General features: G+C 57.0%; 55 protein-coding genes (2 of these 55 cut by a window edge). 38 read left to right on the top strand and 17 right to left on the bottom strand.

Features of this window, described 5'->3' with window-relative positions:
* The 7 genes from AB4090_RS01410 to AB4090_RS01380 form a co-directional block, all read left to right on the top strand.
* On the top strand, positions 1-578 hold the 3' portion of the coding sequence (locus AB4090_RS01410) for a site-2 protease family protein (RefSeq protein WP_369572065.1). 85 nt of this gene lie to the left of the window's left edge; the window shows 578 of its 663 coding nt (coding positions 86-663); the start codon falls outside the window, past its left edge; its stop codon occupies positions 576-578.
* Positions 575-1,774: a tryptophan--tRNA ligase gene (locus tag AB4090_RS01405; protein WP_369572064.1), complete on the top strand. Its 1,200-nt coding sequence runs from the start codon at positions 575-577 to the stop codon at positions 1,772-1,774. Before AB4090_RS01410 ends, AB4090_RS01405 begins: the two co-directional genes overlap by 4 nt.
* Positions 1,764-2,540, top strand: coding sequence for a ScpA family protein (locus tag AB4090_RS01400; protein WP_369572063.1), 777 nt, complete (start codon positions 1,764-1,766; stop codon positions 2,538-2,540). Before AB4090_RS01405 ends, AB4090_RS01400 begins: the two co-directional genes overlap by 11 nt.
* Positions 2,533-3,054 (top strand): SMC-Scp complex subunit ScpB, encoded by a 522-nt coding sequence (locus AB4090_RS01395; RefSeq protein WP_369572062.1) that lies wholly within the window; start codon positions 2,533-2,535, stop codon positions 3,052-3,054. The genes AB4090_RS01400 and AB4090_RS01395 overlap by 8 nt, the downstream gene beginning before the upstream one ends.
* A 150-nt stretch (positions 3,055-3,204) precedes the next feature.
* Positions 3,205-4,515, top strand: coding sequence for an NAD(P)/FAD-dependent oxidoreductase (locus tag AB4090_RS01390; RefSeq protein WP_369572061.1), 1,311 nt, complete (start codon positions 3,205-3,207; stop codon positions 4,513-4,515).
* 74 nt (positions 4,516-4,589) lie between these two features.
* Positions 4,590-5,417, top strand: a complete 828-nt coding sequence (rluB, locus tag AB4090_RS01385) for a 23S rRNA pseudouridine(2605) synthase RluB (RefSeq protein WP_369572060.1) — start codon at positions 4,590-4,592, stop codon at positions 5,415-5,417.
* Positions 5,414-6,106, top strand: coding sequence for an endonuclease III domain-containing protein (locus tag AB4090_RS01380; RefSeq protein ID WP_369572059.1), 693 nt, complete (start codon positions 5,414-5,416; stop codon positions 6,104-6,106). The genes rluB and AB4090_RS01380 overlap by 4 nt, the downstream gene beginning before the upstream one ends.
* Here AB4090_RS01380 and hflD read toward each other — a convergent pair.
* From hflD to dksA, 6 genes are all read right to left on the bottom strand, one after another.
* Positions 6,085-6,747 carry a high frequency lysogenization protein HflD gene (gene hflD / locus AB4090_RS01375; RefSeq protein ID WP_369572058.1) on the bottom strand — a complete coding sequence of 221 codons (663 nt, stop codon included), beginning with the start codon at positions 6,745-6,747 and terminating at the stop codon, positions 6,085-6,087. The genes AB4090_RS01380 and hflD overlap by 22 nt on opposite strands.
* The gene (locus AB4090_RS01370) at positions 6,744-9,245 is read right to left on the bottom strand and encodes a bifunctional uridylyltransferase/uridylyl-removing protein GlnD (RefSeq protein ID WP_369572057.1); all 2,502 of its coding nucleotides are present in this window, start codon (positions 9,243-9,245) and stop codon (positions 6,744-6,746) included. Before AB4090_RS01370 ends, hflD begins: the two co-directional genes overlap by 4 nt.
* An 11-nt stretch (positions 9,246-9,256) precedes the next feature.
* Positions 9,257-10,066 (bottom strand): type I methionyl aminopeptidase, encoded by an 810-nt coding sequence (gene map / locus AB4090_RS01365; protein ID WP_369572056.1) that lies wholly within the window; start codon positions 10,064-10,066, stop codon positions 9,257-9,259.
* Positions 10,067-10,088: 22 nt separating this feature from the next.
* Positions 10,089-10,787, bottom strand: coding sequence for a DNA/RNA nuclease SfsA (gene sfsA, locus AB4090_RS01360; protein ID WP_369572055.1), 699 nt, complete (start codon positions 10,785-10,787; stop codon positions 10,089-10,091).
* Positions 10,788-10,870: 83 nt separating this feature from the next.
* Positions 10,871-11,674, bottom strand: a complete 804-nt coding sequence (locus AB4090_RS01355) for an EcsC family protein (RefSeq protein WP_369572054.1) — start codon at positions 11,672-11,674, stop codon at positions 10,871-10,873.
* A gap of 90 nt (positions 11,675-11,764) precedes the next feature.
* On the bottom strand, positions 11,765-12,220 hold the full coding sequence (dksA, locus tag AB4090_RS01350; protein WP_369572053.1) for an RNA polymerase-binding protein DksA: 456 nt from the start codon (positions 12,218-12,220) through the stop codon (positions 11,765-11,767).
* Positions 12,221-12,376: 156 nt separating this feature from the next.
* Here dksA and AB4090_RS01345 point away from each other — a divergent pair, with 156 nt between their 5' ends.
* The gene (locus tag AB4090_RS01345) at positions 12,377-13,132 is read left to right on the top strand and encodes an HAD-IA family hydrolase (protein WP_369572052.1); all 756 of its coding nucleotides are present in this window, start codon (positions 12,377-12,379) and stop codon (positions 13,130-13,132) included.
* An 18-nt stretch (positions 13,133-13,150) separates the two neighbouring features.
* On the opposite strand, the gene AB4090_RS01340 is transcribed toward AB4090_RS01345, so the two are convergent.
* Positions 13,151-13,600 carry a Fur family transcriptional regulator gene (locus AB4090_RS01340; protein ID WP_369572051.1) on the bottom strand — a complete coding sequence of 150 codons (450 nt, stop codon included), beginning with the start codon at positions 13,598-13,600 and terminating at the stop codon, positions 13,151-13,153.
* A 101-nt stretch (positions 13,601-13,701) separates the two neighbouring features.
* On the opposite strand from AB4090_RS01340, the gene AB4090_RS01335 reads away from it, so the two are divergent.
* Genes AB4090_RS01335 through speA form a run of 3 tightly spaced genes read left to right on the top strand, consistent with a single transcriptional unit; the run spans position 13,702 to position 17,521 of the window.
* Positions 13,702-14,175, top strand: a complete 474-nt coding sequence (locus AB4090_RS01335; protein ID WP_369572050.1) for a peroxiredoxin — start codon at positions 13,702-13,704, stop codon at positions 14,173-14,175.
* Positions 14,175-15,572, top strand: coding sequence for a PhoH family protein (locus AB4090_RS01330; protein ID WP_369572049.1), 1,398 nt, complete (start codon positions 14,175-14,177; stop codon positions 15,570-15,572). The genes AB4090_RS01335 and AB4090_RS01330 overlap by 1 nt, the downstream gene beginning before the upstream one ends.
* A 59-nt stretch (positions 15,573-15,631) precedes the next feature.
* The gene (gene speA, locus AB4090_RS01325) at positions 15,632-17,521 is read left to right on the top strand and encodes a biosynthetic arginine decarboxylase (protein WP_369572048.1); all 1,890 of its coding nucleotides are present in this window, start codon (positions 15,632-15,634) and stop codon (positions 17,519-17,521) included.
* 7 nt (positions 17,522-17,528) lie between these two features.
* Here speA and AB4090_RS01320 read toward each other — a convergent pair whose 3' ends face one another.
* Entirely contained in the window at positions 17,529-18,374 is an 846-nt protein-coding gene (locus AB4090_RS01320; RefSeq protein WP_369572047.1) for a fumarylacetoacetate hydrolase family protein, read from the bottom strand.
* A 41-nt stretch (positions 18,375-18,415) separates the two neighbouring features.
* Positions 18,416-20,413: a monovalent cation:proton antiporter-2 (CPA2) family protein gene (locus AB4090_RS01315; RefSeq protein WP_369572046.1), complete on the bottom strand. Its 1,998-nt coding sequence runs from the start codon at positions 20,411-20,413 to the stop codon at positions 18,416-18,418.
* Between the two features lie 55 nt (positions 20,414-20,468).
* On the opposite strand from AB4090_RS01315, the gene rfaD reads away from it, so the two are divergent.
* Both rfaD and AB4090_RS01305 read left to right on the top strand, forming a co-directional pair.
* Positions 20,469-21,455: an ADP-glyceromanno-heptose 6-epimerase gene (gene rfaD, locus AB4090_RS01310; protein WP_369572045.1), complete on the top strand. Its 987-nt coding sequence runs from the start codon at positions 20,469-20,471 to the stop codon at positions 21,453-21,455.
* 2 nt (positions 21,456-21,457) lie between these two features.
* A complete protein-coding gene (locus tag AB4090_RS01305) occupies positions 21,458-22,465 on the top strand; it encodes an NAD-dependent epimerase (protein ID WP_369572044.1) in 1,008 nt (335 codons plus the stop codon).
* Positions 22,466-22,469: 4 nt separating this feature from the next.
* On the opposite strand, the gene AB4090_RS01300 is transcribed toward AB4090_RS01305, so the two are convergent.
* Complete coding sequence (locus tag AB4090_RS01300; protein ID WP_369572043.1) at positions 22,470-23,600, bottom strand: fatty acid desaturase; 1,131 nt, start codon at positions 23,598-23,600, stop codon at positions 22,470-22,472.
* Positions 23,601-23,773: 173 nt separating this feature from the next.
* On the opposite strand from AB4090_RS01300, the gene AB4090_RS01295 reads away from it, so the two are divergent.
* From AB4090_RS01295 to AB4090_RS01250, 10 genes are all read left to right on the top strand, one after another.
* Positions 23,774-24,103 (top strand): hypothetical protein, encoded by a 330-nt coding sequence (locus AB4090_RS01295; protein WP_369572042.1) that lies wholly within the window; start codon positions 23,774-23,776, stop codon positions 24,101-24,103.
* 182 nt (positions 24,104-24,285) lie between these two features.
* Positions 24,286-24,771 (top strand): c-type cytochrome, encoded by a 486-nt coding sequence (locus tag AB4090_RS01290; protein ID WP_369572041.1) that lies wholly within the window; start codon positions 24,286-24,288, stop codon positions 24,769-24,771.
* Positions 24,772-24,817: 46 nt separating this feature from the next.
* Positions 24,818-26,035, top strand: coding sequence for an MFS transporter (locus AB4090_RS01285; protein WP_369572040.1), 1,218 nt, complete (start codon positions 24,818-24,820; stop codon positions 26,033-26,035).
* Positions 26,036-26,039: 4 nt separating this feature from the next.
* Positions 26,040-26,510 (top strand): DUF3293 domain-containing protein, encoded by a 471-nt coding sequence (locus tag AB4090_RS01280; protein ID WP_369572039.1) that lies wholly within the window; start codon positions 26,040-26,042, stop codon positions 26,508-26,510.
* 34 nt (positions 26,511-26,544) lie between these two features.
* Positions 26,545-26,976, top strand: a complete 432-nt coding sequence (locus AB4090_RS01275; protein WP_369572038.1) for a hypothetical protein — start codon at positions 26,545-26,547, stop codon at positions 26,974-26,976.
* 487 nt (positions 26,977-27,463) lie between these two features.
* Positions 27,464-28,069, top strand: coding sequence for a C40 family peptidase (locus tag AB4090_RS01270; protein WP_369572037.1), 606 nt, complete (start codon positions 27,464-27,466; stop codon positions 28,067-28,069).
* Between the two features lie 91 nt (positions 28,070-28,160).
* Positions 28,161-29,255, top strand: a complete 1,095-nt coding sequence (locus AB4090_RS01265) for a lytic transglycosylase domain-containing protein (RefSeq protein WP_369572036.1) — start codon at positions 28,161-28,163, stop codon at positions 29,253-29,255.
* A gap of 53 nt (positions 29,256-29,308) precedes the next feature.
* Positions 29,309-30,640 carry a TRZ/ATZ family hydrolase gene (locus AB4090_RS01260; protein WP_369572035.1) on the top strand — a complete coding sequence of 444 codons (1,332 nt, stop codon included), beginning with the start codon at positions 29,309-29,311 and terminating at the stop codon, positions 30,638-30,640.
* Complete coding sequence (gene ubiG, locus AB4090_RS01255; protein WP_369572034.1) at positions 30,640-31,344, top strand: bifunctional 2-polyprenyl-6-hydroxyphenol methylase/3-demethylubiquinol 3-O-methyltransferase UbiG; 705 nt, start codon at positions 30,640-30,642, stop codon at positions 31,342-31,344. The genes AB4090_RS01260 and ubiG overlap by 1 nt, the downstream gene beginning before the upstream one ends.
* Positions 31,344-32,003 (top strand): HAD family hydrolase, encoded by a 660-nt coding sequence (locus AB4090_RS01250; RefSeq protein WP_369572033.1) that lies wholly within the window; start codon positions 31,344-31,346, stop codon positions 32,001-32,003. The genes ubiG and AB4090_RS01250 overlap by 1 nt, the downstream gene beginning before the upstream one ends.
* Here the strand turns inward: AB4090_RS01250 and AB4090_RS01245 are convergent.
* On the bottom strand, positions 31,983-32,867 hold the full coding sequence (locus tag AB4090_RS01245; protein ID WP_369572032.1) for a DMT family transporter: 885 nt from the start codon (positions 32,865-32,867) through the stop codon (positions 31,983-31,985). The genes AB4090_RS01250 and AB4090_RS01245 overlap by 21 nt on opposite strands.
* Before the next feature lie 90 nt (positions 32,868-32,957).
* Between AB4090_RS01245 and dapC the strand changes: the two genes are divergently transcribed.
* Genes dapC through gpmI form a run of 7 tightly spaced genes read left to right on the top strand, consistent with a single transcriptional unit; the run spans position 32,958 to position 41,746 of the window.
* A complete protein-coding gene (gene dapC / locus AB4090_RS01240) occupies positions 32,958-34,136 on the top strand; it encodes a succinyldiaminopimelate transaminase (RefSeq protein ID WP_369572031.1) in 1,179 nt (392 codons plus the stop codon).
* 21 nt (positions 34,137-34,157) lie between these two features.
* A complete protein-coding gene (gene dapD, locus AB4090_RS01235; protein ID WP_369572030.1) occupies positions 34,158-34,979 on the top strand; it encodes a 2,3,4,5-tetrahydropyridine-2,6-dicarboxylate N-succinyltransferase in 822 nt (273 codons plus the stop codon).
* Entirely contained in the window at positions 34,979-36,115 is a 1,137-nt protein-coding gene (gene dapE / locus AB4090_RS01230; protein ID WP_369572029.1) for a succinyl-diaminopimelate desuccinylase, read from the top strand. Before dapD ends, dapE begins: the two co-directional genes overlap by 1 nt.
* Positions 36,116-36,790: a hypothetical protein gene (locus AB4090_RS01225; protein ID WP_369572028.1), complete on the top strand. Its 675-nt coding sequence runs from the start codon at positions 36,116-36,118 to the stop codon at positions 36,788-36,790.
* The gene (locus tag AB4090_RS01220; protein ID WP_369572027.1) at positions 36,783-37,742 is read left to right on the top strand and encodes a sulfotransferase; all 960 of its coding nucleotides are present in this window, start codon (positions 36,783-36,785) and stop codon (positions 37,740-37,742) included. The genes AB4090_RS01225 and AB4090_RS01220 overlap by 8 nt, the downstream gene beginning before the upstream one ends.
* Before the next feature lie 53 nt (positions 37,743-37,795).
* Positions 37,796-40,195 (top strand): phosphoenolpyruvate synthase, encoded by a 2,400-nt coding sequence (gene ppsA / locus AB4090_RS01215; protein WP_369572167.1) that lies wholly within the window; start codon positions 37,796-37,798, stop codon positions 40,193-40,195.
* 30 nt (positions 40,196-40,225) lie between these two features.
* Positions 40,226-41,746, top strand: a complete 1,521-nt coding sequence (gene gpmI, locus AB4090_RS01210; protein ID WP_369572026.1) for a 2,3-bisphosphoglycerate-independent phosphoglycerate mutase — start codon at positions 40,226-40,228, stop codon at positions 41,744-41,746.
* A 161-nt stretch (positions 41,747-41,907) separates the two neighbouring features.
* On the opposite strand, the gene AB4090_RS01205 is transcribed toward gpmI, so the two are convergent.
* Both AB4090_RS01205 and AB4090_RS01200 read right to left on the bottom strand, forming a co-directional pair.
* The gene (locus AB4090_RS01205) at positions 41,908-42,198 is read right to left on the bottom strand and encodes a type II toxin-antitoxin system RelE/ParE family toxin (RefSeq protein ID WP_369572025.1); all 291 of its coding nucleotides are present in this window, start codon (positions 42,196-42,198) and stop codon (positions 41,908-41,910) included.
* The gene (locus AB4090_RS01200; protein WP_369572024.1) at positions 42,186-42,476 is read right to left on the bottom strand and encodes a CopG family ribbon-helix-helix protein; all 291 of its coding nucleotides are present in this window, start codon (positions 42,474-42,476) and stop codon (positions 42,186-42,188) included. Before AB4090_RS01200 ends, AB4090_RS01205 begins: the two co-directional genes overlap by 13 nt.
* A gap of 419 nt (positions 42,477-42,895) precedes the next feature.
* On the opposite strand from AB4090_RS01200, the gene AB4090_RS01195 reads away from it, so the two are divergent.
* From AB4090_RS01195 to AB4090_RS01165, 7 genes are all read left to right on the top strand, one after another.
* The gene (locus AB4090_RS01195) at positions 42,896-45,472 is read left to right on the top strand and encodes a plasma-membrane proton-efflux P-type ATPase (protein ID WP_369572023.1); all 2,577 of its coding nucleotides are present in this window, start codon (positions 42,896-42,898) and stop codon (positions 45,470-45,472) included.
* Between the two features lie 136 nt (positions 45,473-45,608).
* Positions 45,609-45,962 (top strand): carboxymuconolactone decarboxylase family protein, encoded by a 354-nt coding sequence (locus AB4090_RS01190; protein ID WP_369572022.1) that lies wholly within the window; start codon positions 45,609-45,611, stop codon positions 45,960-45,962.
* Complete coding sequence (locus tag AB4090_RS01185; protein WP_369572021.1) at positions 45,955-47,004, top strand: thiamine pyrophosphate-dependent enzyme; 1,050 nt, start codon at positions 45,955-45,957, stop codon at positions 47,002-47,004. Before AB4090_RS01190 ends, AB4090_RS01185 begins: the two co-directional genes overlap by 8 nt.
* Positions 47,001-47,993, top strand: coding sequence for an alpha-ketoacid dehydrogenase subunit beta (locus tag AB4090_RS01180; RefSeq protein WP_369572020.1), 993 nt, complete (start codon positions 47,001-47,003; stop codon positions 47,991-47,993). The genes AB4090_RS01185 and AB4090_RS01180 overlap by 4 nt, the downstream gene beginning before the upstream one ends.
* Positions 47,990-49,207: a dihydrolipoamide acetyltransferase family protein gene (locus tag AB4090_RS01175; protein ID WP_369572019.1), complete on the top strand. Its 1,218-nt coding sequence runs from the start codon at positions 47,990-47,992 to the stop codon at positions 49,205-49,207. Before AB4090_RS01180 ends, AB4090_RS01175 begins: the two co-directional genes overlap by 4 nt.
* A 9-nt stretch (positions 49,208-49,216) precedes the next feature.
* A complete protein-coding gene (locus AB4090_RS01170) occupies positions 49,217-50,371 on the top strand; it encodes an acetate/propionate family kinase (RefSeq protein ID WP_369572018.1) in 1,155 nt (384 codons plus the stop codon).
* Positions 50,372-50,500: 129 nt separating this feature from the next.
* A complete protein-coding gene (locus AB4090_RS01165; RefSeq protein ID WP_369572017.1) occupies positions 50,501-50,944 on the top strand; it encodes a YaiI/YqxD family protein in 444 nt (147 codons plus the stop codon).
* Between the two features lie 81 nt (positions 50,945-51,025).
* On the opposite strand, the gene AB4090_RS01160 is transcribed toward AB4090_RS01165, so the two are convergent.
* The 4 genes from AB4090_RS01160 to AB4090_RS01145 are packed head-to-tail and all read right to left on the bottom strand — an operon-like array spanning position 51,026 to position 55,884.
* A complete protein-coding gene (locus AB4090_RS01160) occupies positions 51,026-51,718 on the bottom strand; it encodes a Crp/Fnr family transcriptional regulator (RefSeq protein WP_369572016.1) in 693 nt (230 codons plus the stop codon).
* On the bottom strand, positions 51,715-52,887 hold the full coding sequence (locus AB4090_RS01155; RefSeq protein WP_369572015.1) for an HlyD family efflux transporter periplasmic adaptor subunit: 1,173 nt from the start codon (positions 52,885-52,887) through the stop codon (positions 51,715-51,717). Before AB4090_RS01155 ends, AB4090_RS01160 begins: the two co-directional genes overlap by 4 nt.
* A complete protein-coding gene (locus tag AB4090_RS01150; RefSeq protein ID WP_369572014.1) occupies positions 52,874-54,307 on the bottom strand; it encodes an efflux transporter outer membrane subunit in 1,434 nt (477 codons plus the stop codon). Before AB4090_RS01150 ends, AB4090_RS01155 begins: the two co-directional genes overlap by 14 nt.
* Positions 54,304-55,884, bottom strand: a complete 1,581-nt coding sequence (locus AB4090_RS01145; RefSeq protein WP_369572013.1) for an MFS transporter — start codon at positions 55,882-55,884, stop codon at positions 54,304-54,306. The genes AB4090_RS01150 and AB4090_RS01145 overlap by 4 nt, the downstream gene beginning before the upstream one ends.
* 340 nt (positions 55,885-56,224) lie before the next feature.
* On the opposite strand from AB4090_RS01145, the gene AB4090_RS01140 reads away from it, so the two are divergent.
* Positions 56,225-56,775, top strand: partial view of a TetR/AcrR family transcriptional regulator gene (locus tag AB4090_RS01140; protein WP_369572012.1) — the 5' portion only. It continues 58 nt past the right edge of the window; only the first 551 of its 609 coding nucleotides appear in the window; it begins with the start codon at positions 56,225-56,227; its stop codon lies beyond the right edge, outside the window.

The raw sequence follows: 56,775 nt of genomic DNA, 5'->3' as shown, positions 1-56,775 counted from the left end.
ACGGCTGGGTGGCCTGGAAGCGCGGTGACCCTACGGCGATGTTGATGGGGCGGTTGACCTTGAATCCACTCAAGCATATCGACCCCTTCGGCACCATCTTATTGCCTGCCATGTTGCTGCTTTTTCACTCGCCTTTTCTCTTCGGCTACGCGAAGCCGGTGCCGGTCAATTTTGCCGGCCTGCGCGATCCGAAGCGCGACATGATCCTGGTCGCCGTCGCCGGACCTGTGGCCAATCTGATCATGGCGGCGTTTTGGACGCTGATCCTCTGGCTCGGTGTGCATCTTGCCGGCAGTGCGCCCTACTTTGCTGAGCCGATGCAGTTGATGGGGCAGGCGGGTATCCTCATTAACGGTGTACTTTTCCTGTTCAATCTTATTCCTATCCCCCCGTTGGATGGCGGTCGGGTGGCGGTCGGTCTTCTGCCCCGCGACGCCTCCAATGCTCTCAGCCGGGTCGAGCCCTATGGCTTCATCATCTTGATCGTATTGCTTTTTACCGGCATTTTGTGGACGGTGCTCGGCCCCGCCTTTGAGCTGTTTCAGGGAATCTTTTTTCGCTTGGGAGGGCTCGCATGAGTACCACCGTTGTTTCCGGCATGCGTCCTACAGGGCGATTGCATCTCGGTCATTACCATGGTGTCTTAAAGAACTGGTTGCGCTTGCAAAACGAGCACGAGAGCTTTTTCTTTGTGGCGGACCTGCACGCCCTCACCACTCACTATGAGCACCCCGAAGGAATTCGCCAGTCGACCTGGGAACTGTTGGTCGAGTGGCTAGCGGTAGGGCTCGAGCCGGAAAAAGCCACCCTTTTTGTGCAGAGCTGGATTCCGCAGCATGCCGAACTGGCACTCTTGCTCGGCATGCTGACTCCCCTATCCTGGCTGGAGCGCGTCCCGACCTTTAAGGACCAGCAGGAACAGCTGCGCGACCGTGATCTTGCCACCTTTGGTTTCCTTGGCTATCCGGCGCTAATGAGTGCCGATATTCTGCTCTACGACGCTGCCTGGGTACCGGTGGGCGCCGATCAGGTAGCCCACCTGGAAATCTGCCGCGAGCTGGCGCGTCGTTTCAACAGCCTTTATGGACGCAGCACGGCAGACGCCGAAGCCGCTGAGGCGGGCTTGCGTGCACTCGGCAAAAAGCTGAAGCAGCAATACCAGCGTTTGCAGGAGCGCTATCAGCAAGAGGGGGACGAAGCCGCTATTGCCCAGGCGCGCGAAATTCTGCACGGCGCTGCCAGCATCAATGAGACAACGCGCATCCTTCTCCTCGCTATGCTAGAGGGCAAGGGGCGGACGATCCTTATCGAGCCCAAGGCGCTGCTTACCGAAGCCGCGAAGATGCCGGGGCTGGATGGGCGCAAGATGAGCAAGTCCTACGGCAACGCTATTGGTCTGCGCGAAGAGCCCGAGGCAGTGCGCAAAAAACTGCTTACCATGCCCACCGATCCTGCTCGGGTCGGGCGACACGACCCTGGCGAACCCGAGCGTTGTCCCGTCTGGCCCTTTCATCAAGTCTATTCCAGTACCGAAACACGTGCCTGGGTGATGGAGGGTTGTCGCAGCGCTGGCATTGGTTGTGTTGACTGCAAGAATGCGTTGGTGGAAAAGGTGTTGGAAGAGCAAGCGCCAATTCGCGAACGCGCCGAAGACTGGGCAGCACAGCCGCAGCGTTTGCGCGAGATCGCGGCGCACGGCGCAGAAAAGGCGCGGACGCGGGCCGAGCAGACCCTGGCTCGGGTGCGCGAGGTAATGGGGCTGGATGGCGGCTAGTCCTGAAGCGCTAGCTGAGCAGCGCATTCCCGACGGGCTCTATATTCCGCCGGATGCGCTAGAGGTTTTCCTTGATCAGTTCAGCGGCCCCCTCGATCTGCTGCTCTGGTTGATTCGTCGTAGCCGCATGGATATTCGCAACATCCCGGTGGCGGAGGTGACGCGGCAGTATCTCCGCTACCTGGAGCAGGCGCGAAAACAAAATCTGGAACTTGCGGCTGACTACTTGCTAATGGCCGCGTGGCTGGCAGAAATCAAAGCGCGCATGCTCCTACCCTTGCCTCCAGCGGAGGAGGGCGAGACGATTGATCCGCGCGAAGAGCTGGCGCAGCGCCTCGCTATGCTTGCGCAGGTGCAAGCTGAGGCGGCGGCACTAGCGAGCTTGCCACGTGCGGGGCAGGATTTTCTGCTGCCGGCGCCGCTGGCGCACGATACCTTGCCGGTTACTCCGCCCCCGCTTTCGGCAGCGCAACTGTCAGGGGTGTTACAGCAGATCTGGCAGCGTCGACGCCAAAAGCGGACACGGGCGCCAGCGCCGCAGCGCGCCTTTGATTTGCGGCAGCGCATCCTCGACGTATTGCAACGCTGTCGTTTGGCTGCCAGCCCCTTACATTTCCGTGACACCCTGCCGACACAGCGCGATCGCCTACAACTGGGCCTGAACCTGCTTGCCATCCTCGAACTGCTGCGCCAACGCGCCCTGCATTTGCTTTGGCAGGGAAATACTTGGTGGGTGAGCGCCGTGGAGGCCAACGAGGATGATTGAAGACCCTCTGCGCGATCTCCTACTTGCTATCCTGCTATTACAGGAAGAAGGCATCAGTGACGCGGGGCTAGAGGAACTGCTTGCCAGCGATCATCCGCAGTGGCGTGCGGCCCTCGGCGCGCTCTGCGCCGAGGGCTGGGGACCACTGGAGATCGTCGCACAAGCGGGGCAGTATCAGGCTCGCCTGCGTCCGCGTTATCTTCATCTGCTGGAAGACTTGCAGCTCGAAAAGCCGCGTCCATTGCGCAAGGCACTGCTGGAAACCCTCGCCATCATTGCCTATCAGCAGCCGATTACGCGCCCCGAAATTGAGCATTGGCGCGGAGTTGCCATTGGTAGCGGCATTATGCAGCAGCTTCAGGACTTTGCTTGGATTGAAATCAAAGGCCATCGCGATGGACCGGGGCGACCGGCGTTGTGGGGCACGACAGCAGAATTTTTGCGACATTTTGGCATTTCCAGCCTTGGCGGTCTGCCCGATATCGATTGGCATCAGGAATCCGTGGTGTCATGAATCATAAGCAAATATGATGAAAAGATTAGAAAGTGCTGATTTGACTACGGGCTCGGCCTGATCAATATTGCACGCGGAAGCTGAGAAGATGAAATAATCCTTTTCGCAGACAGTACGATTCTTGGATGGGCAGAATTGAGGAGCAAGACCATGGCACATGTAGTTATTCTGGGTGCAGGCACCGGTGGCATGCCCGCCGCGTATGAAATGAAGCACGCGCTTGGGGCTGGACACGAAGTCACCCTAATCAGCAGCAACGACTATTTCCAATTTGTGCCTTCCAACCCGTGGCTGGGCGTTGGCTGGTCCAAGCGCGAAGATATCACCTTTCCTATTCAGCCCTACGTGGAACGCCGTGGCATCAAATTCATCGCCAAAAGTGCCGAGAAGATCGACGCAGAAGCGCAGATCATCACCCTGGCAGATGGTAGCACTGTCCATTACGACTACTTAATGATCGCGACCGGCCCACGTCTGGCTTTTGAGTTGGTGCCTGGTTCTGATCCTCATGAAGGGCCGCTGCAGTCGGTCTGCACTACCGATCACGCCGAGCTTGCCTATGGCAAGTATCAAGAATTGCTCGACAATCCTGGCCCTGTTGTCATTGGTGCCATGGCTGGCGCCAGCTGCTTCGGGCCGGCCTACGAGTACGCCATGATCGTCGCCTCGGATCTCAAGAAGCGCGGCATGCGCGATAAAATTCCGTCTTTCTCCTTCGTGACCAGCGAGCCGTATATCGGTCACTTGGGCATATCTGGCGTTGGCGATTCCACCGGCATTTTGACCAAGGGCCTCGAAGAAGAAGGCATCAAAGCCTACACCAACTGCAAGGTGAACAAGGTCGAAAATGGCGTTATGTCCATCACCCAGGTCAATGACAAGGGTGAGACGGTCAAGGAATTCACCCTGACGGTGAACTTTGGCATGATGATTCCCGCTTTCCGCGGCATTCCTGCCGTGGCAAATGTCGAGGGCCTCTGTAACCCCGGCGGCTTCGTTATCGTCGACGACAACCAGCGCAGCAAGAAGTACCCGAGCATCTATGCAGTGGGCATCGCCATTGCCATCCCGCCGGTCGAGGCTACTCCGGTACCGACAGGTGCGCCCAAGACTGGCTACATGATCGAGTCCATGGTTAGCGCCTCGGTATACAACATCAAGGCCGATATCGAAGGTCGCAAAGGCGACAAGACCATGGGTACCTGGAACGCCGTCTGTTTCGCCGACATGGGTGATCGTGGTGCTGCCTTCGTCGCACTGCCGCAGATCAGGCCGCGCAAGGTGGACATCTTTGCTTACGGGCGCTGGGTGCATCTGGCCAAGGTCGCCTTCGAGAAATACTTCATCCGCAAGATGAAGATGGGCGTATCCGAACCCTTTTACGAGCGCGTGCTCTTCAAGATGATGGGCATTACCCGCCTCAAGGAAGAGACGGAAGTCGAGCAGCGCAAAGCTTCCTGAGCCACTCAGTAGCATCTACAATCGGCCTCACCCTGTGGTGGGGCCGATTTTTACTGCCGGGAGGCAGGATAAGCATGGACGAAAAACTGCAAAAGGTCTTGGCGCGCTATGGACTCGGATCGCGCCGCGCGTTGGAGGAATGGATTGCCGCGGGTCGCATCAGCGTCAACGGGCAAATTGCCAAACTCGGCGATCGCGTGGGCGATAAAGTGCAAATTTTGGTGGATGGCAAACCATTGCAAGTACCCGCTTGGACCCAGGGGCGGCTGCGAATTTTGCGCTACCACAAGCCGGCGGGAGAGATCTGTAGCCGTCGGGATCCAGAAGGGCGGGCCTCGGTGTTTGACCGCTTGCCGCGCCTGCGCGCCAGCCGTTGGATCTCCGTTGGGCGCCTGGACCTGAATTCCGAAGGGCTGCTCCTGCTCACCAATGACGGAGATTTGGCCAATCGCCTGATGCACCCACGCTATGGACTGCAGCGTGTATATGCAGTGCGGGTGCTTGGTCGCCTGACAGATGAACAGATTGCGCAATTACTCGCCGGGGTGGAGCTGGAAGATGGGCTCGCAAAATTCCTGCAAATCGAAGACGCCGGTGGCGAAGGGGCAAACCACTGGTATCACGTTACCCTGGAGGAGGGGCGCAATCGCGAGGTGCGGCGCATGTTTACCGCTTTGAACTTGGCGGTAAGCCGCCTGATTCGCGTGCGCTATGGTCCCATCGAAATGCCCAGGCATTTGAAAAGTGGTTATTTTGAAGAACTTCCTGAGGAGGATCGGGCTCTGCTTTTTGCAGAAATCGAGTGGCAGGATCCAGGCGAACAGCCAGCTAAACGTGTCACGCCCATAGCTAAAACTTCAGGCGAGGCGCGCGGTCGCCGGCGGAGCCCGACGCGGCGGTGAAACAACAGACAGGCGACTGGACCTGGTTGCACCAGCAATTGCTCGCGCACTGGGGTGCGCAACACTGGTGGCCTGCCGAAACCTCATTTGAGGTAATGGTAGGCGCAATCCTCACGCAAAATACGGCCTGGACCAACGTGGAAAAGGCCATCGCTCGCTTGCGCGCAGCGGAGCTCCTGTCCGTGCCAGCGATACTGGCCAGTGGCGAGATGGAGCTGGAAACGTGCCTGCATCCCTCCGGTTATTATCGGGTCAAGACGCGCCGCTTACGCGCCCTCTGTGCCTTTTTGCGGGAGGAGGGATGTGCCGACTTGCCCGAGTCGCTGCGAGACAAAGGAACCATCCCAGAGCTACGAGCGAAGCTGCTGCGCGTGCATGGCGTGGGAGAGGAGACTGCCGACTCGATCCTTCTCTACGCCCTCCATCTTCCCATTATGGTCGTAGACGCCTACACCAAGCGTATCGCCACTCGTCTCGGCTGGATCGCAGATAACGTGAAATATGCCTCGTTACAGCGTGCCATCGAGTCAACTCTATCGCCCGGAGATGTCGCCGCGCGCAATGAATTGCACGCCTTGCTGGTAGAACTGGGCAAAGGGACTTGTCGACCACGACGCCCACTCTGCAGGCAGTGCCCACTGGTGGAAGGTTGCGATTTTGGCCGTACTCAGGAATGTCCGGGTAACTGACGCAGATAGTCGCGGCTGCACTCACAAAGCTTCTGCCGCTCAAGCAGCGCGCCCCAAATTTTGCCACCCGACTGTCGCCACAACACCCCAGCACGAATGCCTCCTAGCAGTAGGGTGCGAATCCGCGCTGTGTCCTCATCACGCGTCAGAAAACGGCTCTCCCCCGATACGATGATGCGCGGGGAGAGGGTGCCTATACCTTCGGCATAGGTATCCGCTAGGCCTGCCAAGACGCTGGGGTGAACGAGATCGGCGAAATGATCCACTTGGCGGCGCGCCTGCTCGATACCGCGCTGCACTCGCTCAAAGGCCTTGTGGTTGGCGAGCAGACGACCGCTCAACTTGGCCAATGACATGGTGTAGCGCAGGAGTTCTGCCTCTTCTGCCCGCCCTGGTCCGCGGTGCAAGAGGGGGCAGAGCGCCTGCAGGCCGCGCTGCAATCCCTCCAGGCCAGCCAAGGCGGCGACGCTATCCTGAGCATCAATGGCCAGGATACTTTGCACGCTCAGGAGCAAGATATGATTGTCACTGCGCCCGCGGCGCGCGACTTCCTGTACCTCAAGGGCAGCGCGGAGCATTCCGGCCAGGGCGAGGCAGCGATCGGGCAGACGTTGGGGGGCAGGTAAGAGGGAACTAATCAATGGGTTTTCGCTTTCTTGTTGGGGAACCGGTCTGCCAAACGCTCTTCCAGGGTTGCCAGCAAGATTTGGCGCTCGCCCCGACGCAGTTTTTCTCCGCGCTCGTTACGGATGAAAAAGGTATCTTCCACACGTTCTCCAAAGGTAGAGACCTTGGCACCGACGACACTGAATCCGAGCCCAGCAATCACCGCACCGACACAATAGAGTAAACCCATTTGGTCAGGGGCTTGTACTTCCAGGAGGGTATCGTCTAATAATGCATCGTTATCCAGACGCAGTTGCAAGGGCACGCTGGCGAAGAAGCGATGCCGGGCATCGCGGTGACGCAGTCCGAAATGCGGCTCGCTGGGTACACCAAGATTCAACATGTTACGCAATTCGGCTGCGAGTTCATCGTGGGCAAGCACAGAACGTTGAAAGGCGCGGGTTTCGTCGAGCACGTGAAAGGTGTCGAGGGCCAAGCCGTTATCGCTGGTATCGATGCGTGCACCCAATACGCTCAGCGAATGGCGGTCGAGAACGGCGGCGATATCTTGAAACAAGCCCGGCCGATCCGGTCCAAATAGAAAAACTTGCTCGCCCTGATGCGGATGGCGACGGATGGCCACCCGATATTCTTCATCACGCTGGATAATTTCGTGTGCTTGCCAGAGCAATTCCTCGCTGTCATAACGAAGAAAATACCCAGCCGGTAGCGCGCGCCACAAACGTTCCAAACGAATGCGATGCTCGTCGGGAAACTCTCGACCAAGGGTTTCAATACGTCGGCGCGCGGTCTCCAGCCGATCATCGGCGGTGGTGCCAGAGGCGAGAAAGGCGTCCACGCGCTCGTAGAGTTTATAGAGCAAGCTCGCCTTCCAGTCATTCCAAAGATCGGGGTTGGTGGCGCGCATATCTGCTACCGTCAATAAAAACAGGTGGGCCAGGCGCTTGCGTGTGCCCACCGTCTGGGCAAATTGTCTAATGGTGTCAGGATCATCCAGGTCACGTCGTTGCGAGGTAGAAGACATCTGCAAATGCTCTTCTACCAGCCAAGCGACTAGCGCCCGCTCGCTCTCGGGAATTTGCAAACGCCGAGCGAAGTTGCGCCACTCATGCGCGCCAATTTCCGAATGATCGCCGCCGCGGCCTTTACCAATGTCGTGAAAAAGCCCGGCAAGGATCAAATAGGCAGGTTGATCGATTTCGCGCCAGGCATTGCGTAAAGCACGGGTTTCGGTGTCATGCCAGAGCTCGGCGAGTTGATCGACCAGGAACAAGGTATGCTGATCGACGGTGTAGACATGAAAAAGATCGTGCTGGATCAATCCGCTGATGCGCTGGAATGGGGGTAATATGCGCCCCAGCAGTCCAGCGCGGTGCAGCCAACTAAGTACGCGGCTCGCGCGTAGAGGATCAACGATGGCCTGCAAAAAGGCAGCGCGAAACGCGGAGTCGGAAAAAAGCGTGGTTTGCCATTGCCTTTTCTGGCGTTTGGCCACGCAAAGTACATGGGCAGGCAGATCCTGCCCGGTGCTCGCACGTTGCATCCAATGACGCAGCAGAGCGCTCGGCGCTTCCTCTAGCTCAACGGTGCTGCTGTGAATTTCTCCCGTGGCCAGATAGTGCGCGATCGCTTCTTCTACGATGGCGGCAAGGCGCTGGATCTCGGCAAAAGACTGGTAGAGCCTTTGCATCAGGCGCTCAGCGGCACTACGTCCGCGACTAGCGGTAAAGCCGAGATCAGTGGCGACAGGTTCTTGCAATTCCAGCCGTAGCCGATCCTCGGCACGCCCGCTACGCAGATGAACGGCTACCCGTACCTGGGCAATAAATCGTTCCGCAGCGCGCAACTGGCGCAAGTCCGCCGCATCCATGATGCCCAATCGGGTGAAGGCCGAAAGCTCCGGGCGTTGCCAGATGCGCCCAGCAAACCAGAGAAGCTGGTGCACGTCACGCAGGCCTCCCGGGCCATCCTTGATCTGCGGTTCGAGGTGGTAAGCGGTATCGCGAAAACGTCGATGGCGTGCCTCCTGTTCCGCTACCTTGGCAGCAAAAAAGGCGTTAATGGACCAAGGAGGGCTGTTCTGCAGCTGCGCCTGCAAGTCGCTCCAAAGTGTCGCATCGCCAACGAGAAAACGGCACTCCAGAAGAGTGGTAGCGATAGTCAGATCGCCGCGCGCGGCATCCAGAGTTTCCGCCACCGTGCGCAAGGAGGCGCCGATTTGTTGTCCAAGGTCCCACAGGGCAGTCAAAAAACGGCTCACAAAGTCTTCAGCACTGCAGTCCGGGTGACACAACAAGAGCAGGTCGAGATCGGAAAAAGGAAAGAGTATGCCACGCCCATAGCCGCCGACGGCGATCAGACTCAAACCCGCAGGTGGCTCTAGTTGTTGCCAGAGAGCCTGCAGAACATCGTCGCTCTCTTGGGCAAAGCCGCGCAGACGTTGGTTGATGCTTCCTGCGCGCGGAAATGTCGGCTGCGTGAGTGTCGCCGTGAGGAAAGCGGCAGAGGGCAATGCCGCTGTCCTCAGAGGGGATCTCCCGGCAGTTGCGTGAGCACCTCGTACCCCGTCTCGGTCACCAGCACGGTGTGTTCCCACTGCGCCGAGGGGCTATGGTCCTTGGTGACAATGGTCCAGCCGTCAGGAAGTGCCTTGATATGGCGTTTGCCAGCGTTGATCATTGGCTCAATGGTAAAGGTTTGCCCAGCAATTAGGGCCAGCCCCTTACCCGGTTCGCCGTAGTGCAAAATTTGCGGCTCGTCATGAAATTTGCGGCCAATACCGTGCCCGCAGAACTCGCGTACCACGGAGCAATGTTGCGCCTCCGCATAGACCTGAATAGCATGGCCAATGTCTCCTAAGGTCGCGCCGGGTTTCACGACCTCAATGCCGCGAATCATGCTCTCGTGCGCCACGTCTACCGCCCGACGCGCTTTCAAGGGCACGTCGCCAACCAAAAACATTTTGCTACTGTCCCCATGAAAGCCATCCTTGATCACGGTGACATCAATGTTGAGGATGTCGCCATCCTTGAGAATGCGATCACCAGGGATGCCATGGCAAATAACGTGGTTTACGGAGATACATACCGATTTGGGGAAGGGGGGGTACTCAGGACTCGGCTGGTAGTGAAGTGGGGCGGGGATGCCCTGCAAGTCATTGACGATGTAGTCATGACAGATGCGATCAAGTTCGCCAGTGCTGATGCCGGGGCGCACATGCTCGGCTATCATTTTCAAAACCATGGCGGTTAGTTGGCCCGCCACGCGCATTTTTTCAATTTCTTCGGCATTGTGCACTACGACCTGTGGACGGGCTTGGGCTCGGCGTAACATCAGCTCTCCTTGCGCGGTCAATTCAGAATAATAAGGGTTCCGCGTCACTAATCTCTATACTATCAGGCCTGACTCGGCTGCGGTAGGCAAGGACTTCAATGCCCAGATCGCGAGCACGGCGCAGGGCCCTACCATATTCCGGATCAACGGCATCAGCGGGTGCAAAGCCGCACCCGTCTTCGCGTCCCAACAAAAATAGCATCACAGCGCGATGCCCGCGTTTCCGCTCTTCTGCCAGGGCAGCAAGATGGCGCAGTGCACGACTACTGCGGGCGTCAGGAAAGCGCAGCACGGCATCGTCGTCCAGCAGGGTACAAGACTTCACCTCGACAAAGGCTTGGCCGAGTTGCGGGTCGTTCAACCAAAAATCCACTCGCTCATGTTCGCCATAAGCAACTTCGCGGCGCAACTCACTGTAACCTGCAAGTTCTGCTATTCGCTGCTCTTGCAATGCCTCTGCCACCACTGCATTGGGGCGCTGCGTGTTGATCGTCACCCAGCTCGCCCCGCTCCAGTACAGTTCCCAGGTCCACGGAAGTTTGCGCTTGGGATCATTTGTCCAGGACAGGAGTACTGGCTGACCCGCATCGGCGCAGCTACGCATGCTACCCGGATTGGGGCAATGCGCCTGTACGATCTCGCCAGATTCCAACTCACAGTCCGCAAGAAAGCGCTTGTATCGACGCAGCAGGTGGGCAGGGGTGAGAGTGGGCAATTTCATGTTGCAGAAGTCTGCAAGTGTCGGCGCAAGGTTTGCAAGAGCCTCGCAGGCGCGCTGGATGCTGCTTTAGGTGTTGCACACACCTAAGCTTGACTAAGCGCCCGATAAGATTCAGCCACTAATGCCTCGCCGTACTTACGCTCCAGCTTGCGAATGAGAAAATGGCCAGTCGCCATATCCTGAAAATGGGCGATAAAAATGGTATTGATCGTTGCGCCGCCAATAGCGCCAATAGCAGGGACCAATTGCGCCATAGCTTTATCCGTTACTGCTACGCCAAAGCGTTCGGCTACCTTGCGTAGCAAGGCCAACACTGCTCCATTGGATGCAACCCCAGCGCCACTCGTGCTAGCCCTGCCGACTTCAGCAACAAAGCCACTCAAAGCCACCCGAGTAGCGTAGTATCCGGTTTCTGCAGCATCATCCTCGTGCCGCGTGGTGCTTCCCAACGCAAAAACCTCCAGGCAAGCCGCTTTGGTTTCCGGTGTGGTGATGCATTCCCCTTGGCTACGGGCGATATCGATGATGGAACGCAACATGATGGTGGTGGACACCGGCAACTCTATTGCCAGTGCGGATAGACCAAAAAATCCACCCACACCCCCTGATGCTGCAACTGCAGCCTTGTGCCACAGGCGGGATGGGCTGCGAAAGGGGGCGTCATCCAGAGTGAGTAATGCGGTTTCGGCAGCTTTGTTTAGCGCCCGTTCCGTTATGTGTACGATCTCGCGGTTCCATTGTTTTGGCAAGCGTTTCAGCCCGTGCTCTATGGGAACACCGAGCCGATCTATCAGACGAGCGGCGAGGCCAGGATTTTCGAGAAGATCGTGCGCAGCACGAAGTTCGGCAGAATCTTCTTCTGTCATTAGCCTGCGTATTTCAGCCATCCGGACCTCCGTCACCTGTGCATTTTCGAATTGCCGCAGATTTTTTCACGAAACGGACAAAATCACCCAAGGCTGGAATGCGTTTGTGATTCAGTCTTGCGCCATCTGCCGTTCACGCTTTTCTTCCAGCGTCTTGCAGTCAATGCAGAGCGTGGCGGTGGGGCGCGCCTCTAAGCGGCGCAGCCCGATTTCCACACCACAGGCGTCGCAGTAGCCGTATTCGCCAGCGTCGATGCGGCCCAAGGCCTGATTGATTTTGCGGATGAGTTTGCGTTCGCGGTCGCGGGCACGCAACTCTAGGCCCATATCGGTTTCCAGGCTGGCGCGATCGTTAGGATCAGAGTAATTGACGTTTTCTATCTGTAGGTTCTGTACCGTACGATCGACTTCCGCCATCAATTCGCTGCGCCAGTCTTCCAAAATCTTACGAAAATGGGCCATCTGGCCAGCGCTCATGTACTCCTCATCCGTCGCCGGTTGGTAAGGGGTAAAAGCCTGAAGCTCTTGCGGGTTGCTATTTTTGAGTGCCGCAGCGCTATCCGTCATGGTGTGTCTTCCTGTCTTAGTGCGAAGAAAAATCCGGCATGGTTTAGCAGAGATTTCGGCCTTTGGCAAACGTCACGCTTTCCGGTATAAGCTAGCGGGCGATTAGTCTGACGCCGTCTGAGCAAAGAAAAACCGATCCTCCAGGAGATAGTACCCATGTCCGGTCTACGTGCCCTCATCTTTGATGTCGATGGAACCTTGGCAGATACCGAGCGCGATGCGCATCGGGTCGCGTTCAATCAGGCGTTTACGGACTTTTCCCTGCCATTTCAGTGGGATGTGCCTACCTACGGTGCCTATCTCAAGATCACCGGCGGTAAGGAGCGTCTGCGCGGATTCCTCAATGATCACCCGCAGTTTCCGCAGATCAGCGACAGTGAAATTCGCCAGATTCACCAGCGCAAGACCGTCCTGTATGGCGAGATCATCGCTCAGGGCGTCGCACCGTTACGCCCTGGGGTCAAACGCCTGCTTGATGCCGCGCACGCGGCTGGGTTGCGGCTGGCAATCGCCACCACTACCACGCCAGACAATGTCGCGGCACTTTTACAGAGCAATCTTGGTACCGAAGGCTGGAATCGCTTCGAATATATTGGTGCTGGTGACATTGTCCCGAATAAAAAACCGGCGGCAGACATTTATCAGCATGTCTTGCAACAGTTGGGGCTGCGTGCCGCGGAATGTCTAGCCTTGGAGGATTCTGAAAACGGTCTACGCTCGGCACTGGGCGCGGACCTACGGGTCTTGATCACCCAAACCGAGTACACTGCAGGGCAGGACTTTTCCGGTGCGTTGCGCGTGCTGGATCAGCTTGGCGAAGCAGAGCAACCGGGCACGATATTGCAGGGACAAGATGCAGGACAGGAAGTCGTTGTCGACCTTGCCCTAATGGAGCGTTGGCTCGCGCGCTGAGGAAGAGCAAAAATTTTTTTAGTTGTCGCGCTGGCAGTGCGGACAAACGCCGTTGACGACCATCTCCACATCTTCTACCCGATAGTCGGCGGGAAGCTGCGGCGCAGGTAGTTGGCTTTCCGGCAAGCAGAGTACCTGGCCACAACGCAAGCAATGAAAATGCGGGTGCGACGGGTGCTCGAGGTTGATCGCACTAAAGCGCCAAACACGATCGTCGGCGGTGATGCGATGGGTAAGCTGATGCTGCACCAACCAATCCAGGCCGCGATATAAGGTGACACGATCCATGGTCTCTGCCCAGCGCGTCAACATATACTCTTGAATTTCTCCATGATTGGCGGGCTGCGCGAGGTTAAGCAGGGCCTGCAGGATTTGCAAACGAGCGCGGGTAGGACGCTGCCCTGCGGCGCGTATCCGCCGTTCCGCCTCTGTCGTCTGTGCTGTTGTAATGTCGGCTATGCGTCCCATGCCTGCATGGTACCGCGCGTACTCGGCTTCGGCAAAGCAACTGGACAGCTACGCAAGCGGCGCGTTAGATTCACTGGGACGCCACTCAGGGAGAAAAGCATATGCCGGAAAGTCTCGAAATCGGTCAAACTGCCCCAGAATTTTTTGCGAAAAATCAACGTGATGAATCCATCACGCTAAGTTCTTTGCGCGGCAAGGCGGTGGTCCTCTATTTTTATCCGAAAGACGATACCCCTGGCTGTACCACCGAGGGGCAAGAGTTTGCCGCCCACTACAAGCAATTTCAGGAAGCCGGTGCCGAGATACTCGGCGTCTCTCGCGATAGTGTTGCCAGTCATCTAAAGTTTGCCTGTAAATATGAATTCCCGTTTTCGTTGCTTTCCGATCCTGACGAAACCCTCTGCCACGCCTACGATGTGATCAAAGAAAAGAACAACTACGGTAAGGTCTATCTGGGCATTGAACGCAGCACTTTCGTGGTTGATCGCGAAGGTAAGCTGGCTTACATCGAACGCAAGGTGAAGGCCGCCGGTCACGCCGAAAACATCCTCGCCATTGTTCAGAAGCTCGCCTGATGGCTGCTGAGCCGGTGGTAGCGCAACGGCGCCTCTACGTTCTGGATACCAATGTTCTGATGCACGATCCGGCGTCATTGTTCCGCTTTCAGGAACACGACATCCTCCTGCCGATGATCGTGTTGGAGGAATTGGACCAACACAAAAAAGGCCTGAGTGAGCAAGCGCGCAATGTGCGCCAAGTGAGCCGGCATCTGGATGAGATGCTGACTAGCGATGCCGATCTCGACCTGGGTTTGCCGCTACCGTATGCCCAAGGCCGGCTTTTCTTTCAGACCGCAGCCTATCAGGCGAAATTGCCCGAGGACCTCGCTGGCGGCAAGGCCGACCATGAAATCCTTGCTGTTACCTTGGCCTTGCAGGGGATGCATCCCGACCGCGAGGTCATTCTCGTCAGCAAAGATATCAACCTGCGTATCAAGGGTCGAACTCTGGGGATTCGCGTCGAAGACTATCATAACGACCGCGCCCTGGAAGATGCCGATCTGCTCTACACCGGTGTAGATGTCCTACCGACTGACTTCTGGGAACATCACAGCCGCGATCTCGATGCCTGGCAGGAGAGTGGCCGGAGTTTTTACCGGCTGCGTGGGCCGGCGGTGGAGCGCTGGTATCCAAATCAGTTCATCCATCTGAGCCCGGAAGGCGAGCAACGCGAAGACTTTTCTGCCATCGTCCGCAGTGTCGTGCCTGACCACGCCATTATCGAACGGATTGCCGATTACGCTTCGGAGCGTAATGCAGTTTGGGGCATTCGCGCCCGCAATCGCGAACAAAATTTTGCCCTGGCGCTGTTACTCGACCCGGAAATTGACTTCGTCAGCATTCTCGGGCCGGCTGGCACCGGCAAGACGTTGTTGACACTAGCTTCGGCGCTGCACCAGATCTTTGAAGAAAAGCGCTACGCCGAGGCCATCATCACCCGTGCCACGGTTCCTGTAGGCGACGAGATTGGCTTTTTGCCGGGTACCGAAGAGGAAAAGATGCAGCCTTGGATGGGGGCCATTGAAGATAATTTGGAGATTCTCTCGCGTGGCCCCGAGGGTGCCGGCAGTTGGGGGCGCAGTGCCACTCAAGATCTCATTGGCAAACGCCTGCGTATCAAGTCCATGAGTTTCATGCGCGGGCGCACCTTTCTGGAAAAATTTGTCATCGTTGACGAAGCGCAGAACCTAACCCCCAAAGAAATGAAAACCCTCATCACCCGTGCTGGCCCCGGCACCAAGGTCGTCTGTCTGGGTAACATCGCCCAGATTGATACGCCGTACCTCACCGAGACCACCTCTGGCCTTACCTACGTGGTCGATCGTTTCAAAAACTGGGAACACAGTGGGCATATCACCCTGCGCCGCGGGGAACGGTCGCGCTTGGCCGACTATGCGAATGAGGCGTTGTAATCGATCTTGAGCCGTAGCCAGACAAGCCCTAGACTGTGCGCGCCGATAGGGGGACGACGATGGGCTGGACGCGCGAAGACTCGAGTAATCTCTACAATCTGGTCCATTGGGGCGAAGGCTTTTTTCAGGTAGGCGAAGACGGGCAGCTTTGGGTCACGCCCAAGGGGCTGACGAGTCCGGTACGTGCGGGGCTGACGGATGTCATTCGTCGCCTGCGGGGTCAAAATTTGGGCCTTCCTTGCCTGCTGCGCTTTCCCCAAATCCTGCAGCAACGGGTGCAGGCCTTGCAGCAGGTATTCGTCGAGGCTATGCAGCGCGAGAACTACGCTGCATCCTATACGCCGGTCTATCCCATCAAGGTCAATCAGCAACGCCGGGTAGTGGAAGAAATCCTGCAGGCCGGGGCAGGGCGTCTGGGGCTGGAGGCGGGCAGCAAGCCCGAGCTGTTGGCGGTGCTGGCGCTGATGCCCGCTGGTGGTACCATCATCTGCAATGGCTACAAAGACGCAGAATATATCCGCCTGGCATTGATGGGTGAGCGTTTGGGCTTGCAGGTCTATCTGGTGGTCGAAAAAAGCGCTGAGTTGCCGCTGATTCTGCAGATTGCCGAGGAGTTGCAGGTACGCCCACGCATTGGCGTACGCGCGCGTTTGGCTTCGGCGGGCGCAGGCAAATGGCAGAACACCGGCGGCGAAAAATCCAAATTTGGTCTGTCTTCCACGGAAATCCTGCAACTTGTTGCCCAGCTCGCCGAAAGCAACGCCCTCGATCGTTTGCAACTCTTGCATTTTCATCTCGGCTCGCAGATCCCCAATATTCAGTTTATTCATGGTGGTATGCGCGAATGTGCGCGACTGTACGCGGAGCTGCGTCATCTGGGCGCTGATTTGCAGGTAGTCGATGTGGGTGGCGGGCTGGGGGTAGACTACGAAGGCTCGCATTCACGCGCCTATTGTTCCACCAACTATCGCTTGGAGGACTACGCCCAGGCGGTAGTAGGGGGACTGGCAGACATTTGTCGCCAGGAAGAATTGCCACAGCCGCAAATCATTTCCGAATCCGGCCGCGCCCTTACGGCACATCACGCGGTCTTGCTCTTCAATGTGGTAGATGTAGCATGTGCCGCCGGCGAAACGCTGGCCGAGGCGGATCTCCCCGCGGATGCCAACAATCCTTGGCGCAGACTTCTGGAACGCTTACAGCGGAATGCCGATGCGAACACGGCACTGGAAGTCTATCAAGAGGCCATTTTCCGGATTGCGGAGGAACAACAGGAATTCAAACTTGGTCTGATCAATCTCGCTGGGCGAGCTCAGGCGGAGCGCCTGTACGCGCACATCATGTGGCGCTGTCGAGCGCTACTCGACCCCGCCAAGCGTGCCCATCGTGAAGTTCTAGATGAACTAGAAGAAAAGTTGCTGGATAAATATTTTGCCAATTTTTCTCTGTTTCAATCCTTGCCCGACGTGTGGGCCATCGACCAGGTTTTCCCGATCATGCCGGTGCATCGCCTTAACGAGCGACCGGAGCGCCACGCGCGGCTAGAGGACATCACTTGCGATTCTGATGGTCGCATTGATGCCTACGTTACCGCCGACGGTCTCGGGCCAACGCTGCCAGTCCATGGCCTGCGAGCGGGGGAACCTTACTATCTGGCGGTATTCCTGGTAGGAGCCTATCAGGAAATACTCGGTGATATGCACAACCTTTTTGGCGATACCGATGCCGTCAATGTCATTTGCGAAGCAGATGGATCGCTACGCCTGGAAGGTGCGGTGCCGGGCGATACGGTAGCCGAGGTACTACAGTACGTGCAGTTTTCAGCAGAGGAACTGGTGCGCCAGTTCGAGAAAAAACTCGCAGAAACAAGCAATATCCCTGCCGCGGAGCGGGAAGGCTTTTTACGTGACTTTCGCGACGGACTGCAGGGATATACCTATCTAGAATAACGGGCTTTCAGCCGGCGCGCCGAATCGGATTGCGCAAGGTGCCAATACCCTCTATATGCAGTTCGCAAATTTCACCGTCTTGCAGAAAACGCGGCGGCTGTCGACTGAATCCCACCCCCGCTGGCGTGCCGGTTGCCAACACATCACCGGGCGAAAGAGGTAGGGCAGCGGCGATAGCAATCAATAGATCGGCGACATCAAAAATCAAATCGGCAGTATTGCCGTCCTGCAAGCATTCATTCCCTACCAAGGTCTGCAGACGCAATCCCTTGCCACCGGCAGGCAATTCGTCAGCGCTGACCACCCAGGGACCCATGGCGCCACTGCGCGGCACATTCTTGCCCAGGGTCCATTGGCTCGCGCGAAACTGCAGATCGCGCAAGCTACCGTCATTGAAAATGGTATAACCGGAAACAGCGGCCAGGGCCCGTTCGCGGCTGACCTGGCCCGAGAGTGGCTGCCCCATGACTACCGCCAGTTCCACCTCATAATCGAATTCCGTAGAGATTGCCGGTATCTCCAGCGCCTGTCCGTGGCCAGCCAGGGAATCCGGGTAACGAATGAATAGGTTTGCATACTGTGGTGTCTTGCTTTTGGTTTCCGCGATGTGGTCGCGGTAGTTCAGGCCTGCACACAGGATTTTCTGGCCGAGAAAGGGCGGGAGATACTTTGCATCCTGCAAATCGATTGGCTTGGGGAGCGCAGCAGCGAGTCGTTTTTGTAAGCGATCACTGCAGTTTAATACGTCATCTGCAATAAAAGTCTTATCAATATCACGTAACAGGTAGGCATCTTCGCCTTGCCAAAGCACCATTTCTGCATGACCAGCGATTTCCAATACACTCCAACGCATAGCGGTAACTCCTTATCGTCCAGTTTTCATTTTTCCCTGGCCTACACAGCCTCCATACCTTTAGCGGCTTTCTCTTCCTGCTCTCCATGTAGCACATAACGCTCTGCTTCGGTGAGCGATTCTGGCGGACCAAAGAGCACCAAAACGTCTCCTCGGCGTAGCAGCGTTTCCGGTGATGGATCACGTCCACGAATACCAAAGCGACGCACCGCGGCCACTTGTACGTCGCGTTTTTCTAGCTGTAGGTCGCCCAGGCGACGCCCCAAGGCATAGGCCGTTTCGCCGAGGGAAATGGAGTACAAACGCGGCGATGCTTGCTCTTCACCGGGCGCCGATCCGCCCCAAAAATTGCCGCGAAAGAGGCTGTAGCGTTCCTGCCGGAAGCGTCGCACGCGACGCAACACCGTGCTCAGTGGAAAGCCGATCTGCAACAAGGTCTGCGAGGCGAGCATGAGCGCGCCCTCGGTCACCTCGGGGATGACCTCATCGGCACCTGCTGCCTCCAGGGCCGCCATCTGGCTGTCATCGTGAGCACGGGCAATGCTCGGAATCTGTGGTCGCAACTCTTTTGCGACAGCCAGCACGCGAGCCGTTTCCTGCACATTGCCGTACGTGATGACGATAGCGCGGGCATGGGCAATACCTGCTGCCTCCATCAGGTCTCGACGGCTGGCATCGCCGTAGAAGATCGATTCACCAGCCGCCTGTGCCTGACGTACGCGGCTCGGATCGAGATCGAGAGCAAGATAGGGAACTCCTTCATCCTCAAGAACCCGAGCAATACTCTGCCCTACGCGTCCGTAGCCGCAGATAATGACGTGCTCGCGCATATCTTGCTGGCGCACTTCTTCCAGATTCTGCTGGTGGCGGTTGCGATAGCCGGGGGCAAGCAGGCGCACAATCCGCCCGTTGTACTGTACCAGTACCGGCGCCAGGAGCATGGATAGCAGCATGGCGCCCAGTACCGGCTGCAACACCCCAGGCGGCAGCAAGTTTTTTTGACTGGCAAGAGAAATGAGCACAAAACCAAATTCCCCTGCTTGCGCCAAAACCACGGCGCTGCGTAAGGACACGCCATTTTCAAAGCCCGTAAAGCGGCAGATGCCCCAAACCAACCCGCCTTTGACCAAAAAAATCAACACCAGAATCAACAAGACCCAGGGCAAATACTCGAGTAGCACCGGGACGTTGACCATCATGCCAATGGTCACGAAGAAGAGTCCGAGCAAGATGTCGCGGAAGGAAGCGATATCTGCTTCCACCTGATAACGATAGGCAGTTTCGGCAAGCAGCATGCCAGCAATGAAGGCGCCAAGTGCCAGAGACAAACCCGCTGCCTCGGTAATCCATGCCAGTCCCAGAGTGACGAGCAACAGGTTGAGCATGAAGAGCTCGTTGGATTTGCGTGCGGCCACCCACTCGAACCACGGGCTAATCAGCGGTCTGCCGATGACCACCAGCAACAACAACGCCAACACTGCCTTGCCCCCGGCAATAGCCATGTCGTGGGGCAAGGCTTTGCTTGAGCCCGCCAACGCGGGGATGAGGATGAGCAGGGGAATGACCGCAAGATCCTGAAATAGAAGAATACTGATGGCAATGCGACCATGCCGACTCTGGGTTTCCATGCGTTCGGCCAAGGCTCGTACCACCATAGCAGTGGAGGACATGGCCAGAATACCACCCAGGGCCGCGCCAGTTTGCCAGGGCAGGGGAATGAGCAATGCGACACCAAGAAACACCAAGGCAGTCAAGACGACCTGCGCGCTACCGAGTCCAAATACCAAGCGGCGCATGCGAATGAATTGCGCCAGACTAAATTCCAGCCCAATACTGAACATGAGGAAAACGACGCCGAACTCGGCCAAATGCCGCATGCGTTCTTCGTCGGGCACCAGCGCCAAGGCGTGCGGCCCCAGCAGCACCCCTACCAGGAGATAAGAGATGATCGGAGGCAAACGTACCTTGCGCGCAGCTGCCACCATGAACACGGCAGCCGCCAGCAAAACGACGACGGTCAACAGAGAGTGGTCGGGCATGGCTCCTCACCAGGGGGTTTTTGCTATGATAGCGCAAAAGGAGGTACTCACTCACATGTATATTGTTACTGGAGGTGCCGGATTCATCGGCGCCAATATCATACACGGGCTGAATCAGCGCGGTGTTACTGACATCCTGGTCAGCGATCATTTGCAGCGCGCTGACAAGTTTCGCAACCTCGCCGACCTGAATATTCGCGATTATTTTGAGGCCGAGGCGTTTCTTCCCGAACTTCTGGCGGGAAGGTTTGGAAAAATCGATGCAATCTTCCATCAAGGCGCCTGTTCCGACACCATGGCCATGGACGGTCGCTATGTTATGGATAACAACTTTGCCCACAGCAAGGCCTTGTTCCATTGGTGTCAGGAAAATCGCGTGCCGTTCCTCTATGCCTCTAGTGCCTCGGTTTACGGCATGACCGGGCGGTTTCGAGAAGAGCGAGCGGCGGAAGATCCGTTAAATGTCTACGCCTTCAGCAAGTTTCAGTTTGATCAATACCTGCGGGCGCAGTGGGCGGAGATCACGGCACCGGTGCATGGCTTCCGCTTCTTCAACGTCTATGGTCCACGCGAATTCCACAAAGGGCGCATGGCCTCGGTCGCCTTGCACTTTTCCCGTCAATATCGTCAGGAAGGCAAAGTGCGTCTCTTTGCTGGCAGTGCTGGCTATGCCGATGGTGAACAACGGCGCGATTTCATCCATGTGGACGACGTGGTCGCGGTAAATTTCCACTTTCTCGATCATCCGCAATCGGGCATCTACAACGTGGGAACGGGGAGGGCGCAAAGTTTCAATGATGTTGCCGTGGCCGCCATCCAGGCGATCGATGAAGAGACCGGGAAACCGGCGCGTCCGCTCGCGGAGCTGCAGCGGCAAGGGATAATCCAGTACAGTCCCATGCCCGAAGCCCTGCATGGCAAGTACCAGAGTTACACCCAGGCAGATGTCGAAAATTTACGCGCGGCAGGTTATTCCGCTCCCTTCCTTGATGTGGAAGCCGGTGTGCGGCGCTATCTCTCCTGGCTACGCGAAAAGGAATGAATATGGATGGTCGGATATTAGTAACGGGTGCGGCGGGTTTTATTGGTTTCCATCTCAGTCGCCGTCTGTTGGCAGAAGGCTACAGTGTCTATGGGATTGATAATCTTAATGCTTATTATGACCCGGCCTTAAAGCGCGCGCGTCTGGCGCAGCTCGAGAGCCATCCTGCCTTCCAGTTTCAACGTCTTGATCTGGCTGATCGTGCTGGTATGGAGGCACTGTTTGCCAAAATGCCTTTTGCTGCAGTAGTCAATCTGGCGGCGCAGGCTGGAGTGCGCTATTCATTAAAAGCACCGCATGAGTACGTAGATAGCAATCTGCAGGGTTTTCTGAACGTACTTGAGGGCTGTCGGCAGCAACAGATCGCGCATTTGCTCTTTGCGTCCTCTAGTTCTGTTTACGGTGCCAACAGCCAACTGCCGTACAGCACCCATGATCCAGTCGACCATCCGGTGAGTCTCTACGCGGCAACCAAGCGGGCAGGGGAGTTGATGGCACACAGTTATGCCCATCTCTATCGCATCCCGTGCACCGGATTGCGTTTCTTTACCGTCTATGGCCCCTGGGGCCGGCCGGACATGGCCTACTTTAGCTTCACTCAAAAGATCCTTGCCGGCGAAAAAATCCCGGTCTTCAACCACGGGCAAATGCAGCGGGATTTCACCTATATCGACGACATTGTAGAAGCAGTGACGCGCCTGCTTCCCCTCGCCCCAGCGCCGCAAAACGCTTGGCCGAATGATCCGGCGAGTAGCGCCGCGCCGTTTCATATTCACAACATTGGCAATCACCAACCCGTCGCGCTGTTGGAGTTTATCCGGTTGCTTGAGGAGGCGTTGGGGCGAAAAGCAGAATTGGAGCTTCTGCCCATGCAGGATGGCGACGTGCACGCCACCTATGCCGAGGTCAGCGAGCTACAGAGAGCCGTGGATTTCGCGCCCCGTACCGATCTCGCGACCGGCCTGGGGCGTTTCGTTGCTTGGTACCGGGATTATTTCGGCATCCGCTAGGGGTTCAACCTTGTGCAGCGCCGTGCCTGCCAACCACTGGCGCTGCATCCATTACCCGGGTCAACAATCCATTTTGCTCCTGTGCTGCGAGCCAGGAACGCGATTGCCGGAAACGCAACCAGCGATGCTGCTCATAATCGTAAAGCTGACACTCCCGGAAGATCCGCCATACGCCAAGAAAACTGAAGCGCATTTCGTGAATATACTGTCCGTACTGCTCACGCAGGTCGGCATAGGCACCCTTCAGGTGATAAAAAGGAATTCGGGCATCAACATGGTGCGGGGTATGGATGAGGATGTTGTGGATCAACATTTCACTGATACGCGAGCAACGCACAATGGTGCTGCAATATAGCTGTCCCACGGCTGGTGACCAGTCCTCCTTGTCGGCGAAGAAGGGTAGATCGGGATGGGTATGGTGCAGAAATACAAACAGCGCGATGTAGTAGTTGAAGACCAGAAAGGGCACAACGACCGCTGTCACCCAAGTCCAAATCCCGCCTATCCACCAGGCGAAAGCAGAAAATCCCACAAAAAAGACCAGAGTAATGAGCTTGTCATTGCGAAATGCCGCACGATTTTTCCCCTCGCCGCGAAAGCGCAGCATTCCCGGCCACCAAACACGCAGGATATAGTGCAGAGCACAGGCATAAGGAGTACGCTCCAGCCGGTACACTAGGCGGCGCAACCAGGAACTCTTGCGGTACTCGGCAGGCGTCCACGGCCGCCAGATCCAGTCGACAGAGCTCAGGCTGGTAAAACCGTGGTGCACGCGGTTGTGGCCAAAGGCCCAGAGCCGGTACATATTGAAAGAGGGCAGCATGAAGATCGTCCCCAGCCAACGGGAAAGCCTCTGGCTGCGAAACAGGGCGCCATGGGCAGCATCGTGTGCCCAGACGAACATGAAGGCGACAGCAGAGCCTGCGAGCAAACCGAAGAGTAATTTCAGCCACCAGTAAGGAGCGAGAAAAGTGCCAGCGATGGCCGCAAGGTAGAGTAGCGCATCGAAGGCGTAGGCAAAGAGCGCTCGGGCGATGGATTGCTGGTAGCGCTCGGGCCGAATCGCCGCCCGTAGTTCCTGCAATCGGACCGGGCGCAACTGCGCCAAATCCTTGTGAAGAGATTTTTGAAGCATGGCAAACTCCTCGCCGCATAATGTAATAATATATTTGTATCTTATTTTTAGATACGGCACAAGCTATGGACGCTTCGCAATCGCCTATCAATCTCACTTGCAGGCTTGGAGATGATGGTGCTAGATTCCGGAGCGGGGATGCCGTCCTCACTCAATTCAGGGAGAATGTGAACATGGATATCGGTAAAATCAAGCCCGTTGCCCGTTTGGTCCTACTTGCTGGCGTGATTGCATTGGCCAGCGCCTGCGCGAAGAAAGAAGAGAGCAGCACTGCCGCTGCCACTTCCAGCGCCACTACAGAATCTTCTGCTGCTGTCAGTTCCAACACCAGCGCGCCCAGTGAAGCCGCCTCTGCTACCGAGTCGGCTGCAAGCAGTGGTTCGGATACTACGGCGTCGAGTTCCAGCAATGCCACAGACGCCACGCAGTCTGGAACGAGTGACTCTTCTGCAGATAACACTGCCGGGGATAGCAGCGACAGTTCCAGTACGTCCACCGACTGATCACCGTCAAGGTCGCTATGCGTAGCGGGCCGATCGATTCTTTTCGATTGGCCTGTTTTGTTTTATCCTTCCTGCAAATGACAGAATTTTGGGCGAGAAAGGTCCAACGGAAACGAATAAAGGGAGGTTTCTGAATGTTTACTGAAGGGAAGCGTATACATCCTTTGGCTCGTACGATACTGATGTTGAGCATCGTTGGCTTAGCAGCTGCGTGTGGTAAAGGAAACGACAACAGCAGTGCTACGGCGTCGTCATCCAGCACTAATGACAGCGCCGCAGCAAGTGACTCTGGCGCAGCTGCGAGTAGTGATAGTGCGGCCACCACTTCACCGGCGGCATATACTCCATCGGTCGCGGCTCATCTGGTACCGGTCGCCATGAGCACGGACCAGATGGCGAAAGCAAAATCTCTGGCCGAAGCCAAGGGTTGCTTTGCCTGCCATCAGGTCGATGCCAAGGTAGTTGGACCGGCCTTCGCTTGGGTTGCTTATAAGTACAAGGGCAATCCCAAGGCCGAAGGGAAGCTGGCTGATGCGATTGAACATGGTATCAGTGGTGTGTGGGGCGGTATGCCCATGCCAGCGCAAAGCGTCACACCAGCGCAAGCCAAGGAGTTGGCCTCTTGGGTTTTGGCGCAGAAGCCCATTGCCCCGCCCAAGGCTTCATAAGGAAGCAGGTTTTATGATACAAACCCCGCTTCATGCGGGGTTTTTTATGCGAAAAGTATTCTGGATAGCCAGTAGTTATTATGCCGAGGGATTGCCCTTCTCCCTAGTACAGCAGGTATCCGTGCAGTTCTTCACGGCAGCCGGAGCAGGTACCCCCGTAATCGGCTTACTCTCCCTGCTTGGGTTGCCCTGGAACTTCAAGTTGTTCTGGAGCCCGCTGATCGACCTCTTCGGCAACAAAAAGCGCTGGATTTTCGTTATGGAGCTGATCCTGGCCGGCGTAGCCATGCTGCTCATCTGGCCTGCGCAGACCATGAACTTGGCTCTCGCCTTCAAAATATTTGCGCTGATGGCCGTGATGTCGGCAACCCACGACATGTCGGTAGACGGCTTTTACATTCAAACCTTGCCGGAAAGTGAACAGGCCGGCTATTCCGGTCTACGTGTCGCTGCCTACCGCGTGGCCATGTTGGTCGGTAATGGCGTGCTGGTAATCATCGCGGGCTGGGTCTCCTGGTTTGCCTGCTTCGCTTTGGCAGCACTAATGTTGCTTGGATTAGCTTTCTGGCATCGTGCCGTGATGCCCACGCCGGCAAAGAATACAGCGGCCAAAGGGGAAAGATGGGCGCAGGTCGCCAGTTCCGTGCGCAGCTACCTTGCGCAACCGAACGTTACCTGGGCCTTAGTGTTTATCCTGTTGTTTCGCGCTGGCGATGCCTTTCTCTTTGCCATGGTTACGCCGTTTTTGCATAGCCTGGGCTATGGTTTGGTGGCGCGTGGGGTGCTGACGGGTGCCGTGGGAACCATCACCGGGATTGGTGGATCCATCCTCGGTGGCTTGATCATCGCGCGTTGGAGTTTGCAGCGTAGTATTTTTGCCCTGACCTTTATCCAATCGTTCGCCATTCTTGCCTATGCATGGCTTGCCTGGGCTAGACCTGATGTTTATTCGGTGGCGGCAGTCGCGGCTTTTGAGCAATTTGCCGGTGGTTTGGGTACGGCGGTGCTGATGGTCTTTCTCATGCAACGCTGTCAGAAAGGCTTTGAGGCCACACATTTTGCAATTGGTTCAGCATTGATGTCTTTGGCGGCAACCATCGCTGGAAGTTATAGCGGTTTCTTGGTTCGCGATTTTGGCTATTTTCACTTTTTCTTGCTGAGTTTTGCAGCAGCGATTCCCAGCCTATTCTTGGCATTTTTCATGCCGTCTGGACTCTTTCAGCAGGAACGAAAGCGTTATGAGAAGACGGAGGTTCCGGCATAATTAATTGATATATCGTAATTTCCTCCTGAAATGTTCAAGGTCTGCGAGAACCTTTGCGCGGCGAAAAAAGTCTTTATCCCCGCATTTTACCCGCTATGCTGGCCGTCAAACTCTACCACCACGAGAACTACAACATATTTATATAACATCCTGTTATATAATAGAACACTCGAACACCAGGTTCGCGATTGATGCCCCGACGCGCCGACGCGGGGCAGTTTTGAGTGCATGGAATCCGGGCTCGTATCGGCACTCAGAGTACACCAATCGCAAACGTGATCGGCGTTTGCTGCGTCTCTTGCGTGGCCAACGCTGGCGCGGCATGTGGGGTGGGAAGGATACCTGGTGGGAGAGACATTACTGGGTACCAGAGCTTCCGCTAGAGCTTGCGGCCCGGATATCTATGACTATGGATCAAAAGGCATTTCTGTTTCTGGATGGGCGGCACGTTCGGCTCATTTGGTGCTACACTTAAAAAATAAGCTAGGTAAGACGAGCGGGGTTGGGTCATGGAACGATCTTTGTTACATCGACTAGAGGAGGCGACGGTTCATGCCGCGCTAGATGCTGGGAAATCTCGCGTGTTTCTGGAGTACCGCGCAGAGTCTGGCGGCCCAGCCTTATCCATATCCCTGGGCATTGATCTGTTTCAACGTCTCGCGGAGCAGCACGCAGGGAATGATAAGGCCAAGCAGTGGTTGGAAGCACGGGTGCGGGAGGTAGCGGACCTGTCGCCAGGGACCGTCGAGCACTACTTGAACTTTGTCATCAAGCAGCAACTTTGTGTGTTTCCAGAAGAGTACCGAGATAGCGAAAGACTGGAGGTTCTTCCGCTATGCCTATTGTCCAATGACTCGCGCAGCAGTTTTTGCGCTACTTGTGTCATGTGTAGGCAGAATCACGCAGGACCTCCAAGCGAAACGGAACGTAAGGCTGGTTGAGAAGAAATGTCAGAGACCCGGTGTTCAGCAGCAGCATGCAATGTCGCATAATAGATATTATGTTAAATCTTATACATTGTGAAGAATACTGGATTCTAGCAGACCTCCTCTCGCGCTCTCTTCTCCCTCAATACGATTCATGGCGCTAACCCTCGCTGATCTGTCCGTCGCGCCCAGTCGACGCGCGCCGGGCACAAGTTTCCGAGCTATTGCTGAACCTTAAGTGAGCATGTGGATGCGCAAGGTCATGCGATAGTGGAAGACTAAGATGTTGCGCAATCTCATCGTATCAGCGATACTTTTTTCAGCTACAAGAGCAAAGCATTCTTGCAGTAAAATAATAGCTTTAACACAAATTCAACCAAGATACTGCTCACCTATGATATGAGCAGTAATCTATAGCGTTTTCTGTTACTAGCTAGCTTGCCAAGAGAATTTTTTTGTTCTATAACCAACCAAAGATCCGACAAAATAACGGGATGAATGCATGCGTAGTTACAAAGACGTTGCCAATTATGCCCGATACCTGGGCTTGTTTCTGACGCTCTCTACAATTGTTCTAACTGGTTGTGCAGAATATGAATCCAGCGGCGGCTGGCAGTCGACAGCCACTGCTCCAACAACGATTCCGCGAAGCAACTATTCCTACTATGACTCACATCGCGAGGCGACGGTTTTGGATGCTGTGTTAGTCAACGCCATCGCACAAATCGGCAAACCTTATGTTTGGGGCGGCGAAAGTCGGCATCATGGCTTTGATTGCAGCGGGTTGATCCAATACGTGTTAAATGAAGCCGGGGTTACGGTACCCCGCACTGCTCGGGCACAAGCGTTGGCCCTTCCAGCGGTCTCCTTCTCCCGCATTCGTAAGGGGGACTTGGTTTTCTTCGATACCATGGGCGCACCCTATACCCATGTCGGGATCTATATCGGCGGCGACCAATTCGTCAGCGCCCTCAATCGGCACGCAGGTATTACCGTACAAAGCTTGCACAACCCTTACTGGGCGCAACGTTTGGACGGAATAAGGCGCCCCATGCCGCCAGAACTCCTCGCCATGCAATCTCTGGATGATCATGTACTCAACCAATAACAGCCAAAACCATCGGAACCCTTTACGGATAGCGCTTACTGGCGCAGTTGTCGGCGGCTTGACCCTTTTATTAGGAGCCTGTGCAAATCAGGTGCCTATTGGTGCAAGCAATCAAATTTTTCAGCAACAAGCAGCACCAGTGATCGTGCCTCAGCCGGCATCAGTGACGCAAGCCATGCCGAATGCTGCGACGCACGTTGCACCTAATCCGCAAGTAGATTGCTCGCAAAATCTCTTCTTTCCAGGATTTCCGCAAGGGTACCAAGAGCAGCTACGGGACTTTGCCTGCACCTTGCAAACTAAATATCACTTGCCCGAACAATGGGTCTTGCCGGCGATCTATAATGCACGCTTCAGCGAACGGGCGCTCGCTTTGATGACCCCGCCCCCCCCGTCTCCAGGTCCGGTGCGACCCTATCCCTGGTGGCGTTATCGGAATCGCTTCGTGCGGTCGGACCGCTTGCAGCGAGGCGTGGCATTTTGGCGAGCAAACCAGAACATTATCAAACAAGTAGCTAATAAATATGGCGTTTCCCCTGAAATTCTCATGGGGATTCTGAATATTGAGACAGGCTTTGGTACCTTTCAGGGTAATTTCCCCGTGCTGGACGCGAATTTGTCGCTTGCTTTGGGGGTGCCAGCCCGTCGTTCTTTCTTTTTATATCAAACAGCAGAGACCATCCGCTTGGCACATCAGTTGGGTCAGCCATTGTCATCGTTGCGTGGCTCAGAAGCTGGCGCTATGGGGATGTCACAGTTTCTCGCCAGCAGCTATCTGAAATATGGAACCGTCTGGAACGATCCTCCCGGTGATGGATTGCCAGATCTCTGGCGCTCAGTGCCGGATGTGCTTGCCTCTACCTCCAGGTTTTTTCTTGCCCACGGCTGGCAACCAGGGCAACCGGTACTGTGCGAAGCGACGGTCAGTGTTCCTGCACAGGCAGCGCAGCTGCTACATGGTCGCTATACTCTGCGCGAGATCCAGCGCGCAGGCATCCAACCGCAGGGAGCGATGGCTATGCCCGGAAATACTCGCGTAGGAATTCTCCAGCTCGCCACCGAGCATGGCGAACGCTTTTTTATCGCCTACCCCAATTTTTACGCCATCATGGGCTATAACCCGAGCATAAAATATTCCGCCACGGTCTGGGCCTATGCTCAGGCGTTGCGGGCACAGCTAGGCTGAGAGTTCTGGCGGCAAGTGATACACTCCAAAAAAATCAGATTCTGGGGTGTTCCTTGACGCAGAAAACGCATTCCGATGTAGAATTGCTCCTGCCAGACTGGCTGGTACCGATCATACCCAGAGGGGCATTCCCAGCCCACGGGGTAGCTGTTCAGGGTGGTCGAATCCTGGCATCCGATAGCCACCATGTCCTACGGGAGCGCTATCCGCAAGCGCGGTGTATCACCCTCGCCGGCCAGATCCTGTTGCCGGGTTTTGTGAATACGCACACTCACGCGGCCATGACGCTGCTGCGCGGGCTGGCAGATGACCTGCCCTTGATGGTCTGGTTGCAGGAACATATCTGGCCAGCAGAGGGACGTTTCGTTGCCCCGGATTTCGTGCGTACAGGTACACGCTTGGCGATCGCGGAAATGCTGCGCAGCGGCACGACCTGCTTCAACGACATGTATTTCTTCCCACAAGAGGCAGCGGAAGTCGCGCAGGAACTGGGTATGCGCATGCTCCTCGGTCATGTGATTATTGATTTCTCTACCACCTACACCCGTAACGCAGAAGATGCCTTGCGCTTGGCCGCGAGTCACATCAGCACCCTGGGCAGGCCTGCCCTGCTACGCCATAGCGTTGCGCCCCATGCTCCCTATACGGTGAGCGATGGGCCACTAAGAGATGCCGCCGCCTTGGCACGGGAAACCGGTACATTCCTGCATATGCATGTGCATGAGACCGCCGGGGAAGTACGCGATGCCCTGGCGCGCGACGATCGCCGCCCGCTGCGTCGCTTGTATGATCTGGGTCTCTTGGACGAGCGCTTTCTTGCCGTCCACATGACGCAACTGGATGCCGATGACTTAGCCATTTGCAAGGAAACGGGATTGCACATTGCCCACTGCCCGGAATCCAATCTCAAACTGGGCTCCGGGATTGCCCCCATCGCTACCCTGCTCGCGCAGGGCCAGGGGGTTGGCCTCGGTACGGATGGTGCCGCCAGCAACAACGACCTCGACATGCTCGGTGAGTTGCGCACTGCAGCGCTATTAGCGAAGGGGCGGGATGGCGACCCAACCGCCCTGCCCGCCGAGCAGGCCCTATATATGGCGACTTTAGGCGGGGCAAAGGCCTTGGGCTGGGATGATGAGATCGGCAGTTTGGAGGTCGGCAAAACCGCCGACTGTATTGCCGTTAGCCTCGATTATCCCGCCACCAGTCCGATCTATGACCCCATCTCGCAGCTGGTGTATTGCGCCAGTCGCGATCAGATTCGTGCGGTGTGGGTAGCGGGCGCACAAAAAATACGCGATGGGCAGGCGCTGGAATGGGATGATGCTGAACTCGCCCGAGAGGCGCAGGATTGGGCACAGCGCATAGCGCGGGAGAGATTGTAATGAGTAACCTGGATCAGACGGAAATAGATAAGTTCCAGTCTTTTGCGAATACTTGGTGGGACGCGCAAGGACCTCTGCATACCTTGCATGAAATCAACCCGGTACGTCTGCAATATATCGCAGAGAAAGTACCTGAGGGATTGCGCGGCAAGCGAGTTTTGGACGTTGGTTGCGGTGCGGGAATCTTGAGCGAATCTATGGCTCGGCAAGGAGCCAAGGTGCTCGGCATCGATTTGGCTGCAGAGGCAATTCAAGCAGGCCAGCAACATGCGCAGGAGCAATGCGTGGACATACAGTACCAGGTGATTGCTGTCGAAGATCTCGCGACCGCAGAACCGGAAAGCTACGATGTCGTAACCTGCATGGAGATGTTGGAGCATGTGCCTGATCCGGCAGCAATTATCGCCTCCTGCGCGAAGCTCGTGAAACCTGGTGGCGACGTTTTTCTCTCTACGCTCAACCGCAACCCGAAGAGCTATCTCTATGCCATTGTTGGAGCTGAATATTTGTTAGGTTTGTTGCCGCGCGGTACACACGATTACGAGAAATTTCTGCGCCCCAGTGAGTTGCTCGACATGATCCGCGAGAGCGGTTTGCGCCTGCGCGATTTACAAGGCATGCATTACGATCCCTGGCGCCGTACCGCGCGCCTGGCGGGCGACGTGAGCGTCAACTACCTTTGCCATTGCCAGAAACCAATATAATGCGCTGGCAGGCCCTGCTTTTTGATCTGGACGGTACGCTGGTGGATACCGCGCCAGACCTGGCCGGAGCGGTGCAAGACCTCGCGCGCGAGCGCAATTTAGCGGTCCCGACATTTTCCAATCTGCGCAAAATGGCCTCCCACGGTGCACCGGGTCTGTTGGGGGCGGCTTTTGGCGTTGCGCCGAACGACCCTGAATATGCACAGATGCGGTTCGATTTTCTGCGTTTGTACCGCGCGCGAACACACCGAAACAGCCCCTTGTTTCCGGGAATCTTAGAAATTCTCGAGATATTGCAATACAAACGGATTCCTTGGGCGATTGTCACCAATAAAAGTGAAGAATTAACACGAGAGTTGCTTGCCGTACTTGCCCTGCCCTATTCCCCAGCGGTCCTGGTCGGCGGTGATACCACGGCAGAACCCAAGCCCTCGCCCTTGCCCGTGCGATTTGCTCTGGACCATCTGGGCATTGCTGCGGAATATGCCCTGCTTTTAGGAGATGATCGCCGCGATATCGAGGCGGCGCATGCCGCAGGTTGTACCGCTTGGGCCGCTCGCTGGGGCTACTGGCAGGAATCTGACCCCGTGGATGCGTGGGGCGCCGATACGGTACTCAGAGAACCACAGGAGTTACGCTTACGCCTGCTGACGAGCTAGCTGCACAAACGAGGCGGAGAGTATCAGTCCGGCACCGACGATTTCTATGATGGTCATCGCCTCATTTGCCCAAATCCACGCAGAAACTGCACCGACAATGACCTCAATTGGCATGATCACCGCCGAAATGCGAATGGGCAGGCGGCTCACGCCATAGATCGTGCTGGCGGTGGCAAAGCCGACCCAAAACCAGGCAAAGAGTGGGATAAAGAGCACTGGCCAGTGCGCTGCATGCGGCCACGCCTCGTTGAGCGCAAAGATGAGGCCGATGATGGCGCAACCCCACCAGATAGCCACCGCGCGCATCAGGTCCGACATGGCGCGCGCGCCGCGCATGACGACGTTGCTCAAGGCAAAAGCAAAACCGCTACTGATGGCGAAAAACAGCGTCAGCAGTCCGGCCGACCCGAGATTCAATTGCCCCTGCAACACGACCAATACTGTGCCAGACACCGCGAGCAGCACGGCCAGGCTGCCGCGCCAGCCGATAGATTCTTTAAGAAAGACACGGGCGAGTATCACTGCCCAGACCGGCGAAAGATAAAAAAGCAGCAGAACGATGACCACTTGACCGTGAAACAGGGCCAGCATGAAAGCCACATTGGTCCAGCCGCCAAACAAGGCCAGCAAAGCAAGGCTGCGCCAGTCTCTGCGGTTGATTTTCCAGGCACGACGCCAGTAGGCCAAAAGGCTCCCGCCCGCCGCCAGGAGCAGATAGGTAACAGCAATCAACCACGGCCCGCCAAAGCCTTGCGCTGTAAAAAAATGCAAAGGCCACCAATAGGTACCCCAGAGGGCCGCTCCCAAAACCAGGCTCAGAATCGGTATAAGCTGGCCGGTGCTTGATGGGGAATGATTTGGCACTTGTCAGCGCTGCCCGCTTAGCCCAAAATTTTGCGGATGAAATTTGTTCACTCAGAACCCGTGACGTATTGATGGGGAGGCGATTGTAGAATGAACCCACGACTGACGTCACTGCAGGCCTACCCCTTTGAACGCCTGCGCGATCTACTGGCTGGCACCACCCCGCCAGACCTGCAATTGATCGATTTTTCCATTGGTGAGCCGCGGCATCCAGCGCCTGCCTTCGTAGTGGAGAGCATCATCGAGCACCTGCATGGCTTGGCCGAGTACCCCAAAATTCTCGGTTCGGAAACATTGCGTAAGACAATCATTGCTTGGGCCACGAAACGTTTCTCGCTCCCCGAAGACTTCCTGCACCCAGAACACCATGTGCTCCCCGCCAACGGCAGTCGAGAGGCCCTGTTCAGCGTCGCGCAGGCGCTGTTCGATAGCAGCTCTGGCAAGGATTTAATTTTACAGCCTAACCCCTTTTATCAGATCTACGAGGGGGCTGCGCTGCTCGCGGGGGCGACTCCTTTTTATCTGAATTGCGGCAGCAGTGGTCAGCCAGATTACCGGGCTGTCGAGCCAAAGATATGGCAGCGCTGCGCTCTACTTTATGTGAATAGCCCGCATAACCCCACTGGTGCCGCCCTGCGCGTCGAGGATTGGGATTTTCTGATTGCCAAGGCGCGGCAGTACGATTTCATTTTGGCGGCGGATGAATGCTACAGCGAAATCTATTTCGACGAGGCTCCGGCTGGCGTATTGAGCGCAGCGGCGCGCAGCGGCTCGCTGGACAAGGTGCTGGCATTTCATAGCCTTTCCAAGCGCTCCAGCATCCCCGGTGCGCGTAGTGGCTTCATTATCGGCGATGCTGATTTGCTGGCGGCCTTCCGCCTCTATCGCACCTACCTGGGCAATGCCATGCCACCTTTTATTCAGGCAGCATCGGCAGCGGCCTGGGCCGACGAAAAACACGTCATCGCCATGCGCCAGGACTATGCCGAAAAATTTTCCGCGGCGGCAGAAATCCTCGGTGACCTCCTTCCGATCGAACGACCGGACGGTGGTTTTTATCTCTGGTTGCAGGTGGGCGATGGCGAGGCCTTTACCCGTGATCTCTACGCAGCACAACACGTACGCTGTCTGCCAGGCACCTATCTGGCGCGCACAGCACACGGCACGCACCCCGGTGCGGATCGGGTCCGCATTGCCCTGGTCGGTGAGTTGGACACCTGCCGCGAGGGCTTGGCGCGTATCCGTCAATTTCTCCAAACCTCCTCTTAACTCAGCATAGGAATCTCTCTCGTGACTGCATTACAAGACATTATCGACACGGCTTGGGAACAACGCGCCGAAATCTCCCCTAAACAGGCACCGGTGGAGCTGCGCGAGGCGGTTCAGCAAGTCATCGAGGGGCTGGACAAGGGCGTGCTGCGCGTTGCGGAAAAGGTCGATGGCGCATGGCATACGCACCAGTGGATCAAGAAGGCTGTCCTGCTCTCCTTTCGCTTGCATGACAACTTTCGCATGAACGGCGGCGAAACCCAGTTTTACGACAAGGTGCCGGGTAAGTTCAGCGACTACAACAGCAATGATTTCCGCACCGGTGGCTTTCGCGTGGTGCCACCCGCTACCGTGCGCAAAGGCGCTTTTATCGGTCGTAACTGCGTGCTCATGCCCTCCTTCGTCAACATTGGTGCGCATGTAGACGAGGGCACGATGGTCGATACCTGGGCCACGGTGGGTTCCTGCGCGCAGATTGGCAAGAACGTGCATCTCTCTGGAGGCGTCGGCATTGGTGGGGTGCTGGAGCCGCTGCAGGCAAACCCGACCATTATCGAAGACAATTGCTTCATCGGTGCCCGCTCCGAGGTCGTGGAAGGGGTGATTGTCGAGGCAGGCTCAGTCATTTCCATGGGGGTATTCTTGGGTTCCAGCACCCGTATCTTCGACCGCAGCACCGGTGAGATCAGCTATGGCCGCGTTCCTGCCGGTTCGGTAGTCGTGTCCGGCAACCTGCCATCCAAGGATGGTAGCTACAGTCTCTACTGTGCCGTTATCGTCAAAAAGGTCGATGCCAAGACCCTGAGCAAGGTCGGCATCAACGAAATTCTGCGCGATCTCTGATGCGCGTTCTCGACTACAGCAAGGAGCTGATCGCGCGCAGCTCCGTGACGCCTGAAGATGCCGGCTGTCAGGACTGGATGATAGCGCGACTGGAAAAACTCGGATTTGCGATTGAACGCATGCCAGCCGGTGGCGTAGAAAATTTTTGGGCCATGCATGGTACGGACGGCCCAATTTTCTGCTTTGCGGGTCATACCGATGTGGTGCCAACGGGTCCGCTGGATGCCTGGCACAGCAATCCATTTATGCCCACAATTCGCGACGGGAGTCTCTATGGCCGTGGTGCTGCCGACATGAAAGGCAGCTTGGCGGCGATGCTGGTGGCGACCGAGGATTTTTTGCAGGAGTCGCCGGAGCATCCGGGGCGCATCGCCTTTCTGATCACCTCCGACGAAGAAGGCGTCGCAACCCATGGCACTCGCCATGTGGTAGAGCAACTGCGTGCCCGCGGCGAGCGTATCGACTATTGTCTGGTGGGCGAGCCGTCCTCCGAGGATACTTTGGCAGACGTCGTTAAAAATGGGCGCCGTGGTTCACTAAATGCGCAGTTGCGCATCCTCGGCGTGCAGGGCCATGTCGCCTATCCGGAAAAGGCGGAGAATCCCATCCATCGCGCCCTGCCTGCGTTGAACGAGCTGGTGGAACGCAACTGGGATGACGGCAGCCCGGATTTTCCCCCCACGCGCTTGCAGATTTCCAATATCCATGCCGGTACCGGTGCTACCAACGTCATCCCCGGGGTACTGGAGCTACAGTTCAATTTTCGCTTTTCACCTGCCTCCACGGTGGAGGGCTTACAGGCCGCAGTGCGGGCAATTCTCGACCGCCAGCATTTACGTTATGAGCTGGACTGGCAGTTCTCGGGGCCGCCGTTCTACACCGCGCCGGGTAAACTGCTGGATGCCGTACAGGATGGCATCACGCAAATTATGGGATGCCCGGCTCGGCTTTCTACGGGTGGAGGAACTTCCGACGGTCGCTTCATCGCCCAGTTGGGTGGTGAAGTGGTCGAACTGGGACCGAGAAATGCCACCATCCACAAGATTAACGAGCAGGTTGAACTAACGGATCTGGAACGGCTACCGCAGATTTATCTGGGGACTCTGCGTGCTCTGTTTGCCAAGGGAGCTGCATAAGTGCTCCTGCCGCGCTACCTTGCCGCTGTGCTCCTGCTCTTTACTCCCTTTGCCATAGCGGGGGCAACTCCAGTTTTACAGAGTGATTGCCAGTTGGCTCAGATTGCGACGGCCAAGCAACTTCCGCAACGGGGCATGGCTACCTGGCTCGCCTGGCAGGATGATGGATCAGGAATGCAACTAAGTTCTTCAGATCAACTTACGGCTGCCAGCAGCGTCCTGCCCTCACCTTCCTGCGCGCGCGTTGAGAATCTGACCAACCATCGCAGTGTGGTGCTGCTGATCGACCGTAAAAGCCCAGCGGATAGTTTTGGGCTGCTGCAGTTGAACACCGGCGCAGCGCAGACACTGGGGATTACGGCGACAACGCCGGTAGAGGTCAGTGATCTGGCAGTGGCCACTCTTAATGCATCGGCTCCAGACATAGCTGCGCAGGTGGTTGAGGAGCATTTTCTTTGGTCTTCAGGTTACCCCAGCACTCGCACTGCTGAGGCCGCCTGGCAAGATGCTAGGCGTGCGGGCATTGCCAAGTTGCAGATTGTGCCTGGATTGGACCAAGGAAATTGGGCCTACCGGCTTCGGCTTGGCCCTCTACCCAGCACTCTCTCTCCGAGCATATTGGCGCAAACCTTGCGTCATGCAGGCTTTTCTTTTCATGCGATAGAAAATGACTAAGATAGAAAAATGGCCTAACTTATTTGTGGTAGGTGCGGTAAAAAGCGGAACCACCTCCCTGTGGGCATATCTCAAACAGCATCCGGAAATTTACTTTCCGGAATTGAAGGAGCCGCATTTTTTTACCCATCCACAGCCTGCGCCAGAGCAACGTCATTGTATCCGTTATATTGATTCGGAAGATAACTATCTGCGGCTATACCAAGGTGTGGACAAAGTGCAATATCTGGGCGACGCCAGCCCATCTTACCTTTGGTCGGAGATTGCGGCGCGGGAAATTGCGCAGCGGAGCCCGCAAGCCAAAATTATCATTATCTTGCGCGATCCGGTGCAACGTGCCTATGCTCAGTACCTTATGGATTTTAATGAAGGGGTCACTGATCTCGACTTTTTCAGCGCTCTACAGCGCGATTGGATGCGCGCGGATAAAGGCTGGGGGGTATCGCAGTTATATGTTGAGCTAGGCCTATATCATGATCAAATTCAGCGCTATTTTTCTCTCTTTACTCGCGAGCACGTCGCAGTTCTGCTATTAGAGGATCTTACACGTAGACCTCTACAAGTCTTGGAAAACCTAGCGGCGTTTTTGGAGCTTTCTCCCATGCCCTTCCAAGAGATCGATTTCCATCGCGCGCACAATCATTATGCGCGTCCACGCGGAAATTGGGCGCGCAGATTGGCGGGAAACCCCTTGAGCCGGACCGTTGGCGAGTACTTTTTCCCGCAGCGTTGGGGCGAATATATCTGGCGTAATATCTTTCTCCGGGAAGAGCAGAAGCCAGCCATCGATCCACGCGCTAAGGCCTGGTTAATCAATAAGTTTCGACCCGAAGTGGAGCGTCTTGAACTTCTGCTGCAACGTCCCCTACCAGAGCTGCGGCGCAGTTGGCCAGACACTGCTGCCCCAAATCCGGCGGAATGCCAGCTCCAGACAGAGTCACACTTGCGATAGCCAAGAGTGGGGTCTATCTTCAAAGGAGCTTATCTGTTGTGGAGATTTCCAAGATGGAATACATCCGCTTCTTTGCAGAAATCGGTATTGGCGACCTTGCCTTGGTGGGTGGCAAAAATGCCTCTTTGGGGGAAATGTATCGCGCGCTACGCCCGCTGGGGGTACTGATACCCAATGGCTTCGCCATTACTGCGCATGCCTACCGCGATTTACTCGATCGTCACCAAGCCTGGCCCAAATTGCACAAGATCCTAGATGGCTTACAACCGCATCAGGTAGAAGATCTTGCACGACGTGGCAAGGCAGCACGGGAATTGATTTATAGTCTGGAGTTACCGGATCAGCTGCAAGACGAGATCCTTGCCGCCTACGCGCGCTTGCGCGAGGAATACGGCGACAACCTCTCTCTTGCGATCCGCTCCTCTGCCACCGCGGAGGACCTGCCCACGGCGAGCTTTGCCGGACAGCAGGATACCTATCTCAACATCAGTGGCGAAGCCGATCTACTCGATGCCTGCCGCCGCTGTTTTGCCAGTCTTTTTACCGATCGCGCCATCCACTATCGTATGGATGAGGGCTTCGATCATTTCCATGTCGCACTGTCGATTGGTGTCATGAAGATGGTGCGCTCCGATCTCGCCAGTAGCGGCGTCATGTTTTCGCTCGATACGGAAACGGGCTTTCGCGACGTCATCTTCATCACCTCTTCTTACGGGCTAGGGGAAAACGTCGTGCAGGGCTCGGTGAATCCCGATGAATTCTATGTCTTTAAGTCCGGTTTTCGGCGCGGCAAACGTGCCGTTCTGCGGCGGGTGCTGGGCAGCAAAAAGCTGAAGATGGTCTATGCCAATGGGAGTACGCACCACGGTGTGCGCAACATCGCCACCAAGGCAGCAGAACAGCAGCGTTTCTCCCTGGCAGACGAGGATATCCTCACCCTCGCCGATTACGCCATCAAGATTGAAGAGCATTACAGCAAACAGATTGGCGAGGATCGGCCCATGGACATGGAATGGGCCAAGGACGGCGAAGACGGGCAGCTCTACATCGTGCAAGCACGGCCGGAGACTGTGGCATCACAACGTAAAGGCCAGATATTGCAAGAATTCTATCTGCGCGAGCGGGGAACGGCACTTGCCAATGGCCGCGCCGTCGGTAGCAAAATTGCCACCGGGCCAGCGCGTCACATCGCTACTTTGGAGGAGTTACACTATTTCCAGCCGGGCGAAATCCTGGTTGCGGACAACACCACGCCAGACTGGGAACCCATAATGAAGCTAGCCGCAGGTATCGTCACCGAGCGCGGTGGGCGGACCTGCCACGCCGCCATCATTGCCCGCGAGCTGGGGATTCCGGCAGTGGTCGGGGCGGAAGATGCCATGAGCAAGATCCCCGACGGGGAGCCGGCGACCATCTCCTGTGCCGAGGGAGAAGTGGGCAATGTGTATGCTGGCGCCTTGCGCTTTGACATAGTGGAAACCGATCTTTCTGGCTTGGCGCGTCCAAAAACGGAAATCATGATGAACCTTGGCGACCCAGAGCTTGCCTTTCAATTGCAGGCCCTGCCCAATGATGGCGTGGGGCTCGCGCGCATGGAATTCATCATCGCCAATGCTATCAAAATCCATCCTCTGGCCTTGTTGCATCCAGAACGGATTACGGATGACAAGGTGCGCCGGGAGATCAAAAAAAGGACCGCCGAGTACCCCAGCCCGGAAGAATATTTTGTGCAGCGGCTGTCTGAGGGCGTGGGGACCATTGCTGCGGCGTTCTATCCCAGGCCCGTAGTGCTGCGCACTTCGGACTTTAAGAGTAACGAGTATGCGGCGCTGATTGGCGGTAGCGATTTTGAGCTCCAGGAAGAAAATCCCATGCTCGGTTTTCGCGGCGCCTCGCGTTATGCCCACCCCAATTATAAGGAGGGCTTTCGCCTGGAATGCCGTGCCATCCGGCGCGTGCGCGAAGAAATGGGCCTGGACAATATCATCGTCATGCTGCCCTTTGTCCGCCGCGTAGAAGAGGCCGATGCGGTGTTGGCGAAAATGGCAGAGTTTGGTCTGCGCCGCGGCGAGAACGGTTTGCAGGTCTATGCCATGTGCGAGGTTCCCAGCAACGTGCTATTGATTGATGAGTTTGCCAAACGCTTCGATGGCTTCTCCATCGGTAGCAACGATCTGACCCAACTGGCATTGGGGGTCGATCGTGACTCCGCCGTTGTCGCTTTCGATTACGATGAGCGTGATCCGGCGGTGAAAGTCCTGATTCGGCAAGCGGTAGAGGGATGCCAACGCAATCATATCCACTCCGGGCTCTGTGGCCAGGCTCCCTCGGACTATCCGGAAATGGCCGAATATCTGGTGCGCTTGGGCATCGATTCCATCAGTCTCAACCCGGATACCATTCTCGCCACCACTCGCCAGGTGCTGGAGCTGGAGAGATCTTTACATCGTTAATGCACGCTGGTCGCTCGCAAGGAGTACTGGATGCCAGAAAAGAAAGTCTTGTTGGTCATTTTTGATGGCTTTGGTCTCAATCCTAATCGCGCCTTCAATGGTTGGGCGCAGGCCCGCACACCGCACCTGGACCACTACTTTGCCAGCCATCCGCACAGTGCCCTGCAAGCCTCTGGGCGGGCGGTGGGCCTGCCGGACGGGCAGTTTGGCAATTCCGAAGTTGGGCACCTGACCCTCGGCTCGGGGCGCATTCTCAAACAGGATCTGTTGCGCATTGCCGATGCCATCACCGACGGTAGTTTGGAAAAGCTGACCAACTGGGAAGCGATACTGCAAAAGGGTAAACGCATCCATCTGCTTGGCATGGTCTCCGACGGCGGCGTGCATTCGCACATTGAACATCTTCTGGGCTTGTTGCCACCGCTGGTGCAGGCGGGCATGGAGCCGGTCATCCACTTCATCAGCGATGGGCGGGATACGCCACCGCGCAGCGCCAATCGTTTCGTCACGCAATTGGAAGATGCGCTCCAGAAGCTCGGCAAGGGATATATTGCCACCCTCTCCGGTCGTTACTACGCTATGGATCGAGCGCAGCATTGGGAACGCACGGAAAAGGCCTGGAAGGCCATGTTGTTGGGCAAGGGCGAGAGCGCAAAGGACGCACAAAGCGCTGTGCGCGATGGCTGGAAGCGGGATGGCGGTGATGAGTTTATCCAGCCGACCGTGATTGGCAATCCAGAGAAGGCACGCATTGCTGCCGACGAGCCGGTACTTTTTTTCAACTTCCGCTCCGACCGCATGCGGCAACTCTGCTCTGCGATTGCCCTGCCGGACTTTCACAATTTCGATCGTGGCGGCGAAAAAGCACGGCCCAGCACCTGCATGACCGCCTACGACGAGCAATTCGAACTGCCGCTGCTCTTTCCCACGGAAATCCCGCAACAGGTTTTGGCGGAAGTCATTGCCGATGCCGGACTGGCACAATTCCATTGTGCCGAGACCGAGAAGTACGCCCATGTAACCTACTTTTTCAATGGCGGACGGGAAGAACCTTTTCCCAACGAAAAGCGTGAGATCATCTCCTCCCCCGCCGTTGCCACCTACGACTTGCAACCAGAGATGAGTGCGCCGGAGGTAGCAGACCACATCATTGCCGCTCTTCAGGCAGATCGCTACGCCTTTGTACTGGTGAATTTTGCGAATGGCGACATGGTCGGTCATACCGCCAAGATCCCCGCCATCCTGCATGCGGTAGAGACTCTCGACTTACAGTTTCACCGTGTGGTGCAAACGGCCCTGGCGCAGGGCTATCGCGTGATCCTCACCGCCGATCATGGCAACTGCGATGAAATGGTCGACCCCGTCAGTGGCGAACCCCATACCCAGCACACCGTCTATCCTGTGCCCTTCTTGCTACTCGGCGAGCCAGGCGCGCGCCTGGGCATCGGCGCTGGTCTCGCCGACATTGCGCCGACCGTACTGGATTTGCTAGGACTAGCGAAACCCAAGGCAATGACCGGGCACAGCGTGATTCTGCATTCTCATCTCTAAAAATTGTACTTGGTCGGCCCAGATTTCTCTCGCTCCCGTATCGATCACCAGATTGATCTGCGTCATCCGCTAACGTTTTGCAATAAGCACGAAAGCTCGCTAGATAGGTAGTCAGATAGCCAAATATTGCGCCTCTTCCGATTCTGGGTGGTTTTTCTGGATCAGTACCCGGCCTCTTTCTGGTGGCGGATGGCTAAGATAGTGACCACCTCTGCGTCGATGCGATAACGCGCTACATAACCGCTATCGCCGAATTCGATCACCCACTCCCGGTAGTCCTCAGACATATCCTCAACAGGTCGGCCAATATGCGGTTGATGCCGCAGAATCTGAACGGACTGCAGGATGGTTTCACCTGCTCGCCGAGCCGCTGCCGGATTTTGCGGACGCAAGAACTCGCGCAGCCGTTGTAAATCCCGGATGGCTCCTGGAGCATATTTCACTTGTGGCATACAGGCGCTGGCAACTCATGGTCCGTACCCCAACTGGCCAGCCATGCGTCCACTTCATCGGCAGTCGCGTGCAAACCGGTCATCTGGAAATCCTCCCACGCTTCGAGCGTTGCCTGTCGGAACGCTTCGCGCTTTTCCTCCCGTTCGACGTATTGCTGGATAGCCTCGCGCATGATCCAGTGGGTTGTCCGGCGCCGAGCTTTCGCCAACTGCTCCATGCGTACACGGGTTTCCTGATCCAACTTGACCGACACCGGACGGGAAATAGCGGCAGTCATGATGTGTGCCTCCTGCTGGGTTATAACAGGTATTACTTTTTCATACTTTGGCGACGGATACCAGTCATCTCCTGTCTCGCGGAGCAGGCCTCTAGCAGTCATTGTGCAAATTCCGCTGTGAGGCGCGAGATATAATCAGATACTTGAGGACGATTATCCAGATGATGACGCATTATGCAATCGCAGGTATGCGTTTAGCGCCTTTGGCACGCGGTTGCAGGAGCTCGTGACCGTCGATCCTTCAGCAAAAGAGCGTCTATGCCGCTATGACAAGGCAGGCGGAGTTCATCCGTCGACGAAGCGATAGGTCGGCCATTCGGTCCGATTCTGCGTGTGCTACTCTATCATATAGATCTATCCCATTATATCTTTGTGCCAAATCTTTGTGCCAAAGCAACGCTGTAAAAGTGAGGTGGGGAATGCTGGCAGAACACAATCCGCAAGAGTGGGAGCAGATGGGGCTGGAGGCGAGCTTCCAGGCACTGGAAAGTAGCGAGAAAGGGTTGCGCGCGGACCAGGCGATGCAGCGCTTGCAACAGTATGGCAGTAATGCCCTCGAAGAAAAGGAGATGCCCTTGTGGCGGCGCCTCGTCTCCTATTTTTGGGCACCCATCCCGTGGATGATTGAGGTGGCAGCGCTGCTCTCCGCGATCAATGGCGATTGGAAGAGCTTTTTCGTCATCTTCGCCATGCTGTTGATAAATGGAGGCATCGGCTTTTGGGAAGAGAAAGGTGCTGCCGACGCCCTCAATGCTCTAAAAAACCAGCTTGCCCTAAAGGCCCGAGCCCTGCGCGACGGCCAATGGCAAGAGATTGACGCGAGTACCCTGGTGCCCGGTGACGTGATCAGCGTGCGCCTGGGGGATGTATTGCCGGCCGATGTAAAATTCTTCTCTGGCGATTATCTTTCCGTCGATCAATCGGCCTTGACCGGCGAGTCTCTGCCGGTGAACAAAAAGGCCGGTGCTCTCGCTTACTCCGGCACCATTGCCAAACAAGGAGAGATGTTGGCCGTGGTCTACGCCACCGGCAGCAAGACCTTCTTCGGTCGCACTGCCAGCCTAGTGCAAAAGGCAGCGCCCGTCTCCCACTTCCAGAGGGCGGTGCTGGATATCGGCAATTTTCTCATTGTTCTTGCCTTGGCGCTGTCAACGATCCTGATTGTCGTCGAGCTGGTGCGCGGCCTGTCCTTTCTCGAGCTCCTTGCCTTTGTCTTGGTGGTGGTCGTCGCCTCGATCCCCGTCGCCATGCCCGCCGTATTGTCGGTGACCATGGCCTTGGGGGCCTTGGCTCTGTCGCGCATGAAGGCGATCGTGTCGCGCCTGACCTCCATCGAGGAGATGGCCGGGGTCGATATCCTCTGCTCCGACAAGACCGGTACCCTCACGCAAAACAAGATCACCCTAGGGGATACGGTGCTGTTTCAGGCCAAAGAGGAACAGGAAGTGATCGTGGCTGCCGCCCTCGCCTCGCGCGAGGAGGATGCCGATGCCATCGATCTGGCGGTGCTCGCCGGCCTCAAGGATCATACTCGGCAATTGGAAGGCTTCCAACAGCATAAATTCATCCCCTTTGACCCGGTCTCCAAGCGTACTGAGGGCCAGATTCAAGGCTCCGACGGCAAAGGCTTCCGTACCTCCAAGGGCGCCCCCCAGGTGCTCATGGAGATGGCCAAGCTTACGGGCGACGAGCGCGCCAGGGCGGAAAAAGTAGTGGAAGACCTCGCTGCCAAGGGCTTCCGCACCCTGGGTGTGGCACGCTCGGATGATGACGGGGCGACTTGGCAATTTCTTGGGATTCTTTCCCTCTTCGATCCGCCGCGGGTGGATTCCAAAGACACGATCATCGAGGCGCAGAATCATGGTATCGAGGTGAAGATGGTGACCGGTGATCATCAAGCCATCGCCAGCGAAATCGCCGGACAACTGCATCTCGGTACCCATATCCTCACCGTCGGCGAGCGTTTGTCGAAATATGCCGAGACCGGGCAACTGGACGAAGGGCTGGCGGCGGAAATCGAAAAATCCGATGGTTTTGCCCAGGTCTTTCCCGAGCACAAATACGCCATCGTCAAGGTGTTGCAGCAACGCGGTCATATCGTCGCCATGACCGGCGATGGGGTAAATGACGCCCCTGCCCTCAAACAGGCAGACGTGGGCATTGCCGTTTCCGGCGCCACGGATGCCGCTCGCGCGGCAGCGGCGCTGATCCTCACCGCCCCAGGACTGAATGTCATCGTCAAGGCCGTCGAGGAGGCGCGGCGCATCTTCGAGCGGATGATGAGCTATACGGTGTATCGCATTGCGATGACCCTCGACATCCTCTTCTTTGTTGTGCTCACCATGCTCATCTTCAATTCCTATCCGCTCACGGCGATCATGGTGGTGCTCCTCTCCCTCCTCGACGATATCCCCATCATGAGCATCGCCTGGGACCGCACGGCAGTGCAAAAAAAACCCGTACATTGGGAGATGGCGCGGGTGTTGAGTCTGGCATCGATGATGGGCCTTCTCGCCTTGGGCGGCACCCTCGTCCTCTACCTGATTGGCCGTTTCGCATTCAATCTGTCCAATTGGGAACTGCAAACGGTGATGTTTTTGCAGCTCATTGCCGGCGGGCACCTGATGCTCTTTTTGACACGCACCCGCGGTCCCTTCTGGAAACCGCCCTATCCTGCGCCCATCCTGCTGATCGCCATTCTTGGCACCCAGATTGTCGGCATCGCCATCGTCGCGTTCGGCTGGCTAATGCCAGCCATTCCCTGGGCGGCCATCGGCCTCATTTGGGTGTACAACCTCATGTGGATGGTTTTGGCAGACTTCGCGAAGCTGGCCATCCATCGGCTGATGGACCGCCAGGCACAACATCAAATTCGCTTTCTCAACACCCTGAATCGCTCGCTGCATCCGGCTATTGCCGCGATCGAAGCGGACGGTGCCGCAATACGACGGACAATGCAAAACCCGCTGCATCCCTCAAGAAAGCACGATAAATGAGCCCTCGGTTGCCGCCTTACTGCTCGGCGAGCCCGGCGTACGCTTGGGCAATTGTACTTGCTGAAACGCGGCTTGGCGTCTACCCTAAATTGAGAGGTATTTATCGGAATTCTCTTACGCAGGAGGAACGGTAGCCATGCCAGAAATGCAGGATCGCATCACGCAAATCGAGGAACTCACGGTACGGCTAAAGGAACAATATCCAGCCGAAATCAATAGTTTTCTTGCCTTTATGGGCAAGGCTGAGGGCAGCCCGGCGCTGAGCAAGGCGCAAAAGGAACTCATCAATGTCGAGCTGGCGGTCGCGGCGCAGTGTGAATGGTGCATTGCCCTGCATGTGCATGGGGCGGTCAAGGCCGGGGCGAGTCGCGATGAGATTATGAGTGCCGGCTTCCAGGCAGTGCTCATGCATGGGGGGCCGGCGTTGATGTACCTGGTGCCCCTCACCAAGGCCCTGGATGAGTTTCTACCGGAGACTAGCCATGCATAACGTCGACCCGGTTTCTCTCTTACGTCAGATGCTGCGTGCCCGTGCTTTGGAGGAGACGGCGGCGCAGGAATATGCCGCCGGAAACATTGCCGGCTTTTTGCATCTCTACCCCGGTGAAGAGGCTGTGGCCAGTGGGGTGCTCAGTTGTGCCGAACCGGGTGACTACATTGTCAGCACCTACCGCGAGCACGTTCATGCCCTTCTCCGCGGCATTCCGGCGGCAGCCATACTGGCGGAGCTGTTCGGCAAGAAGACTGGGGTCAGCGGCGGCATGGGTGGCTCGATGCACCTCTTTGATGCCGAACGGCGCTTTCTCGGGGGTTACGCCATTGTCGGGGAGACTTTTCCCATTGCCCTCGGGGCCGGCTATGCCGTTGCCTATCGCCAGCTCCCCGAGGCGGTGCTTTGCTTTTTTGGCGACGGCGCGGTCAACCAGGGGACCTTTCACGAGTCCCTGAACATGGCGGCACTCTGGCATCTGCCCATTCTCTTCCTCTGCGAGAACAACCACTACCAGATCGGCACGGAAATCCATCGGCATTCCGCCGTGGTCGAGGTTTATCGCCGCGCCTGCGCCTATAACATCCCGGCCGAACGCATCAACGGCATGGACGTGCTAGCCGTGCAGCAGGCGAGTCAGCAGGCCTTGGCGCGCATTCGCGCCGGAGATGGACCGCAGTTTCTCGAATTCGAAACCTATCGCTATCGCGGGCATTCCATGGCCGATCCCGGCGCCTACCGCCCAACGAGCGAGGTGCAAGCCTTCGAACGGCAGGATCCCATCAACACCCTCGAAGGCGAGATGGCGGGTCAGGCCAATTGCCCGGCGGGCGATTGCCTGCTGCAATTTCAGGAGCATTGCTGTGCCGCCGGGCATCTGAGTGCCGAGGGGCTCCAGCGTCTACAGGCCGAAATCACAGAGGAGATGCAGGCTGCCCTGGCCGAAGCCCAGGCGGCACCCGCTCCCAGCATGCAGGACGCGCAGACGATTTTTCAGAAAAATCGCCGTTTTGAGGACTTCTTCGGGAGGCCGGAAGCATGACCACGATGCTCTATTGGCAAGCGTTGAACCGCGCCCTGGATGAAGAGATGGCGCAGGACGAAAATGTCTTTCTTTTGGGCGAAGATGTCGGTCTCTATGGCGGCACCTATCGGGTCAGCGAGGGCTTATTAGCCAAATATGGCGAATGGCGGGTACGCGATACGCCCATCTCCGAAAACAGCTTTACCGGCCTCGGCGTGGGGGCGGCGATGCTCGGGTTACGGCCGGTAGTCGAGATCATGACCATCAACTTCGCCCTTCTCGCCCTTGATGCCCTGATCAACATGGCGGCAAAGATCCCCTTCATGTCCGGCGGCCAGTTTCCCATGGGGCTGACGGTGCGCATGCCGGGCGGGGTCGCCAAGCAACTAGGGGCGCAGCACTCCCAGCGTCTCGAACATACCCTGATGAACGTCCCTGGCCTGCGTATAGTGGTTCCCGTGACCCCACAGGACGCCTATTGGCAACTGCACCAGGCCATTCGCTCTGATGACCCAGTCATCGTCCTCGAACACGAGATGCTCTACTTTCGCAAGGCCGAACTGGAGACTGCCGGAACGGCGCTCCCCATGCATGCGGCGCTCGTCCGCCGAGCGGGACGGGACCTGAGCTGCATCGCGTATTCGCGCATGGTGGAAGTGGCCTTAGCAGCAGCGGACGAACTGGCAAAAGAGGGGATCGAAATGGAGGTCGTCGACCTGCGTAGTCTCTCGCCCATCGATTGGGAAACTTGTGTGCAGTCCGTTGCCAAGACCCATCACGCACTGGTGCTGGAAGAGGACTGTCGCTTTGCCGGAGCTGGCGCAGAAATTGTCGCGAGCCTGCAAGAGCGCTGTTTCTATTACCTTGATCGTCCCATCCAGCGCGTCGCGGGCATTGATTTGCCCACCCCCTTTAACGCCGCCCTGGAGGCCGCCAGCATCCCGGATGTCCAGCAAGTGATAAAGGCAACCAGAGATTTGCTCCATACGCAAGGAGATTCCGCATGAAACACGAAATCACCATGCCGGTTTTGTCGGATACCATGCAGACCGGGCGTCTGACGCGCTGGAACAAGGCCGTGGGCGAGGCGGTAAAAAAAGGCGATGCCTTGGCTGAGGTCGAGACGGACAAGGCCATACTGGATGTGGAAGCCTTTCAGGATGGTTATCTGGCCGGCCCCTTGGCGCCGGTAGATACCGATATTCCGGTGCGCTCGGCCATCGCCTGGTTGGTGGACAGCAAAGAGGAACTAGACGCTAGCACAGATGCGCAGGATGCTGCGCCCGCGGTCCCGCAAGCCCCCGTCGCACCGCCGAAACCGCAACAAGCCGCAGAAAGAACGGCGCCTGCCCCAAAAACCCCCGCACAGCAGTCCGTGCAAAAGGAGAATCCTCCGCCGACAGTACCATCGCATTCTTCGCCATTACCTGCGTCACCAACCTTGGCCGACGGCGCCCGCGCCAGCCCCTATGCCCGCGGCCTCGCGCAGGAGTTGGGGATAGATCTTCGCAGCCTGGGCAGCGGCCCGATCGACAGCCGCGCCGTCCTTGCCGCAGCCCTGCGTGGCCCGCTACCCGATCTCACGGCGGGACCCAGCTACCAGATGGAACGCCTCCCAGGGATGCGCGCCGCCGCCGCCCGCAATATGCAGGATGCCGTCTATACGCCGACCTTTCAGATCACTGCACGCCTACCCCTCGCCGCCCTCCAGGCGCGGGCAAAGGCAAGCAAGCAGAGTCTGACTCTGGCGTTGGCGCGTGCCTGTGCCCTTACCGTGGCGGAAGACCCGTGGTTCAACCATCTCTGGACGCCGCAGGGCCTGGCCAAGCGCGAACGGGTAGATGTGGCGATTGCCGTTGATACCGGGGATGCCTTGCTGACGCCGGTCTTGCGGGATGCAGCACGGCGTCCGGTAAAAGAGCTTGCGGAGGACTGGCGCATCCTGCTGGGAAAAATCAAAAGAGGCAGGCTGGCCCCCGAGGATTATCGGGGCGGTACGTTCTACCTCTCCAACCTGGGGGTCTTTGACGTCGTACACAATTTCGACGCAATTGTGCCGCTCGGTGCGGCCGCCATCCTGGCGATCGCGGCCACCCAGGCGGACGGGAACAGCGAGTTCACCCTAAGTTGCGACCATCGCGTGATCTTTGGCGCCGACGCTGCGCGCTTCTTGCAACGTCTCCGCGATCGCGTCGCTGATCCCTCCTGGCTCGATAGCTGAGGAAACCCGGTGTCGGAGTACATTCTCGCCCTGAACAGTGGATCGTCGTCGCTCAAATTCGCCCTGTACGATTTTGCCGGCGAGGTAGTGCAGCGCAAGGGAGAAGGCGCGATCGAGCGCATCGGTCAGAGTGTCGGACGATTTTGGTGGCGGGGAGATCGGCGACTGGATCGCACTGCCGCTTTTCCAGATCTCTCCAGTGCTCTGAAGGCGTTACTGGATTTGTTTCAGGAACTGGGTCTGGAGCAGCTTTCCGCTATTGGCCATCGCGTGGTCTCGGGCGGACCGGAGCTACGCGAACACTGCGCCATAGACGAACATGTTCTACAAACCCTGCGCGCCTCCCTGCGCTTCGCACCTCTGCATCTTCCCGCCGAAATCGCCGTCATGGAGGCTGTGAGCCAACACTGGTCCAAGACGCCGCAATTTGCCTGCTTCGATACCGCCTTTCATCGCTCGATCCCGGAACTCGCGGCCCGCTATCCCTTGCCCCGCAATCTTTGGCAGGAGGGGGTACGCAAATACGGATTTCATGGCCTTTCTTACGAATACATCCTCACCCAAATTCCAACACCGGGGCGCACGATCATCGCCCACCTGGGCAACGGCGCGAGCCTTGCCGCGGTACAGGATGGCAATTGCGTGGATACCAGCATGGGGCTCAGCCCCACTGGGGGCATCGTCATGGGCACTCGCTGTGGCGATCTCGACCCCGGAGTACTTCTCTATCTGCTGGAGGAAAAGGGCTATAGCGCAAATCAACTCGAACGCATCCTGAATCATCTCTCGGGTCTTTTGGGCCTTTCCGGCCTCAGTGGTGACATGCAGGTACTGCTGGCGGCACGCGAAAATGATCCACATGCCGCCTTTGCCATCGACGCCTTTGCTTACAGTGTGCGCAAGATGATTGGTTGCTATCTGGCGGTACTCGGAGGAGCCGATCGCCTGGTCTTTACCGGTGGCATTGGGGAGCACGCGCCCTTGCTGCGCGAGCTGATTTGCACCCCCCTGGGGGCCTTGGGTTTTGTTCTGGACAACGCCGCCAATCAAACCGGGCAACGGCGCATTTCCCGGTCAGAAAGCCCTGTCGAGATCCTCTGCATCCCCACTGACGAAGACCGCATGATCGCCGAGCACAGTTATCAACTCTTGCGGCAGAGGTAACGTACGCGGGAAAAACGGTATCCCTAACGTTGGCTCGCCAGACGCTTGGGCACCGGTACCGGCGCACATTGTCGGCAAGTCACATCTGTGACATGGTGCGCCAACCTAAAGACTTTCAAGAGTTCTCTCATGCATATATGGGTTGATGCCGACGCTTGCCCCAACGTCATCAAAGACATTTTGTACCGCGCCAGTAATCGTCTGAGGCTGCCTTTGATCCTGGTAGCCAATCAACCCTTGCGCGTACCCCGTTCTGCCTATATCCGCACGATGGTCGTGGCACGCGGCTTTGATGTGGCCGACGAGGAAATCATCCGGCAAATCGTAGCGGATGACCTGGTAATCACCGCCGATATTCCGCTGGCTGCCGCTGTTCTAGAGAAAAACAGTCATGCCCTCAGCCCGCGCGGGGAGCGTTATTCCCCCGACACCATCCGCGAGCGCCTGCGGATTCGTGACATGATGGAGCAACTCCGGGACTCCGGGGTGCGCACTGCTGGCCCCGCTACCCTGAGTCAGGCTGATCGCCAGGCATTTGCGAATGCGCTGGACCGTCTGCTGCCCCGCGCCTAATTTGTGGGGCACGGTATGGTCATCAATGCGAAGGTCCGATAAAGCGTACAATGGCTAGTAACAAACGTGACGCGGCGATCTTCAAAAAGACAGCAGCGCACGCTGTAGCGCCTGCAAATCGGGGATCTCCAGTTGGCGTCCATGGACTGCGATCAGGCCTTTGTTTTGTAGCTTGCGCAGAATACGAGAGAGAGTTTCTGGGGTCAGCCCCAGGCGCGTAGCGATCGCTGCCTTCTTTGCCGGCAATTCCAGCAATACCCTGCCCTGCCCCTCGGGGGTCAATTCCAGGAGATAATGAAGCACGCGCTGCTCCGCACTCTCAACACTGAGTTGACGCAATTCCTTGACCAAAAAATGCAGACGCATGCTCAACCGCGCCAACATCTGACGCATCAGTTGTGGCCTGGCTTCTAGATGTTGCATAAAAAGCGCTAGCGGGATTTCCAGAACGTTGCTACTACCCTCTGCCCGGGCGGTGACCGGATAGCGACCACCCAAAAAGGCAACAGCCTCGGCGAACAGATCTCCCGCCTGCATGATTTCAATGATCTTTTCGTCGCCGGTGCTGGCTGCGGCAACAAGGTGAACGGTGCCCGAAAGGAGAAAATAAAACGCCTCTGCCTTCGCCCCTTCAAAAAACAGTAGCGTGCCCGCAGACAATTCCCGTTGCCGACTCTGTGCCAATAGTTCCTGTAACAAAGACGGCGGCCAAGCGGTGAAAATTGGCGTTTGGCGGAGTCGTTGCTGGTCATCAGCAGCTAGATCGCTACTCATGCTTTTTCTCCTCCCGTATTTTTCTGAATGATCTGTTGTGCCTTTACCCGCGCCCGTTGCAGGTCCTGCTGGAACAGGTCGGTTTCGTAGCCCCTGGCGGGGGTTTGCGTTAGGGGATGCAAGACATTTTGAGGATGTCCGCCGTGGATCTGAATCTGCACTTGCATCGACAGGCCGGGACGCAGTGGATGCTGAGCCAACTCCTTGTTGGGCAGAGAGATGCGAAGCGGAACCCGTTCGACGATATGGATGTAATTTCCCGTGGCATTCTCCGGCGGCAGGATGCTAAAGGCGCTCCCGGCACCGGGCGACAAGCCTTCGACCAGCCCATGGTAACGCACGCCACCACCGTAATAGTAGCTCGTCAGAATCACGGAATCTCCCGGACGAATCTTCGCCATCTCCGTTTCCTTGATGTTGGCGACCACCCATAGGGGCTGCAAGGGAACGATGGAAAACAAGCGCTCTCCCACTTTCACCATCTGCCCTGGCTGTACCGCGCGTTGCGCGATATATCCGCTGACGGGGGCGCGGATATCGCGGCGCAACCAAGTTATATAGCTCTTCTCGAAGACCGTTACAGCAGCCCGCACCTGTGGATTATTGGCAATATTGGTGCCATCCACCAAGGCGCGCGCCGCCCGCAAGCGTGCGTGCAAGGCCGCAATCTGTGCCGCCTGACTGACGACGTCCTGTTCGGTATCGCTAATTTGGATCACCGCCACGGAGCCACTTGCCTGGGCGCGACGATAGCGCTGCAGATTGTCTGTTAGCTTTTGTAGGGTGGCTTGTTTTGCGACGATACTTTGCTGTATCTCTTGCACCTGCGCGAATTCCTGTCGTAGCTGGCGCACGGTTCTGCCCAAGGCCGCAGCCTTGCCCTGCATGGCCAGTGTACTGCGATTGCCCTGAACTGCGGCCAGGATCTGCCCCGCATGGACAAACTGGGTGTTCTGCACAAAGACACGGCGTACGGTGCCATCCACCTGCGCCGGTACGGGATCGATATTCCCGGTGACGTAGGCATCATTGCTCTCCACCCGCTGGCTGGCGATGAAGATCCACCACAGCAACCAGAGCAGCGCGAAGAGCAACACGACGATGGCAAGTATCCACAAATTGCGCCGGCTACGCTGCAGTCCCTGCCGTTCCTGTTCACCCTCCGCCATGCACACTTTTCCTCTCTATCGAACGGTAACCGCCACCCAGAGCCGATTCCAACAGCGCCCAATTCTGAATGCTGGCTGTCTGCAAGCGGGTGTTTTTTTCCTCCGCCTGAAGGTACTGGATTTGACTACGCAGCTTGGGTAACAAGCCCGCCATACCACTCTGCCAGACGCCCTGGGCCAAATATTCCTGCCGCGAGGCCGTGGCCAAAACCTGTTGTTGTGCGTGCCGCTGCTCGCGGAGTTTTTCCCAGGCGCTCAACGTATCGGCCACCTGCCGCAATGCCGCCAGAACACGGCCTTGGTACTGGTCTTGTGCTTCCAGAAACTGGGCGTTTTGCCCGCGCAACTGGGCACGCAGAGCACCGCCTGTAAAAATTGGCAAGCTAAGAACTGGACCGACGGCGTGTGCAAAATTGGCCGGATTGAACAAGTCGGCCAGGTTGATACTGTTCCAACCCGCCAGGAGTCGTAGATTGAGATCGGGGTAAAATGCCGCGCGCGCCGCGTGTACCCGTGCTGCCGCAGCCTCTACCGCCCAGCGCGCGGCGACAATGTCGGGGCGATGCGCCAACAATCCGAGGGGCAAATTCTCCGGCAGGCGACTCGACGGCAACGGCAAGGCCCCGCTTGGTGTTGCTTGCACCGTGCCCGGCCCCTCCCCCGCCAGTTCTGCCAGTGCATGGCGTTCCGCCGCACACGCGGCCCGCAAGCTGGCGATGCGTTCGCTGCTCGTTGCCAACTGTACCTGCAATTGCAACTGTCCGTGCTCATCAGCAATACCCGTACGATAGGCGACTTGCGCAAGCGCCAACGCATGCCGTTGCAGCCGCACTAGAGCCAACTCCTGACGTAGTAGTCGTTTATCACCCATCAGACCAGCGTAACGCAGAACCACTGCAGTACTGAGCAGCAACCGTGTTTGCGCTTGTTCCGCCAGTGCGATTTGCGCAGCACCACGAGCCGCTTGTACCAGCGCACGATCTCGCCCCCAGAGATCCACATGATACTGAATTTGCAAAGGATTTATCTCGGTATAGAGGTTACTGGTGCCATTGGCTCCCGGATGCAATCCCTGCGCAGAGAAATATTGCTGGGTGAACGATAGATTGGCATTGAAGTGCGGCAAACGCCGGGCATTGCTCAGGCCAATCGTCGCCTGGGCAGCCAATACTCGTGCCGCCGCCGCATGCAAATCTGGATTATTGGCGAGCGCACGCGTAACCCATTGGTCCAACGTATGATCATGTAACGCGCGCCACCAGGCGTGCTCCGGCCATGCCGTCGTCCTGCGCATTGCTTGGGGTGTGTGCGGACCCGTCGCTGCGCCAACGCGAGGATTTCTGGGAAGATGTTGCGGGATGCTTGCACAGCCCGACAGCAGCAGTGCGAGAACAAAGCCAATCAGACAGCGTAAGCTCATGGCTCCACCATTTCGGCAATGGCCATCTGTTCCGACATGGGCTCGGCGGAAGCTATCGGATGACCAACGAACAGGCTAAGTGCTGCGAGGGCGAGAAAGCCCCAACCCGCCACCGTAAATACTTCGTTGAAGGCAAGCATAGCAGCTTGTTGTCCCAGCAGATCAGCAAGTTGTGCCTGTGCCCCAGCCGGGGTCAGAAGGGGCGAGAAACGCTGTAGCGCCGCATTCCATGCCAGATGCTGTTGCTGGGGGTCTTGAATCAAAAAATGTCGATGCAGAATGCTGCGCCGCGCCCAAAACACCGCCGTTATGGGAATACCCAGAGCTTGGCCACTGCTGCGCAGCAGGTTCAGCAGCGATGCCGCGCGCAGTTCTTCCGTAGCCGCCAACCCCCAGAGCCCAATGCGTGCCCATACCCCAAACAGCGCACCTAAGCCCAGCCCAACCAGGAGGGGCGGCCAGCACAGCATGTCCGGGGATACGGGCAGAGCCCAGGACGCCATCCAAAACGCCGAGACGCTGAGCAAGAGCATGGCGACCACGCCCAGCCAGCGTGGGTCGTGACGGCGTAGATACCAATGGCTAAAAGCAGCACTCACTGGCGCCAAGAGCGCCATGGGTAGCAACAATACCCCGATACGATAGGCGCTGAAGCCAAACTGGAGTTGATAGAGCACCACCAGAACGGCAAGGGTGCCTTGAAAAAACAATCCGCTCAGCAAAATTCCCAGAGCAGCCAGGGCAAAATTGCGCCGCCGCAGTAATCGCAAATCGATAATGGAATGGCGGTGCGGCCAGCTCCACAGCAGCAGCGCCAGCGCTGCCAGCAAGCACAATAACAGCAGTAGCTCGTTGCGAGTGCTATCCCACCACCCATCAATATCCCAGAAATTTAGAAACATGACAGCGCTGCTCAAAGTGATGGCGAGGAATGCGTAGCCTAGCCAGTCCATGGCAAACGCTGGATGATCCTGATCAGGTTCTTCCCAAAACCAAATCCCAAGAAATACCAGTAGCGTAAGCGGTACATCCAAAATAAACAGCCAGCGCCAACCCCAGGTATCTGCCAGCAGCCCACCCAGAAAGGGACCAAAGGCAAAGGGCGTAATCGATGCCCAGCCCCAGAGAAAGAGTCCGCGGCTTTTGCCCTCAGCATGGTAATGAGATAGGAGCAGACTCAGCGACAGAGGGATAGTTAGCCCCCCGGCCAAGGCAGCGAGAATGCGGGCAAACAGAAACCAGCCATACTGCGTGCTCAGCGCGTTTAATGCCGATGCTACAGCAAAAAGCGCAAAAGCCAGCAGCAAGCCGCCACGGTCGCCCAATCGACTACGCAACCAGGGCGCCAAGGGAAAGGCGAGCCCCAGGCCAAGGAAATACAGATCCTGCGTCCAGTCGCCATAGCCGGGATTACAACCCAAGCTGCCGGCAACCTTGGGAATCATTGGCAGGTAGGCGCCACCGTTGAAGAGCACCAGAAAGTGCCCCAGCCCAATACTGAGATTGGCCGCCAGAAAGCGGTCAGCACTGCCATGCTGGCTCCAGCGGCGTGCAAGCTGAGCTGGGGACTGGATCATCGAGATTCCGGCAACAATATTGCTGCGCAGGGTAACAATTCTGCAGCTATAAGACGAATTGGTTTATTTGATGAAATCTATCGTCAATATAGATAGCAGGAAAATTGCCAGCAGCCTACAATGCATTTTCGGGCAACACACCAAGAGCCGCAGCGCTACACTTTAGCTTTGCGTACACCCGGCTGAATTTGGAACTCCTCTCGGATTATGAAAACCGGGAATTGCAGAACGTCCCTAGAACCGCACGTTACAAGAGGCCAATTGCTTGTCCCTGCGCCGTATTGACAGAAGAGAAAACGAGGATAAGATAGTAATCGTTTACTTACTTCTGGGCGATACCATGAGCATCCATCCACAGCACCTGCCAGCGGACGAACGCCGCGCCGTGACCGTAGAGGCCGTAGTGGAATTGGCGGCAACACAAAACCCCAGCGAGATCACCACCTCGGCGATTGCCGCGCACATGGGCGTGACGCAAGGCGCGCTTTTCAAGCATTTCCCAAGTAAGGAGGCCATTCTGGAGGCGGTCATGGAGTGGGTGGCAGAGCGTCTACTCGGTCGGCTCGATCAGGCGGCAAGTGCCGCAGCCTCCCCCCTCTCAGCCCTCGAAGCCATGTTCATGGCGCATGTGGATTTTGTCACCGCGCACCCCGGTGTTCCGCGTATGTTGTTTGGCGAGCTCCAACGCGCTGAAGCCACCGCCCCCAAGCGGCTGGCGCAGATGCTCATTCGCCGCTACGGCGAACGCCTGCGACGCTTGATTGACGCTGGCAAGACAGCGGGAGAGTTGTCCGCCGAGCTCGACACAGCAGCCGCCACAGTACTGTTCATCGGCACCATCCAGGGCCTGGTCATGCAATCGTTGCTCGCCGGAGACCATCAATTCATACG

This window comes from Acidithiobacillus sp. IBUN Pt1247-S3 (assembly GCF_041146875.1).
Taxonomy (GTDB): Bacteria; Pseudomonadota; Gammaproteobacteria; order Acidithiobacillales; family Acidithiobacillaceae; genus Igneacidithiobacillus.
The sequence above is the reverse complement of the archived record's forward strand: the minus strand, read 5'-3'. Positions and strand labels throughout refer to the sequence as shown.

Excerpts from the sequence above, each read along its gene's own strand:
- AB4090_RS01390 (WP_369572061.1), top strand. The coding sequence starts at position 3,205 with ATGGCACATGTAGTTATTCTGGGTGCAGGCACCGGTGGCATGCCCGCC.
- AB4090_RS01190 (WP_369572022.1), top strand. The coding sequence starts at position 45,609 with ATGCCAGAAATGCAGGATCGCATCACGCAAATCGAGGAACTCACGGTA.
- AB4090_RS01305 (WP_369572044.1), top strand. The coding sequence starts at position 21,458 with ATGGATGGTCGGATATTAGTAACGGGTGCGGCGGGTTTTATTGGTTTC.
- dksA (WP_369572053.1), bottom strand. The coding sequence starts at position 12,220 with ATGACGGATAGCGCTGCGGCACTCAAAAATAGCAACCCGCAAGAGCTT.
- AB4090_RS01345 (WP_369572052.1), top strand. The coding sequence starts at position 12,377 with ATGTCCGGTCTACGTGCCCTCATCTTTGATGTCGATGGAACCTTGGCA.
- AB4090_RS01250 (WP_369572033.1), top strand. The coding sequence starts at position 31,344 with ATGCGCTGGCAGGCCCTGCTTTTTGATCTGGACGGTACGCTGGTGGAT.
- AB4090_RS01160 (WP_369572016.1), bottom strand. The coding sequence starts at position 51,718 with ATGAGTAGCGATCTAGCTGCTGATGACCAGCAACGACTCCGCCAAACG.
- speA (WP_369572048.1), top strand. The coding sequence starts at position 15,632 with ATGGGCTGGACGCGCGAAGACTCGAGTAATCTCTACAATCTGGTCCAT.
- AB4090_RS01270 (WP_369572037.1), top strand. The coding sequence starts at position 27,464 with ATGCGTAGTTACAAAGACGTTGCCAATTATGCCCGATACCTGGGCTTG.
- AB4090_RS01195 (WP_369572023.1), top strand. The coding sequence starts at position 42,896 with ATGCTGGCAGAACACAATCCGCAAGAGTGGGAGCAGATGGGGCTGGAG.
- gpmI (WP_369572026.1), top strand. The coding sequence starts at position 40,226 with ATGCCAGAAAAGAAAGTCTTGTTGGTCATTTTTGATGGCTTTGGTCTC.
- rfaD (WP_369572045.1), top strand. The coding sequence starts at position 20,469 with ATGTATATTGTTACTGGAGGTGCCGGATTCATCGGCGCCAATATCATA.
- AB4090_RS01275 (WP_369572038.1), top strand. The coding sequence starts at position 26,545 with ATGGAACGATCTTTGTTACATCGACTAGAGGAGGCGACGGTTCATGCC.
- AB4090_RS01340 (WP_369572051.1), bottom strand. The coding sequence starts at position 13,600 with ATGGGACGCATAGCCGACATTACAACAGCACAGACGACAGAGGCGGAA.
- AB4090_RS01220 (WP_369572027.1), top strand. The coding sequence starts at position 36,783 with ATGACTAAGATAGAAAAATGGCCTAACTTATTTGTGGTAGGTGCGGTA.
- AB4090_RS01165 (WP_369572017.1), top strand. The coding sequence starts at position 50,501 with ATGCATATATGGGTTGATGCCGACGCTTGCCCCAACGTCATCAAAGAC.
- AB4090_RS01155 (WP_369572015.1), bottom strand. The coding sequence starts at position 52,887 with ATGGCGGAGGGTGAACAGGAACGGCAGGGACTGCAGCGTAGCCGGCGC.
- AB4090_RS01355 (WP_369572054.1), bottom strand. The coding sequence starts at position 11,674 with ATGGCTGAAATACGCAGGCTAATGACAGAAGAAGATTCTGCCGAACTT.
- AB4090_RS01185 (WP_369572021.1), top strand. The coding sequence starts at position 45,955 with ATGCATAACGTCGACCCGGTTTCTCTCTTACGTCAGATGCTGCGTGCC.
- dapC (WP_369572031.1), top strand. The coding sequence starts at position 32,958 with ATGAACCCACGACTGACGTCACTGCAGGCCTACCCCTTTGAACGCCTG.
- AB4090_RS01320 (WP_369572047.1), bottom strand. The coding sequence starts at position 18,374 with ATGCGTTGGAGTGTATTGGAAATCGCTGGTCATGCAGAAATGGTGCTT.
- sfsA (WP_369572055.1), bottom strand. The coding sequence starts at position 10,787 with ATGAAATTGCCCACTCTCACCCCTGCCCACCTGCTGCGTCGATACAAG.
- AB4090_RS01175 (WP_369572019.1), top strand. The coding sequence starts at position 47,990 with ATGAAACACGAAATCACCATGCCGGTTTTGTCGGATACCATGCAGACC.
- AB4090_RS01295 (WP_369572042.1), top strand. The coding sequence starts at position 23,774 with ATGGATATCGGTAAAATCAAGCCCGTTGCCCGTTTGGTCCTACTTGCT.
- AB4090_RS01300 (WP_369572043.1), bottom strand. The coding sequence starts at position 23,600 with ATGCTTCAAAAATCTCTTCACAAGGATTTGGCGCAGTTGCGCCCGGTC.
- dapE (WP_369572029.1), top strand. The coding sequence starts at position 34,979 with ATGCGCGTTCTCGACTACAGCAAGGAGCTGATCGCGCGCAGCTCCGTG.
- AB4090_RS01205 (WP_369572025.1), bottom strand. The coding sequence starts at position 42,198 with ATGCCACAAGTGAAATATGCTCCAGGAGCCATCCGGGATTTACAACGG.
- AB4090_RS01200 (WP_369572024.1), bottom strand. The coding sequence starts at position 42,476 with ATGACTGCCGCTATTTCCCGTCCGGTGTCGGTCAAGTTGGATCAGGAA.
- AB4090_RS01145 (WP_369572013.1), bottom strand. The coding sequence starts at position 55,884 with ATGATCCAGTCCCCAGCTCAGCTTGCACGCCGCTGGAGCCAGCATGGC.
- AB4090_RS01330 (WP_369572049.1), top strand. The coding sequence starts at position 14,175 with ATGGCTGCTGAGCCGGTGGTAGCGCAACGGCGCCTCTACGTTCTGGAT.
- AB4090_RS01290 (WP_369572041.1), top strand. The coding sequence starts at position 24,286 with ATGTTGAGCATCGTTGGCTTAGCAGCTGCGTGTGGTAAAGGAAACGAC.
- ubiG (WP_369572034.1), top strand. The coding sequence starts at position 30,640 with ATGAGTAACCTGGATCAGACGGAAATAGATAAGTTCCAGTCTTTTGCG.
- AB4090_RS01150 (WP_369572014.1), bottom strand. The coding sequence starts at position 54,307 with ATGAGCTTACGCTGTCTGATTGGCTTTGTTCTCGCACTGCTGCTGTCG.
- AB4090_RS01405 (WP_369572064.1), top strand. The coding sequence starts at position 575 with ATGAGTACCACCGTTGTTTCCGGCATGCGTCCTACAGGGCGATTGCAT.
- map (WP_369572056.1), bottom strand. The coding sequence starts at position 10,066 with ATGTTACGCCGAGCCCAAGCCCGTCCACAGGTCGTAGTGCACAATGCC.
- AB4090_RS01180 (WP_369572020.1), top strand. The coding sequence starts at position 47,001 with ATGACCACGATGCTCTATTGGCAAGCGTTGAACCGCGCCCTGGATGAA.
- AB4090_RS01395 (WP_369572062.1), top strand. The coding sequence starts at position 2,533 with ATGATTGAAGACCCTCTGCGCGATCTCCTACTTGCTATCCTGCTATTA.
- AB4090_RS01315 (WP_369572046.1), bottom strand. The coding sequence starts at position 20,413 with ATGCCCGACCACTCTCTGTTGACCGTCGTCGTTTTGCTGGCGGCTGCC.
- rluB (WP_369572060.1), top strand. The coding sequence starts at position 4,590 with ATGGACGAAAAACTGCAAAAGGTCTTGGCGCGCTATGGACTCGGATCG.
- AB4090_RS01335 (WP_369572050.1), top strand. The coding sequence starts at position 13,702 with ATGCCGGAAAGTCTCGAAATCGGTCAAACTGCCCCAGAATTTTTTGCG.
- AB4090_RS01285 (WP_369572040.1), top strand. The coding sequence starts at position 24,818 with ATGCGAAAAGTATTCTGGATAGCCAGTAGTTATTATGCCGAGGGATTG.
- ppsA (WP_369572167.1), top strand. The coding sequence starts at position 37,796 with ATGGAATACATCCGCTTCTTTGCAGAAATCGGTATTGGCGACCTTGCC.
- AB4090_RS01400 (WP_369572063.1), top strand. The coding sequence starts at position 1,764 with ATGGCGGCTAGTCCTGAAGCGCTAGCTGAGCAGCGCATTCCCGACGGG.